Source organism: Pseudomonas sp. BO3-4 (genome assembly GCF_034044115.1).
Classification (GTDB): Bacteria; Pseudomonadota; Gammaproteobacteria; order Pseudomonadales; family Pseudomonadaceae; genus Aquipseudomonas; species Aquipseudomonas alloputida.
The window spans coordinates 5793289-5849540 of the sequence record NZ_CP139018.1 but is presented as its reverse complement, the minus strand read 5'-3'; the positions used below and the strand labels follow the sequence as shown (position 1 = coordinate 5849540).

52 protein-coding genes, 1 pseudogene and 1 riboswitch (2 of these 54 only partly in view) are annotated in these 56252 nt (G+C 62.9%); of the genes and pseudogenes, 18 read left to right on the top strand and 35 right to left on the bottom strand.

Annotation, left to right across the window (positions count from 1 at the left end):
- From tatC to ubiE, 8 genes are all read right to left on the bottom strand, one after another.
- Positions 1–397: the 5' portion of a twin-arginine translocase subunit TatC gene (tatC, locus tag REH59_RS26760; protein ID WP_003249278.1), read on the bottom strand. The gene continues 392 nt to the left of window position 1, outside the view; only the first 397 of its 789 coding nucleotides appear in the window; its start codon is at positions 395–397; its stop codon lies off the left edge, out of view.
- The gene (tatB, locus tag REH59_RS26755) at positions 394–771 is read right to left on the bottom strand and encodes a Sec-independent protein translocase protein TatB (RefSeq protein WP_003249280.1); all 378 of its coding nucleotides are present in this window, start codon (positions 769–771) and stop codon (positions 394–396) included. Before tatB ends, tatC begins: the two co-directional genes overlap by 4 nt.
- Before the next feature lie 3 nt (positions 772–774).
- A complete protein-coding gene (locus REH59_RS26750; protein WP_014860359.1) occupies positions 775–1047 on the bottom strand; it encodes a twin-arginine translocase TatA/TatE family subunit in 273 nt (90 codons plus the stop codon).
- Positions 1048–1072: 25 nt separating this feature from the next.
- Complete coding sequence (locus tag REH59_RS26745; RefSeq protein ID WP_003249283.1) at positions 1073–1408, bottom strand: phosphoribosyl-ATP diphosphatase; 336 nt, start codon at positions 1406–1408, stop codon at positions 1073–1075.
- Between the two features lies 1 nt (position 1409).
- On the bottom strand, positions 1410–1802 hold the full coding sequence (hisI, locus tag REH59_RS26740) for a phosphoribosyl-AMP cyclohydrolase (RefSeq protein ID WP_014860358.1): 393 nt from the start codon (positions 1800–1802) through the stop codon (positions 1410–1412).
- Positions 1803–1874: 72 nt separating this feature from the next.
- Positions 1875–3497: a ubiquinone biosynthesis regulatory protein kinase UbiB gene (gene ubiB, locus REH59_RS26735; protein WP_004576731.1), complete on the bottom strand. Its 1623-nt coding sequence runs from the start codon at positions 3495–3497 to the stop codon at positions 1875–1877.
- Positions 3494–4117 (bottom strand): ubiquinone biosynthesis accessory factor UbiJ, encoded by a 624-nt coding sequence (locus tag REH59_RS26730; protein ID WP_014862044.1) that lies wholly within the window; start codon positions 4115–4117, stop codon positions 3494–3496. The genes ubiB and REH59_RS26730 overlap by 4 nt, the downstream gene beginning before the upstream one ends.
- Positions 4117–4887, bottom strand: coding sequence for a bifunctional demethylmenaquinone methyltransferase/2-methoxy-6-polyprenyl-1,4-benzoquinol methylase UbiE (gene ubiE / locus REH59_RS26725; protein WP_004576729.1), 771 nt, complete (start codon positions 4885–4887; stop codon positions 4117–4119). The genes REH59_RS26730 and ubiE overlap by 1 nt, the downstream gene beginning before the upstream one ends.
- A gap of 124 nt (positions 4888–5011) precedes the next feature.
- On the opposite strand from ubiE, the gene REH59_RS26720 reads away from it, so the two are divergent.
- On the top strand, positions 5012–5287 hold the full coding sequence (locus tag REH59_RS26720; protein ID WP_003249289.1) for a polyhydroxyalkanoic acid system family protein: 276 nt from the start codon (positions 5012–5014) through the stop codon (positions 5285–5287).
- Positions 5288–5305: 18 nt separating this feature from the next.
- Here REH59_RS26720 and REH59_RS26715 read toward each other — a convergent pair whose 3' ends face one another.
- Positions 5306–9934 carry a DUF6543 domain-containing protein gene (locus REH59_RS26715; protein WP_128573896.1) on the bottom strand — a complete coding sequence of 1543 codons (4629 nt, stop codon included), beginning with the start codon at positions 9932–9934 and terminating at the stop codon, positions 5306–5308.
- A gap of 311 nt (positions 9935–10245) precedes the next feature.
- Here REH59_RS26715 and REH59_RS26710 point away from each other — a divergent pair, with 311 nt between their 5' ends.
- Together REH59_RS26710 and REH59_RS26705 are read left to right on the top strand one after the other, a co-directional pair.
- The gene (locus REH59_RS26710; RefSeq protein ID WP_003249293.1) at positions 10246–10665 is read left to right on the top strand and encodes a phasin family protein; all 420 of its coding nucleotides are present in this window, start codon (positions 10246–10248) and stop codon (positions 10663–10665) included.
- A 10-nt stretch (positions 10666–10675) separates the two neighbouring features.
- The gene (locus REH59_RS26705; RefSeq protein WP_014862042.1) at positions 10676–11464 is read left to right on the top strand and encodes a phasin family protein; all 789 of its coding nucleotides are present in this window, start codon (positions 10676–10678) and stop codon (positions 11462–11464) included.
- Positions 11465–11575: 111 nt separating this feature from the next.
- Here REH59_RS26705 and REH59_RS26700 read toward each other — a convergent pair whose 3' ends face one another.
- From REH59_RS26700 to REH59_RS28915, 8 genes and pseudogenes are all read right to left on the bottom strand, one after another.
- Positions 11576–12190 carry a TetR/AcrR family transcriptional regulator gene (locus REH59_RS26700; RefSeq protein ID WP_003249297.1) on the bottom strand — a complete coding sequence of 205 codons (615 nt, stop codon included), beginning with the start codon at positions 12188–12190 and terminating at the stop codon, positions 11576–11578.
- Between the two features lie 12 nt (positions 12191–12202).
- The gene (gene phaC, locus REH59_RS26695; protein ID WP_320450371.1) at positions 12203–13885 is read right to left on the bottom strand and encodes a class II poly(R)-hydroxyalkanoic acid synthase; all 1683 of its coding nucleotides are present in this window, start codon (positions 13883–13885) and stop codon (positions 12203–12205) included.
- 48 nt (positions 13886–13933) lie between these two features.
- Complete coding sequence (gene phaZ, locus REH59_RS26690) at positions 13934–14785, bottom strand: poly(3-hydroxyalkanoate) depolymerase (protein WP_003249302.1); 852 nt, start codon at positions 14783–14785, stop codon at positions 13934–13936.
- Between the two features lie 62 nt (positions 14786–14847).
- Positions 14848–16527, bottom strand: a complete 1680-nt coding sequence (phaC, locus tag REH59_RS26685; protein ID WP_004576724.1) for a class II poly(R)-hydroxyalkanoic acid synthase — start codon at positions 16525–16527, stop codon at positions 14848–14850.
- Between the two features lie 268 nt (positions 16528–16795).
- A complete protein-coding gene (locus tag REH59_RS26680) occupies positions 16796–17173 on the bottom strand; it encodes a gamma-butyrobetaine hydroxylase-like domain-containing protein (protein WP_003249306.1) in 378 nt (125 codons plus the stop codon).
- 166 nt (positions 17174–17339) lie between these two features.
- On the bottom strand, positions 17340–18683 hold the full coding sequence (gene hslU / locus REH59_RS26675) for an ATP-dependent protease ATPase subunit HslU (RefSeq protein ID WP_003249308.1): 1344 nt from the start codon (positions 18681–18683) through the stop codon (positions 17340–17342).
- Positions 18684–18759: 76 nt separating this feature from the next.
- Complete coding sequence (gene hslV, locus REH59_RS26670; protein WP_003249309.1) at positions 18760–19290, bottom strand: ATP-dependent protease subunit HslV; 531 nt, start codon at positions 19288–19290, stop codon at positions 18760–18762.
- Between the two features lie 245 nt (positions 19291–19535).
- A pseudogene (locus tag REH59_RS28915) lies at positions 19536–19610 on the bottom strand (dihydroorotase); the annotation flags it as partial.
- A gap of 431 nt (positions 19611–20041) precedes the next feature.
- Here REH59_RS28915 and REH59_RS26665 point away from each other — a divergent pair.
- A protein-coding gene (locus REH59_RS26665; RefSeq protein WP_128573916.1) for an IS3 family transposase occupies positions 20042–21411 on the top strand; the annotation gives its coding sequence in 2 pieces (ribosomal slippage) (positions 20042–20521 and positions 20524–21411; 1368 coding nt in all).
- Between the two features lie 37 nt (positions 21412–21448).
- Here the strand turns inward: REH59_RS26665 and REH59_RS26660 are convergent.
- From REH59_RS26660 to gshB, 7 genes are all read right to left on the bottom strand, one after another.
- Positions 21449–22720, bottom strand: a complete 1272-nt coding sequence (locus tag REH59_RS26660) for a dihydroorotase (protein ID WP_010955564.1) — start codon at positions 22718–22720, stop codon at positions 21449–21451.
- Positions 22717–23721 (bottom strand): aspartate carbamoyltransferase catalytic subunit, encoded by a 1005-nt coding sequence (locus REH59_RS26655; RefSeq protein WP_003249311.1) that lies wholly within the window; start codon positions 23719–23721, stop codon positions 22717–22719. The genes REH59_RS26660 and REH59_RS26655 overlap by 4 nt, the downstream gene beginning before the upstream one ends.
- A gap of 12 nt (positions 23722–23733) precedes the next feature.
- Positions 23734–24252, bottom strand: a complete 519-nt coding sequence (pyrR, locus tag REH59_RS26650) for a bifunctional pyr operon transcriptional regulator/uracil phosphoribosyltransferase PyrR (protein ID WP_003249313.1) — start codon at positions 24250–24252, stop codon at positions 23734–23736.
- A gap of 49 nt (positions 24253–24301) precedes the next feature.
- On the bottom strand, positions 24302–24727 hold the full coding sequence (gene ruvX, locus REH59_RS26645) for a Holliday junction resolvase RuvX (RefSeq protein WP_003249316.1): 426 nt from the start codon (positions 24725–24727) through the stop codon (positions 24302–24304).
- Positions 24727–25296: a YqgE/AlgH family protein gene (locus REH59_RS26640; RefSeq protein WP_003249318.1), complete on the bottom strand. Its 570-nt coding sequence runs from the start codon at positions 25294–25296 to the stop codon at positions 24727–24729. Before REH59_RS26640 ends, ruvX begins: the two co-directional genes overlap by 1 nt.
- A gap of 164 nt (positions 25297–25460) precedes the next feature.
- Positions 25461–26366, bottom strand: coding sequence for an energy transducer TonB (locus tag REH59_RS26635; protein WP_003249319.1), 906 nt, complete (start codon positions 26364–26366; stop codon positions 25461–25463).
- 91 nt (positions 26367–26457) lie between these two features.
- Positions 26458–27411: a glutathione synthase gene (gshB, locus tag REH59_RS26630; protein WP_003249322.1), complete on the bottom strand. Its 954-nt coding sequence runs from the start codon at positions 27409–27411 to the stop codon at positions 26458–26460.
- 238 nt (positions 27412–27649) lie between these two features.
- On the opposite strand from gshB, the gene REH59_RS26625 reads away from it, so the two are divergent.
- The 7 genes from REH59_RS26625 (at position 27650) to trhA (ending at position 37264) form a co-directional block, all read left to right on the top strand.
- Positions 27650–28051 carry a response regulator gene (locus tag REH59_RS26625; RefSeq protein ID WP_010955560.1) on the top strand — a complete coding sequence of 134 codons (402 nt, stop codon included), beginning with the start codon at positions 27650–27652 and terminating at the stop codon, positions 28049–28051.
- A gap of 47 nt (positions 28052–28098) precedes the next feature.
- Entirely contained in the window at positions 28099–28464 is a 366-nt protein-coding gene (pilH, locus tag REH59_RS26620; RefSeq protein ID WP_003249327.1) for a twitching motility response regulator PilH, read from the top strand.
- Positions 28461–29015: a chemotaxis protein CheW gene (locus REH59_RS26615; protein WP_003249330.1), complete on the top strand. Its 555-nt coding sequence runs from the start codon at positions 28461–28463 to the stop codon at positions 29013–29015. The genes pilH and REH59_RS26615 overlap by 4 nt, the downstream gene beginning before the upstream one ends.
- 47 nt (positions 29016–29062) lie before the next feature.
- On the top strand, positions 29063–31087 hold the full coding sequence (locus tag REH59_RS26610; RefSeq protein WP_223817433.1) for a methyl-accepting chemotaxis protein: 2025 nt from the start codon (positions 29063–29065) through the stop codon (positions 31085–31087).
- Between the two features lie 12 nt (positions 31088–31099).
- On the top strand, positions 31100–36040 hold the full coding sequence (locus REH59_RS26605) for an Hpt domain-containing protein (protein ID WP_265536563.1): 4941 nt from the start codon (positions 31100–31102) through the stop codon (positions 36038–36040).
- Positions 36033–36506 (top strand): chemotaxis protein CheW, encoded by a 474-nt coding sequence (locus tag REH59_RS26600; RefSeq protein WP_014754670.1) that lies wholly within the window; start codon positions 36033–36035, stop codon positions 36504–36506. The genes REH59_RS26605 and REH59_RS26600 overlap by 8 nt, the downstream gene beginning before the upstream one ends.
- A gap of 140 nt (positions 36507–36646) precedes the next feature.
- Positions 36647–37264, top strand: a complete 618-nt coding sequence (gene trhA, locus REH59_RS26595) for a PAQR family membrane homeostasis protein TrhA (RefSeq protein WP_003249338.1) — start codon at positions 36647–36649, stop codon at positions 37262–37264.
- On the opposite strand, the gene REH59_RS26590 is transcribed toward trhA, so the two are convergent.
- From REH59_RS26590 to REH59_RS26580, 3 genes are all read right to left on the bottom strand, one after another.
- Positions 37265–37984: a 16S rRNA (uracil(1498)-N(3))-methyltransferase gene (locus REH59_RS26590; protein WP_004576721.1), complete on the bottom strand. Its 720-nt coding sequence runs from the start codon at positions 37982–37984 to the stop codon at positions 37265–37267.
- Positions 37985–38132: 148 nt separating this feature from the next.
- Positions 38133–39539: an adenosylmethionine--8-amino-7-oxononanoate transaminase gene (locus REH59_RS26585; protein ID WP_014859610.1), complete on the bottom strand. Its 1407-nt coding sequence runs from the start codon at positions 39537–39539 to the stop codon at positions 38133–38135.
- Between the two features lie 79 nt (positions 39540–39618).
- Positions 39619–40110, bottom strand: coding sequence for a hypothetical protein (locus REH59_RS26580; protein WP_014859611.1), 492 nt, complete (start codon positions 40108–40110; stop codon positions 39619–39621).
- Between the two features lie 209 nt (positions 40111–40319).
- Between REH59_RS26580 and REH59_RS26575 the strand changes: the two genes are divergently transcribed.
- From REH59_RS26575 to REH59_RS26565, 3 genes are all read left to right on the top strand, one after another.
- Positions 40320–42179 carry a flavin monoamine oxidase family protein gene (locus REH59_RS26575; RefSeq protein WP_014862084.1) on the top strand — a complete coding sequence of 620 codons (1860 nt, stop codon included), beginning with the start codon at positions 40320–40322 and terminating at the stop codon, positions 42177–42179.
- A 199-nt stretch (positions 42180–42378) separates the two neighbouring features.
- Entirely contained in the window at positions 42379–42930 is a 552-nt protein-coding gene (locus REH59_RS26570) for a cytochrome b (protein ID WP_012053906.1), read from the top strand.
- 32 nt (positions 42931–42962) lie between these two features.
- Positions 42963–43541 carry a YceI family protein gene (locus REH59_RS26565; protein WP_003249350.1) on the top strand — a complete coding sequence of 193 codons (579 nt, stop codon included), beginning with the start codon at positions 42963–42965 and terminating at the stop codon, positions 43539–43541.
- Positions 43542–43681: 140 nt separating this feature from the next.
- Here REH59_RS26565 and REH59_RS26560 read toward each other — a convergent pair whose 3' ends face one another.
- From REH59_RS26560 to ahcY, 5 genes are all read right to left on the bottom strand, one after another.
- Positions 43682–45565 (bottom strand): DEAD/DEAH box helicase, encoded by a 1884-nt coding sequence (locus REH59_RS26560; protein WP_128573587.1) that lies wholly within the window; start codon positions 45563–45565, stop codon positions 43682–43684.
- A gap of 218 nt (positions 45566–45783) precedes the next feature.
- On the bottom strand, positions 45784–46572 hold the full coding sequence (locus tag REH59_RS26555; protein ID WP_012053904.1) for a substrate-binding periplasmic protein: 789 nt from the start codon (positions 46570–46572) through the stop codon (positions 45784–45786).
- Positions 46573–46741: 169 nt separating this feature from the next.
- Entirely contained in the window at positions 46742–47818 is a 1077-nt protein-coding gene (locus REH59_RS26550) for a hypothetical protein (protein WP_014859614.1), read from the bottom strand.
- Positions 47819–47911: 93 nt separating this feature from the next.
- The gene (gene metF, locus REH59_RS26545) at positions 47912–48757 is read right to left on the bottom strand and encodes a methylenetetrahydrofolate reductase [NAD(P)H] (protein WP_014859615.1); all 846 of its coding nucleotides are present in this window, start codon (positions 48755–48757) and stop codon (positions 47912–47914) included.
- Positions 48758–48923: 166 nt separating this feature from the next.
- Positions 48924–50333, bottom strand: coding sequence for an adenosylhomocysteinase (gene ahcY, locus REH59_RS26540; protein WP_003249358.1), 1410 nt, complete (start codon positions 50331–50333; stop codon positions 48924–48926).
- Between the two features lie 20 nt (positions 50334–50353).
- A riboswitch (S-adenosyl-L-homocysteine riboswitch) is annotated at positions 50354–50450 on the bottom strand.
- Between the two features lie 178 nt (positions 50451–50628).
- Between ahcY and REH59_RS26535 the strand changes: the two genes are divergently transcribed.
- The gene (locus tag REH59_RS26535) at positions 50629–51030 is read left to right on the top strand and encodes an acyl-CoA thioesterase (RefSeq protein ID WP_003249362.1); all 402 of its coding nucleotides are present in this window, start codon (positions 50629–50631) and stop codon (positions 51028–51030) included.
- A gap of 112 nt (positions 51031–51142) precedes the next feature.
- Here the strand turns inward: REH59_RS26535 and REH59_RS26530 are convergent, their stop codons facing one another.
- Entirely contained in the window at positions 51143–52378 is a 1236-nt protein-coding gene (locus REH59_RS26530) for a cation:proton antiporter (protein WP_012053901.1), read from the bottom strand.
- A gap of 282 nt (positions 52379–52660) precedes the next feature.
- On the opposite strand from REH59_RS26530, the gene REH59_RS26525 reads away from it, so the two are divergent.
- Together REH59_RS26525 and REH59_RS26520 are read left to right on the top strand one after the other, a co-directional pair.
- On the top strand, positions 52661–53494 hold the full coding sequence (locus tag REH59_RS26525; RefSeq protein ID WP_014859616.1) for an EamA family transporter: 834 nt from the start codon (positions 52661–52663) through the stop codon (positions 53492–53494).
- 28 nt (positions 53495–53522) lie between these two features.
- Positions 53523–53909: an MAPEG family protein gene (locus REH59_RS26520; protein WP_003249368.1), complete on the top strand. Its 387-nt coding sequence runs from the start codon at positions 53523–53525 to the stop codon at positions 53907–53909.
- A 50-nt stretch (positions 53910–53959) separates the two neighbouring features.
- Here the strand turns inward: REH59_RS26520 and REH59_RS26515 are convergent, their stop codons facing one another.
- Positions 53960–55111 carry a murein transglycosylase A gene (locus tag REH59_RS26515; RefSeq protein ID WP_014859617.1) on the bottom strand — a complete coding sequence of 384 codons (1152 nt, stop codon included), beginning with the start codon at positions 55109–55111 and terminating at the stop codon, positions 53960–53962.
- Between the two features lie 119 nt (positions 55112–55230).
- Between REH59_RS26515 and REH59_RS26510 the strand changes: the two genes are divergently transcribed.
- Positions 55231–55689: a c-type cytochrome gene (locus REH59_RS26510; RefSeq protein WP_003249371.1), complete on the top strand. Its 459-nt coding sequence runs from the start codon at positions 55231–55233 to the stop codon at positions 55687–55689.
- A 185-nt stretch (positions 55690–55874) separates the two neighbouring features.
- Here the strand turns inward: REH59_RS26510 and REH59_RS26505 are convergent, their stop codons facing one another.
- Positions 55875–56252 carry the 3' portion of a DUF1090 domain-containing protein gene (locus REH59_RS26505; RefSeq protein WP_014859618.1) on the bottom strand. 15 nt of this gene lie beyond the right edge of the window, so only the last 378 of its 393 coding nucleotides appear in the window; its start codon lies beyond the right edge, outside the window; its stop codon occupies positions 55875–55877.

Below are 56252 nucleotides of genomic sequence, written 5' to 3'. Positions count from 1 at the left end.
CAAGGAAGTAGGCGAATGCCATGCCGGCATAGAACAGGAAGATGCTCGACACCAACAGTGGAATGGCGATGCGCTTTTCATGGCGGTACAGCCCTGGCGCGATAAAACCCCAGATCTGCTGAAGGATGAACGGGATGGCCAGGAACAGCGCCACGATCATGGTCAGCTTGAACGGCGTGAGGAACGGCGAGGCCACATCGGTGGCGATCATCGTTGCGTTGGCCGGCAAGTGCTCGCGCAGCGGCGCGGAAACCAGTGTGTAGATCTGCTGGGCGAAGGAGAACAGCCCGGCAAAGATCAGGAAAATGACGGCAACACAGCGCAGCAGGCGGGTGCGCAGTTCGGTCAGGTGCGAAACCAGCGGCATCGGCTGGTCGTGTTCCGGATTCTCGCTCATGGGGCTCGCGGCGGTTGAGGCGGTTCAGACGGTGCGGCCGGGGCAGCAGGTGCTTCGACCGGCCTGGCTTCGAGCCCGGCAGGTGGCTGCACGCTGGCCGTGGTGACCGGCGGCTTCGCGGGTGGCGTCATTGGGTTGAGGATGCGCTTGGCTTCCTCTTCCATCTGCAGGATGTGCTCGTTATGCAGCTGGCGGCGGATGTCGTCGGCGCCAATTTCGCGCTCCACTTCCATCTTGATGCTGTTGAAGCTGCGCTTGAGCCGGCCGATCCACAGGCCTGCCGTGCGCGCGGCACCCGGCAGGCGCTCGGGACCGAGCACCAGCAGGGCGACCAGGCCGACGAGCAGGAGCTCGCTGAAACTGATGCCGAACATGGGTCAGTCTTTCCGCTGCGGCTCTTGGACCGGGTGGGCCTGGCCTTCGATGGTGTGGCCTTGCTGCGGCTGCGCGGTGTTTTGCACCGGTGGCACAGGCTGGGCAGGCGGCGGAGTCTGCTCGGTCGGCTTGGTCTCTTCTTCGTTCATGGCTTTGCGGAAGCCCTTGATCGACTCGCCCAGGTCGCTGCCGAAGTTCTTCAGCTTTTTGGTGCCGAATACCAGGACCACGACGACCAGCAGGACAATCCAGTGTTTCCAGTCAAAAATACCCATGGTGCTCTCCTAGAATGCGTTGTGCTCAAGCCGAAGGCTGGCGTGCGGCCTTTTCATCATGCCCGGAAAGCCCGAAGCGGCGTTCCAGCTCATCCAGCACGGCTTGCGGATGCTGGCCCAGCGCACTGAGCATCACCAGGCTATGAAACCACAGGTCGGCGGTTTCGTAGATGACATCGCTGTAATCCTTGCTGATCTGGGCATCCTTGGCAGCAATGATCGTTTCGACCGACTCTTCGCCGAGCTTTTCAAGGATCTTGTTCAGGCCCTTGTGGTACAGGCTGGCCACGTAGGAGCTGTCAGGCGCCGCTTGCTTGCGTTCTTCAAGCACTTCGGCCAGGCGGTTGAGGGTGTCGCTCATGTCAATGTCCTGCGCTGTAGATGGCATCCGGGTCCTTCAGGACCGGGTCGACGATTTTCCACTGGCCGTCTTCATAGACGCGGTAGAAGCAGCTTTCACGACCGGTATGGCAGGCGATATGGCCCAGTTGCTCGACCATCAGGATGATCACGTCGGCGTCACAGTCCAGGCGCAACTCATACAGTTTTTGCACATGCCCGGACTCCTCGCCTTTACGCCACAGCTTGCCACGCGAACGCGACCAGTAGATGGCACGCTGCTCGGCGGCGGTCAGGGCCAGCGATTCACGGTTCATCCAGGCCATCATCAGCACGCGTCCGGTCTTGTGGTCCTGGGCGATCGCCGGTACCAGGCCATCGCTGTTCCACTTGATCTCGTCCAGCCAGTCTTTCATCGTCGACTCCAAAGCGGGCCCGCTCCTGTGCCGGGCCCTTTGCGCTAGTGTGCCAGCCACAGGCGCGGCTGGCTATTGGCGCACGATCAGGTAAAGGCCCGCAGCCAGCATCAACCAGGCTGGCCAGGCGGCCGGGGCGGCCAGGCTGGCGGTTTCGGCAGCGCCTGCAGCCAAAACTGCGCCACCGCCAAGCAGGCCGGCGCCCAGCAGGCGCAGCGCCCAGCGGTCGCCCTGGCGGCGCCGTTCCGGCAGTTGTGGATCGTGCAGGTGAGGCTGCGACAGGCGCTCGAGCAGGTCGCGGGTCATGCCGGCCAGGTGCGGCAGTTGCTCTACCTGGCTGTGCAGGTTGCCGAACACGGCCTTGGGGCTATAGCGGTCGCGCATCCAGCGTTCGAGGTACGGCTTGGCGGTGCTCCACAGGTCCAGGTCGGGGTACAGCTGTCGGCCCAGGCCTTCGATGTTGAGCAGGGTTTTCTGCAGCAATACCAACTGTGGCTGCACTTCCATGTTGAAGCGCCGTGCGGTCTGGAACAGGCGCATCAGCACCTGGCCGAAGGAAATATCTTTTAACGGTTTTTCAAAGATCGGCTCGCACACGGTGCGAATCGCTGCTTCGAACTCGTTGACCTTGGTGTTTGCCGGCACCCAACCCGAGTCGATGTGCAACTGGGCGACGCGGCGGTAGTCACGCTTGAAGAAGGCAAACAGGTTGCGCGCCAGATAGTCCTGGTCCTCGGCGGTGAGGCTGCCGACGATGCCGCAGTCGATGGCAATGTACTGCGGGCTCCACGGTTTGACCGTGCTGACGAAGATGTTGCCGGGGTGCATGTCGGCATGGAAGAAGCTGTCGCGGAACACCTGGGTGAAGAACACTTCCACGCCGCGCTCGGCCAGCAGCTTCATGTCGGTGCGCTGGTCGGCCAAGGTGGCCATGTCGGTCACCGGTACGCCGTAGATGCGCTCCATCACCAGCACCTTGGGGCGGCACAGGTCCCAGTACACCTGGGGCACGTACATCAGCTCGGAGTCTTCGAAGTTGCGCCGCAGCTGGCTGGCGTTGGCAGCCTCGCGCAGCAGGTCGAGCTCGTCGTAGATGGTTTTTTCGTAGTCGCCGACGATTTCCACCGGGTGCAGGCGACGGGCATCCGCCGAGGCGCGTTCGGCGGCCTTGGCGATCAGGAACAGCCAGGCCAGGTCCTGGGCGATGACCGGCTTCAGGCCCGGGCGCACCACCTTGACCACCACCTCTTCGCCGGTTTTCAGGCGTGCGGCGTGCACCTGGGCCACCGAGGCCGAGGCCAGAGGCTCGACGTCGAAGCGGCTGAACACCTCGCCGACCTTTGCACCGAGCTGTTCCTCGATCAAGGCCACGGCTTTTTTCGGGTCGAACGGTGGCACACGGTCCTGCAACAGCATCAGCTCGTCGGCGATGTCGGGGGGCAGCAGGTCGCGGCGGGTGGACAGCAGCTGGCCAAACTTGATGAAGATCGGCCCCAGGTCCTGCAGTGCCAGGCGCAGGCGCGCGCCACGGCTGAGTTCGGTGGGCTTGCGTGGCAGCCAGCGCCACGGCATCAACAGGCGCAGGCTGGCCAGCCACCAGGGCAGCAAGGGCTGGTCGAACAGCAGGTCATCGAGGCGGTAGCGGATCACCACACGCTGGATGCGAAAAAGACGTCGGACGGCGAGCAGCTTCATGCGTTATCGCTGGTATCAAGGGATCGGGACAGGCGCCTGAGGCGCGCTTCGAGGCGTTCTGTATCAAGCTTCAAGGCATCGAGCTCGCTGAAGGCGGCTTCGGCTTCGCGCTTGCCGACCAGGGTACGGGATTCTTCGGCCAGGTATTCGGACAGGTTCTGGCTGAAACGTGCCAGGCCTTGGCGAGTCCAGCGAGCGCGCAGGCGGATATGGCCGGCCAGCATTGCCGTGGCGACCGGGCCAAGCCAGCGTTGCAGCTCGTGCTCCCAGTCCAGCTCCAGGTCCTGCAGCACACCGAACAGGTCGAGCAGTACGGCGCTGTCGCCGTGCAGCTCGACCTGCGGGCTGTGCAGCACAGCGGTCTTGTCCTTGACCAGGGCCAGTTGCGCCAGGCTACCGGCGGGGGCGCGCAGGCGGCAATCGACCTCGCCCTCCCAATGGGCGGCGAGCATCAGGCCTTCTTCATCGGGCAGGATGAACACCTGCAGGGCCGGTTGGCGGCAGTCGATCTCGATGACTTTGCCTTCCAGCGCGGCCAGCCGCGGCAGGGCCGTGCTGTCCAGGCGCAGGACGCGGTTCAGGCCATGTTCGACGCTGGCGAGCAGCCCGGCCAGCAACATCAGGGCTTGATTCCCCGGTGCACGGCAACGATGCCGCTGGTCATGTTGTGGTAGGTGACGCGGTCGAAACCAGCCTCGACCATCATGCTCTTCAGCGTTTCCTGGTCAGGGTGCATGCGGATCGACTCGGCGAGGTAACGGTAGCTCTCGGCGTCATTGGTGATCAGCTTGCCAGCCAGCGGCATGAAGGCGAACGAGTAGGCGTCGTAGGCCTTGGACATCAGCTTGTTGGTCGGCTTGGAGAACTCCAGGATCAGCAGGCGGCCACCAGGCTTGAGCACGCGCAGCATCGAACGGATGGCGGCGTCCTTGTGGGTAACGTTGCGCAGGCCGAAAGCAATGGTCACGCAGTCGAAGTGGTTGTCCGGGAACGGCAGCTTTTCAGCATCGGCCTGGACGAACTCGATGTTGCCGGCCACGCCACGGTCAAGCAGGCGGTCACGGCCAACCTTGAGCATCGAATCGTTGATGTCGGCCAGCACCACTTGCCCGGTCGGCCCGACAAGACGCGAGAACTTGGCCGCCAGATCACCGGTACCGCCGGCGATGTCCAGCACGCGGTTACCGCTGCGCACGCCCGACAGCTCGATGGTAAAGCGCTTCCACAGGCGGTGCATGCCGCCGGAAAGCACGTCGTTCATCAGGTCGTACTTGGCTGCTACCGAGTGGAACACTTCGGCGACTTTCTTCGCCTTCTGGCTTTCAGGCACGTCCTGGTAGCCGAAATGGGTGGTGGGTTCGGCGTGGTCGCCTTTGCGCTGGTCGTTCATATCGCTTCACCGGAAAAAATTACCGCCATTCTAGGGCGAACGGGCGGATTTGTCTTGGCGGGGTGTGCCAGTGGGCAGGGGCGGGCATAATGCTCATTATGTCTACATCTTCAGGAACGCCCGCATGACCCAGATCAGCGTCGAACGCAAACACTCCCTCGGCCGTGATGCCGCCCGCGCCAAGGCCGAAGCGCTGGTCGACAAGCTCAGCCGCGAGTACGACCTCAAGGCCACCTGGAACGGTGACCGCGTGGACGTTGCGCGCAGTGGCGCCAATGGCAGTGTGCACATTGGCGACGACAGCATCCGCGTCGAATTGAAGCTGGGCATGATGCTGTCGATGATGAGCGGCACCATCAAGGGCGAGATCGAGCGGGCGCTGGACAAGGCCCTGGCCTGAGCCGGCGCCGCTGTCTGGCTACTGCGGCGCGTCCGCCGGGAAAGGAATGATGCCAATCACCTGCTCCAGGCGCAGATCGCCGCGGTAGATCGCGATGCGCTCGCGTGCGTCTGCGGCCTGCTCGAGCATGGCCTTGCGGCCCCTTACACCTGCATCCCAGAACTTGAGGTGGCCCTTGACGAAGTCGTGGGCGCTCGCGTCCAGGCTGGGATAATGAAAGTGCGCCTCCCACAGTACCCTGCGAGGCGCTTGCACATCGCGCACCTCGTAGACATCGAGGTAATCATGGGCGTGACGTAGCTGGCGGCGAATCACGGTCTGCCTGATCCGTATCCGATCCTGCTCGGCCAGGAAGCGCAGCGCCTTGCCGTCGGGATGGCGGGTGTTCAGATAGGCGTCGGTGAGTAGCCGAAGCCTTTCGTGGTGGACGCGGTCTACCGCTGCACGCAGGAGGTCGATCAGGCCGTTATCCAGTGGGTTGTTCAGCTCGCTCAGCTGCTGTTGCACTTCGCGCATGTCACCGGCCGGCCATTCCAGAAAATCGCTCAGGCTGTTGGGCTCATCGGCATAGTGAGCGGCGAACGCGATTTTCCCATCCACCTCTGCCAGCAGGCGGTTTGCTCGTTGGCGCACCTGGGCCCGGTCACGTTGGGCGGGCCGTGCTTGCTCAGCCACGGCATGCCACACCCCGTCGCGTTGCGCGAAACTGCCTGCCGGCTCATGGTTGAACGCATTACGCTGAATTGCCCGGTTGCCCACCTGGTCGATTTCCACCAGCAGCGGTCGACCTCGGTCAATACGGATGACGCGCCGCCTGATGGTCGCGGGGCGATGGCCGGGGGAAGGCGGAGGTGGGCTGATGCCGCTGTCGACGTTGGCCAAGATCGCGCTCAGTTGCTGCTCCGTGACCTGGGTCATCGTTGACACTTCGCGTATGTATTCGTCCAGCACGTCAGTGACCAGTGCAGGCGAGTCCAGTGTCTTCATGTACTGGGCGCGGTCCAGCACGGTACGGTATTTCTGAAGGATATCGTCAAGCAGTTCGGCCTTGACCTGGGGTGACTCTTCGGTAGCTGCCAGCCCGTCGTGGCTCCATACCGTGCGGCTCAACTCGAGGTTGCTGAGCGGCGCACGCATTGCAAGCAGGTGCTCGGCCATGTCCGCAGAAAGCCGCGTCTTGTCGACGACGAGGTAAGCCAGGTCACTGAGCAGTTGTGCCCGAATCACCAGTGTCGAATAGGTCCTGCTCCGATTGGTCTGGGCGAGCTTCGTGGCTTTATTGGCAAAGTCGATCTTGGGGTCATCGAGGGCCTCTGCCAGCGTCCGGTCCAGTCGCTGGCTGGCGGCAAGCAGGCGGCGGCTGGCCTGGCAGGAATCGTGTACCCGTTCGCGATAATCGAGGTACTGCTGAATATCTTCGGCAGTTTCGGGAAAGCGGCGCAGCATTGCGGCCTGTGCGCTCAATGCCTGGTGGTCGACCTGCTCTAGCAAGCGGCGGCACAGCAGCATGTCGTTTTCGATGGCAGCACCGTACCAATTACCATATTGACGTCGGCTCTGGGGGCGATTGTCGCATTTGCTGAACCGTGGTTCGGCCATTTCCTTGAACACTTCGATGTTCCCATGCAACAGCGTGCTCTGTCGCTCCAGGTAGAGCGCGGACGCCCTGATTTCAGGCAATTGGCGTAAGCGTTGGGCTTTCAGTGCCTGCTTTTGAAGCTGCAATGCTGGCGGCAGTGACGTGCGCTCCTGGTCAGGCAATACATCGATAGCCCGGCTGTACTGCAGCGCGAGTTCGTCATAAGCCTCCAGTTGCACTCTGCTGCGCTCCATGAGTAGCCCCACCTGATTCAGCGCGTGTTGATTCGCCGTGGCGGTTGCGCTCAACGTATCGAACCGCTGGCGGTTTTCGGCGTTGATGGATTGCCTGTTCCTTGGCATGCCGCCATAGAGGTTCAGGTTCAAAGACCATTGGCCATGCCAGCGCGTAAGCCATGGTCCTTTTTGCCGTTCACGACCAACGATGTGGTAACCGTCCGGGGCGCCATTCCATTGGGACACCCACTCGCTGCTGCTCGGCTCGGGGCCGATGATCTGCATGCCGTTCCACGTCTCGATGACCTCATAGGTGCCATCGCCCAGCTTGGCGTAGTAACGACCGGCAATATTGTACAACCCACGCAAACGGCCCCTTGTCAGTGGCGTGTGCCCTTCGAGTGGCTGCGAGGCTTGCAGTTGGGCCAGTGACTGGCGCTCCTGTACCGACAGGTTGCTCAGGCGCTGCCCGTCATGCCAGCCTTCTACACGCACGAGCGTGGGCTGCGGCGCCTCGACGGGGGGCTGCCAGGGTTTCTCCTGTGGCTGCTCGAGCGCTGGGGGCGGGGTCTCTTCCTTCGGCGCAGGGCCTGAAAAACGTAGCCTGGCGGGCTCTTCGCTGTTGGCAGGTGGCGTTGCGGGGCGGTGGGCAAGGAGCAAGGCCAGGTTGGTGACCAGGTCTATGGCTGCGACGATCTTGTCGTCACCGCTGCGCTTGATCAGCGCCTCGACGTCTTCCTTGGCTGCCGACAGCGCCACCACCAGCCACACCAGGGTGGTCATCGGGCCATGCCAAAGTTGGGTGACGGTATTGAAGATCGCCCACGCAGCCTCCTTCACCAAAGCCCGCACTTCCTGGGCATTGGAGACGCTGTTGCTGGCTGAGGCCAATAACATGGTCTCGATACGCGCGTTGAACAGGTGGGTGTCCAGATCATCCGTCCAGGCCTGGAACGAGGCCTGGACCGGGCGTCTGAGGCGTTGCAAAAGGCGGTCCAGCAGCTCGACCGGCACATTGAGCAGGTGCGTCAGCTTGGTCATGTTCGGGTGCAGGTGCGGGTGCTTGAACCCGTCGTTCTGGTAAGTCGGACGCGCGTCATCCTCGAGCCAGGCCAGTACGCTCTCTTGCAGTTCGCCCCTGCTGCGGATTGCGTCCATTAGCAATTCGAGGTTCGGAAATTCCTGCAGCGCCCTGTCAGCATAGAATGGGCGGTACAAGACCCAGCTGCCGCTTGCCGGTATTTCGATGATGAACATCCCGTGCGCCACATCGCTTGCCGAAGCGCCAGGCGCGCAAAGGAACGCCAGGGGGGCGATGCGCAGAAGGTCCACGCCATTGTCCATGCCCTGGCAGAACCTGAGCATTGCCTGGCTTGCCGCTTCGCCAAGCTGTCGCTCGATCTTGGCCTTCAGCGTGCTGAACCGAAGGGCGTAGCGCCATTCCCTGGCATGCTGGCGGATTCGCTCGGCCCTGCGCGGTTGGGTGTTGACTTGGTCCTTCAGGTAGGAGGGGTAGTGACCGCCGATGTCGACCTGATGAATCAGGCCCCTGATCTGGTCGATGCTCAGCCAGTCGGTCACAGGCGAGCCGTCCTCGAAATTCATCCCGCTCATCACCTCGCCAGCCTCCAGCCGCAGGCGTGAAATCGCCAGGTCGGTCAGGGAAACCGAGTACAAGAACAGTGACTGCCCTTGTGTAGCGGCGCCGATGATGGCCTGGGAAATGCGGATGCGCACCTTGTTCGGGTCGTGTACCGCCTTGTCTGGGTAGCTGGTCTGCAGGGTCTCACGCAAGCGGCGAGCGGCGTAATCACGGATATCCTCGACATCGCCCAGCGATGTGCAGCCCTTCGACCGACCTTGGCTCGCCGCCAGATCGAGCAGTGCAGTGTGATAGGCATAGCGGTCCTCAGCGCTGGCATTGAGCAGCCATCGCGGCGGACTGACGGCGGGTGCAGTTCGTTCCTGCGAAGGCAGGTCGAAGAAGTAAGCTGACGGGTCGCTCACCTGGCGCAGTTGTCGCTCCATTTCGTCGACGGTTGTCAGGCCGCCAATACGCAGGCGGCCGATGTCGTCCAGGATATCGTTCAGTAGCTGCCTGGCCTGGAAGGCGAAAGGGCGTCCGATTACTGGCGTGTGTGCCCAGGACAACGTTTCGAAGCGATAACGTTGCGCTAGCTGCCGTTGCAGCGCGGTGGCAAAGCTGGGCAGGTCGACATGGCGATGAACCGAACCGCAGGGCTTGCATTGCAGAACCAGGCTGCGGGTGCCGCTTGTGGTGATGAGCAACAGATCCGGTAGGGTAACGGTGTGTGTCCCGCCATCCGTTCCGAGCGTGACTTGTATCGCCTCGACAGTCAGGCTGTCGTGTACCCCGTCGAGCAGGGCGTACATTGCAGCTTTTGCATCATCTTCAAGGCCTTGACGAGGGAGGTTCTCGAGCAAGGCAGCCTTGATGGTGTGCTCCAGCCAGAGCATGCGCGAGACTTGGCTGTCTTCGTCGAGCCCGTTCCAGAAGCCGATCTGGGCTTGCTGGAAGGCGGGTATCAACGCGCCAAGCACTGTATCGAAGTCATCGTTGAGCTTTGTCAGGTCCGGCATGATTTCGGGCTGGCGAAGGTTGTCCTGGCCTTGCTCCTGAATTTGAAACACATGGGGAGGGCTGATGCTCAGCCTGTCTGCGGCGCCCAGTTGCACACGTTCCTTGGCCAGAAAATGCCTCAGAAGCTCGTCCACCAGCCCGCTCTGACGTGAGAGGTCATCGGTGCTGGCCGGTGCATGCAGGATGACGAAAGGATCGAGCGATGTGATGTGAGGGTGGTTACGGTGCACCCATGGATACCGGTCGCTGAAAATCTGGAATGCTTCTTTTGATAAAACGTCCCGCAGGCTGGGTCGTTTGGAGAAACAGGCTGCCACGCGTTGCTTGAACGTCAGCCTGGGTGGGATTGCTGCAGCAGTCATAGCGTCGATGTCCGTGAGGTGAAGCCTGTGACGCTAGCGCTATGGTCAAAGGGGCTTGCGGTATATAGATGTGACAACGAAGACCTTAGGGTGAGGTTTCTAATTTTCTTCCCTACCTTATGCTCAAGCCCAGCCTCCATGGGCGGTTTTCCACCACTCATGAGCATGAGGTACACAGCATGGCCAAAGTGATTGTGAAGAAAAAAGACGAAGCCCTGGGCACGCTTGGCGAGGTGCGCGGCTATGCGCGCAAGATCTGGCTGGCCGGTATCGGCGCCTACGCCCGCGTCGGTCAGGAAGGCTCTGACTACTTCAAAGAGCTGGTCAGGGCGGGTGAAGGTGTCGAGACGCGCGGCAAGAAGCGCATCGACAAAGAGCTCGATGCCGCCAACCACCAGCTTGACGAAGTCGGTGAAGAAGTGAACCGCGTACGCGGCAAGGTAGAAATTCAACTCGACAAGATCGAAAAAGCTTTCGACGCACGGGTCGGTCGCGCCTTGAATCGCCTGGGTATTCCGTCTAAACATGACGTTGAGGCGTTGTCGATCAAGCTTGAACAGTTGCATGAGCTGCTTGAGCGCGTCGCGCACAAACCATAAGGAGAGCAGGATGGCTGGCAAGAAGAACACCGAAAAAGAAAGCAGCTCCTGGGTCGGCGGGATCGAGAAATACTCCCGCAAGATCTGGCTGGCGGGGCTGGGTATCTATTCGAAGATCGACCAGGACGGCCCGAAGCTGTTCGACTCGCTGGTGAAGGATGGCGAGAAGGCCGAGAAGCAGGCGAAAAAGACGGCTGAAGATGTTGCCGAGACTGCCAAGTCCTCGACCACTTCGCGGGTGTCGGGCGTGAAGGACCGTGCGCTGGGCAAGTGGAGCGAACTTGAAGAAGCCTTCGACAAGCGCCTTAACAGTGCCATCTCGCGCCTTGGTGTACCGAGCCGCAACGAGATCAAGGCACTGCACCAGCAGGTGGACAGCCTGACCAAGCAGATCGAGAAGCTGACCGGTGCTTCGGTTACGCCGATTTCGTCGCGCACTGCAGCAACCAAGCCGGCTGCGAGCAAGGCTGCGGCCAAGCCACTGGCCAAGGCAGCGGCAGCCAAACCTGCGGCGAAAACGGCGGCGGCCAAACCTGCTGCTAAAACCGCAGCGGCAAAACCCGCAGCCAAAACCGCAGCGGAAAAACCTGCAGCCAAGCCTGCAGCAGCCAAGTCTGCGGCGAAGCCGGCAGCGGCCAAGAAACCTGCGGTGAAGAAGGCGCCGGCCAAACCGGCAGCCGCCAAGCCGGCGGCCCCAGCGGCCAGCGCTGCGCCTGCAGCGACCACTGCACCGGCACCTGCCGCTACCCCGGCCAGCAGCACGCCATCGGCACCTACCGGCACCGGTACCCTGATCTGATACCGCGTCGCCTTCTTCGCGGGTAAACCCACTCCCACAAGATGCGCCAAACCTTGTAGGAGCGGGTTTACCCGCGATTGCGTCGGCTGAAACACAACATCTCCAGCAGGCCTACCCCTCCAGGTACTTCACTGCCAGCTGCTCCGCCGCCGCCCGGGCCTGGGCCTGCAGATGCGGCGCCACCAGCATCATCACCTGGTACACCACGATCCCCACATCCCCCTCGCGCCCCAGCACACGCTGGTAATCCAGCGAGAACATCAGCGTCAGTGTGATCTGCTCAACCAGTTGCCCCAGCGCCTGGGTATCGCTCTCTACCAGCCCTTGGCTCTTCAGGCTGGCCAACAGCGCCGCCAGCGTGCGTTTGACTGCAGTGATCAGGCTGCGCATGCCTCGGGCGAGCTTGGGCAGGCGCCCGGTCAGGTTGGACAGGTCCTGGAACAGGAAGCGGTACTGAGCCATGCGCTCGACGATCAAGTGCAGAAACAGCCAGTAGTCCTCTGCGTCCAGACGCACCTCCAGCGGCGGGTCCAGCAACGGCATCAACGCTTCTTCAAAACGCTCGAACAAGCCCAGTACCAAGGGCTCCTTGCCATGGAAGTGGTAGTACAGGTTGCCTGGGCTGATGCCGAGTTCGTTGGCAATTTCCAGGGTGGATACGTTGGGTTCGCCCTGCTGGTTGAACAACTGCAGGGCGCATTCAAGGATACGGTCGCGGGTTTTCATCCAGTCAGCAGCTCATCGGGTCAGCACGTAGGTGCCTGGCGCGGGGCCTAGCGGTGGGTAAGTGGCGTTGCCCAGTTCAGTGCGCGGCGCCTTGAGCAGGCCGGAGCGTGCGGTGACCCACTCCAGCCACAACGGCCACCAGCTGCCTTCACTGCGCTTGGCGTCGTGGAACCAGGCGCGTGGGTCGCTGCTCAGCTTGGGGTTGGCCAGGTAGTAGGCCTTGGGGTTGCCTGGCGGGTTGATGATGCTCTGGATATGCCCGCTGTTGGCCAGCACGAAGCGCCGCTCGCCACCCAGTAGCAAGGCCGAGCGGTACACCGCGTCCCATGGCGTGATGTGGTCGTTGCTGCCGGCCACGGTAAAGCTGTCGATATTGACCTGCTGCAGGTCAATCGGTGTACCGCACACCTCCAGCCCGGACGCGTAGGTCAAGGGGTTGAGCTTGAAAAACTCCAGCAGGTCGCCATGCAGCGCGGCGGGCAGGCGCGTGCTGTCGGCATTCCAGTACAGGATGTCGAACGCCGGCGGCGTCTTGCCGAGCAGGTAGTTGTTGACCCAGTAGTTCCAGATCAGGTCGTTGGGCCGCATCCAGGCGAAGATCCGCGCCACTTCGCCACCGTCCAGCACGCCGCGCTGATAAGAGCGGCGCTTGGCCGCTTCGATGGTCTGCTCATCGGCGAACAGGCTGGCCGGGCTTTCGAACTTGCTGTCCAGCAAGCTGACCAGATAGGTGGCACTGCGTACCCGGCGCAATTGCTGCTTGGCTTGCAGGTGGCCTTGCAGTGCGGCCATGGTCAGGCCACCGGCACAGGCGCCCATCAGGTTGGGGTCGCGGTTGCCGCTGATACTGCGGCAGGCATTAAGCGCTTCCTCCAGGGCTTGCACGTAGCTGGAAAGGCCCCATTCACGGTGGCGTGGGTCGGGGTTGCGCCAGCTGACCATGAACACCTGCAAGCCGCTTTTGAGCATGTACTGGACAAAGCTGTTGGTAGCGCTGAGGTCGAAGATGTAGAACTTGTTGATCTGAGGCGGCACGACCAGCAGTGGGCGTGCGTGCTGCTTTTCGCTCATCGGCGAGTACTGGATCAGCTCCAGCAGCTCGTTGCGAAATACCACTGCGCCAGGGGTCGCAGCCAGGTTGGCACCTACTTCGAAGGCGCGCTCGTCCACCTGACGCGGCAGCCCATCGTTGTGGCGCAGGTCGTCGAGCAGGTGGGCCACGCCGCGCACCAGGCTCTGGCCGCCGGTGTTGAACAGTTCCTTGACCGCCAGCGGATTGAGCAGTGAGTTGCTGGGCGCCAGCGCATCGTTGATCAGGTTGAACAGGAAGTGGGCGCGGGCTCGATCATCGTCGTTCAAGTGGCTTTCATCGATCCACTGGCGTGTCTGCTTCTGCCAGGCCAGGTAGGCCTGCAGGCCGCGGCGGTAGAACGGGTTCTGGCTCCAGGTCGGGTCACTGAAGCGTGCGTCACGCGGGTTTGGCTGGTAGGGCGTGTCCCCCAGCATCACCCGCCCCAACTGCCCGCCAAGCGCCAGCAGATGATGCGCGGTATGCAGCGGGTGGCGCAGACCGTGGCGGCCGACGTTGCGCAGCGTGGAAAGCAGGTCGCGGCCGCGCAGGCCGAGGATGGCGTTCTGCACGTTCATGCGGGTGGCGGGGAGCGTTGTCGATCCTTTGGCCGGTTTGTCTTTCATGGCAACACTCCCTCGTCTGATCCATTTCCCCTGTCAGCCGCAGCTGTTTCACCCCCCCGAGGCCGGACGGGGATGCATGACCGCACGCTGACGTTCTTCCTGCAGGAACTTCATGATGATCGGGGCGACGGCTTCGGCACGGGTGATCAGGAACAGATGGCCGTCGTCGATAATGTGTAGCTGGGCATTGGGAATCCGCCAGGCCAGCAGGCGCATGTTGATCAGCGGGATCAGCGGGTCGTCGTCACCGGCCAGTACCAGGGTGGGCTGCTGGATCTTGTGCAGCCAGTGGATGCTGGTCCAGCCCAGCCCGGCGAACAGCTGCCAGTAGTAGCCCAGCTTGCCGCCGGAGCGCACTTTGGCAGCATGGTGCATGGCCAGGTCGGGGTCACGTCGGAAGCCGCCGCCATAGATCATCGGTGCAATGCGGATGACATGCGACGGCTGCACGTAACGCCGGGGGCTGGCCATCATCCACAGCACCTTGGGCTTGCCTGGCACCATTACCGCACCGGCAGCGGTGGCGGCCAGCACCAGTTTCTTGCAGCGCTCGGGGTAATCGTGAGCAAACTGCTGGGCCAGGGCGCCGCCCCAGGACACGCCGATGACGTTGACCTGGCCGTAGTCGAGGTAGTCGAGCATGCGTGCGGTCAGCTTGGCCAGCCCAGGGAAGCGATACGGGTGGCGTGGTGTGGACGAGCCGCCGACCCCGGGCACATCGAAGGCGATGACTTCCAGGTCCGGGTCAAGTGCATCGATGAACGGGAACACCAGCTCGAGGTTGGCGCCGATGCCGTTGAAGATCAGCAACGGCGTCAAGTGCGGCTTGCCGGGGCGAACAGCGGTGCGGATGGACTGGTGGTCCAGCTCGACGGTCCTGAAAATATAGGGTTGCGGCATGCACGTGACTCTTGGGTGAAGTAAACACCGTGGCGCCCCGCAGGCCACCACGGCGCTGTAACTCAACGCTCGTGAACGTAGGTGCCTGGGGAGGCTTCGCCGGCGGCGTAGGCACGGTTGCCCAGGCGGGTCGGCGCCTTTTTCAGCGCACCGGCACGCTCGCCCAGCCAACTTTGCCAGTGCAACCACCAGGAGTCTGCATGCTTGGTGGCGTTTTCCTGCCAGGCCACCGGGTCCCCCGGGCGGTCGGCACCGGTCATGAAGCGTGCCTTCGGGTTGCCCGGCGGGTTGAGGATGCTCTGGATATGCCCGCTGTTGGACAGTACGAATTCGATCTTGCCACCGAACAGATGTGCCGAGCGGTAGCATGACGGCCATGGGGTGATGTGGTCGTTGGTGCCGGCGAGGCTGTAGATGTCGCATTTGACCTGTTTCAGGTCGATCGCGGTGCCGCACACTTCCAGGGCATCGGGGCGGGTCAGCGGGTTGCTCTTGAACATTTCGATCAGGTCGCCGTGGAAGGCGGCCGGCAGGCGCGTGGTGTCGTTGTTCCAGAACAGGATGTCGAACACGGGGGGCTCATTGCCGAGCAGGTAGTTGTTAACCCAGTAATTCCAGATCAGGTCGTTGGGGCGCATCCAGGCGAACACCTTGGCCATTTCGCTGCCTTCCAGTACGCCCGCCTGATAAGAGTGGCGCTTGGCGGCCTCCAAGGTCTGCTCGTCGACAAACAATGCAACCTGGTTGTCCATCGTGGTGTCCAGCACGCTGACCAGCAGGGTCAGGGCGTTGACCTTGTTCTCGCCAATGGCGGCATAGTGGCCCACCAGTGCGGTACAGGTGATGCCGCCGGAGCAGGCGCCGAGCATGTTCAAGTCCTTGCTGCCGGTAATCGCCAGCACCGCGTCGACGGCTTCTTTCAGCGCATCGATGTAGGTGGACAGGCCCCACTCGCGCTGGGCCTTGGTCGGGTTGCGCCAGCTGATGATGAAGGTCTGCTGCTGCGAGCGCAGGCAGAAGCGCGCCAGGCTCTTTTCCGGGCTGAGGTCGAACACGTAGAACTTGTTGATCTGCGGCGGCACCACCAGCAGCGGGCGGGCATGCACCTGTTCGGTGATGGGGCTGTACTGGATCAGTTCCAGCACATCGTTGCGGTACACCACCGCGCCTTCGCTGGTGCCCAGGTTCTTGCCCACTTCGAAGGCATCCATGTTCACCTGGCTGGGCATGCCGCCGTTGTTGACCATGTCCTTGGCCAGGTTGGACAGGCCATCGAGCAGGCTCTTGCCGCCGGTTTCGAAGAAGCGTTTGACCGCAGCCGGGTTGGACAGGGTATTGGTCGGCGCCATGGCCTCGGTCATCAGGTTGATGACGAACTGGCCGCGGCTGATGTCCTGGGGGGACAGGTCGCTGCTGCTCACCCAGTCCTGCAGCTCCTTGCGCCAGGCCAGGTAGGTTTGCAGGTAGCGGCGGTACAGCGGGTTGTTGCTCCAGGCCGGGTCATTGAAGCGACGGTCGTCGCTGTCCGGGGCCAGGCTGGATTTGCCCAGCAACACGTTCTTCAGCTCCAGGCCAAAGTGAGCCACATGCTTGGCGCTGTGCAGCGGTTGGCGCACGGCCTGGCGCAGCACGGTGCGTGCCGAGCTCAACAGGTCCTTGCGGCGGATGCCGATGACCGGGTTCAGCCCCAGGGTGTTTTCCGAGGCCTGCCGCTGCAGCTCATCGTTGTTCTTGTTACTCATCTACGACGCTCCGTTGTCCTGAGACGAGTACCGGTTGCTGTGGTGGGTGCACAGCCCTGAGCCCGGTACTGCTACTCGGGTGACCAGTGATAAGGAACAGCGGTGCTGCGTGGGTGCTGACGACCTGCAAAGTGATGCAGGGAACTTGCCACACCCATTGGTTACCCGACTTTCGTGTAATGCGCAAGACAGCCCTTCACTGGGCTGTCTGCAAGTCATTCAAACAGATGAATTTAGAAAATGCGCTCTAAACCCCTCAGGCCTTGCGCTAGAGCATGAGCTTGACCACAGATTCGGCTGGGTCGCGGGATTTGCCGGCCTTGTGCAACTCGTCGAGGTATTCCGCCCACAGTTGTTCCTGGCGCAGGCACAGTTGCTCAAGGTATTCCCAGGTGAACAAGCCGCTGTCATGGCCGTCGTCGAAGGTCAGTTTCAGTGCATATTGGCCGGCAGGTTCCAGGCCACTGAGGCCAACGTTGATCTTGCCGAACTGCAGGATGGGGTTGCCGTGGCCCTGGACCTCGGCGGAGGGTGAGTGCACGCGCAGGAATTCGGCGGGCAGGTGGTAGACCTCGCCGGGCGCGTAGGTGAGGCTGAGGGTTTTGGAGGCTTTGTGCAGGTTGATGGCGGTAGGCAGGCGGGCCATGGGCAGAATCTCTCGGGAGCTGATGAAGCACAGCTTCCAGCTTATGGGGGAGGGATTCAAGGGCCTCTTCGCGGGCAAGCCCGCCCCTGCACGGATCACCACAGGCCCAAGGGATGGGGTGACATGTGCAGGAGCGGGCTTGCCCGCGAAACTGTCGAAACCGGTCTTACAGGATGTAACGCGACAGGTCTTCGTTCTGTGCCAGCTCACCCAGGTGGCTGTTCACATACGCCGCGTCGATCTGGATCGGCGCTTCGTCATGGGTGCTGGCCAGGTCGCCCGCACTGAACGACACTTCTTCGAGCAAACGCTCGAGCAGGGTGTGCAGGCGGCGGGCACCGATGTTTTCGGTCTTCTCGTTGACCTGGTAGGCAATCTCGGCCAGGCGCTTGATGCCGTCGGCGAGGAACTCGATGTTCAGGCCTTCGGTCTTCAGCAATGCCTGGTACTGCTCGGTCAGCGACGCGTGCGGCTCCTGCAGGATGCGCTCGAAGTCTTCCGGGGTCAGTGCCTTCAGCTCGACACGAATCGGCAGGCGGCCTTGCAGCTCGGGCACCAGGTCGCTCGGCTTGCTCAGGTGGAATGCACCCGAGGCAATGAACAGAATGTGGTCGGTCTTGACCATGCCCAGCTTGGTGTTGACGGTGCAGCCTTCGATCAGCGGCAGCAGGTCGCGCTGCACGCCTTCACGGGACACATCGGCGCCGCCAACGTTGCCGCGCTTGGCAACCTTGTCGATTTCGTCGATGAACACGATGCCGTGCTGTTCGACCGCTTCCAGGGCCTTGGCCTTGAGTTCTTCCTCGTTGACCAGGCGGCTCGCTTCTTCATCGCGAACCATCTTCAGCGCTTCTTTCACCTTCAGCTTGCGCGCTTTGCGCTTGCCCTTGCCCATGTTGGCAAACAGGCTCTGCAGCTGGTTGGTCATTTCTTCCATGCCGGGCGGCGCAGCAATTTCGACACCGACGGCATCGGCCACTTCAATCTCGATTTCCTTGTCGTCCAGCTGGCCTTCGCGCAGGCGCTTGCGGAACAGCTGGCGGGTGTTGGAGTCGCTGCTGGTCTGCGCGGCTTCTTCGCTGAAGCTGGTGACGCGTGCCTGGGGCAGCAGGGCGTCGAGGATGCGGTCTTCGGCGGCGTCTTCGGCGCGGTGGCGCACGCGGATGATTTCCTGCTCGCGCAGCATCTTCAGCGCGGCATCGGCCAGGTCACGGATGATCGATTCGACGTCGCGGCCCACGTAGCCCACTTCGGTGAACTTGGTGGCTTCGACCTTGAGGAACGGCGCGTTGGCCAGTTTGGCCAGCCGGCGGGCGATTTCGGTCTTGCCGACGCCGGTAGGGCCGATCATCAGGATGTTCTTGGGGGTAACTTCGGCACGCAGCTCGGCTGGGAGCTGCATGCGCCGCCAGCGGTTGCGCAGGGCAATGGCCACGGCGCGCTTGGCGTCGTCCTGGCCGATGATGTGGCGGTTGAGTTCGTGGACGATCTCGCGGGGGGTCATGGACATGATCAATACGGTCCTTGGGCAGGTGAGTCAGCGTGGAAAAGCCCCTTCACCGGGAAGGGGCGCCAGAACAGCTGAATCAGTCGGCCAGGTCCTGCTCCTCGATGGTCAGGTTGTGGTTGGTGAACACGCAGATGTCGCCGGCGATGTTCAGGGCGGTCTCGGCGATTTCGCGGGCCGAGAGGTCGGTCTTGTTCAGCAGGGCACGGGCTGCGGCCTGGGCATAGGCGCCGCCGGAACCCATGGCGATCAGGCCATCTTCGGGTTCGACCACGTCACCGTTGCCGGTGATGATCAGGGATGCATCCTTGTTGGCCACGGCCAGCATGGCTTCCAGGCGGCTCAGGGAGCGGTCGGTACGCCATTCCTTGGCCAGCTCGACGGCGGCGCGTACCAGGTGGCCCTGGTGTTTTTCCAGCTGACCTTCAAAGCGCTCGAACAGGGTGAAGGCGTCGGCAGTGGCGCCGGCGAAGCCCGCGATGACCTGGCCGTGGTACAGGCGGCGCACCTTCTTGGCGTTGCCTTTCATCACGGTGTTGCCAAGGGATACCTGGCCGTCGCCGCCCATGACGACTTTGCCGTTACGGCGGACAGAAACGATTGTGGTCAAGGGGAGAGTCTCCACGCAGCGGGGCGAAAGTGCCTGATGCAGACTCATATGGGGGTGGGGGGAAGGATTTCAACCGGGGGGGATGAATGGTTGGTGCAGGCTAAAGGTTGTACGCGGTCAATGTGGGAGCTGCCTTGTGTCGCGAAAGGGCCGCGCAGCGGCCCCAGGATCTCGGCATCATGCATAGATTACTGGGGCCGCTATGCGGCCCTATCGCGACACAAGGCCGCTCCCACAGGGGTTGCTCAGGCCTCGTGGCAGATGTGCCCATCGACCAAGGTATAACGCACTGCACCCGGCAGGCAGCGGCCGATAAATGGTTGGTACAGGCTCAAGGTTGTACGCGGTCAATGTGGGAGCGGCCTTGCGTCGCGAAAGGGCCGCGCAGCGGCCCCAGGATCTCGGCATCATGCATAGATTGCTGGGGCCGCTTTGCGGCCCTATCGCGACACAAGGCCGCTCCCACAGGCGTTACTCAGGCCTCGTGGCAGATGTGTCCATCGACCAAGGTATAACGCACTGCACCCGGCAGGCAGTGGCCGATGAATGGTTGGTACAGGCTCAAGGTTGTACGCGGTCAATGTGGGAGCGGCCTTGCGTCGCGAAAGGGCCGCGCAGCGGCCCCAGGATCTCGGCATCATGCATAGATTGCTGGGGCCGCTATGCGGCCCTATCGCGACACAAGGCCGCTCCCACAGGCGTTTGAGCTGCGCCCCAGATGTTGGACATCTGTCCATCATCTGGGGTTTTTATGAGCAAGTACTCAACACAATTCAAGCAGTCAGCCATCCAGGCTTTCCTCAAGCGTGGCCGAGGCTTTCGCCACATCGCGGCGCTGTTTCAAATCGATCCGACTTTGCTGCGCCGTTGGGTCATGTCCTATCAGTTACATGGTGAGGCCAGCTTCGAGAAGCCTGGCGGTCATTACAGCAGTGAGTTCAAGCTTTCTGTGCTCTACCGTATGTGGCGCGAGAAGCTGTCGCTCCGGGCCACCGCAGCGTTGTTCAACCTGGGTAACTCATCTCAGGTGCGGCGCTGGGAGGAACAGTATTACAGTGGCGGCTTCCAGGCCCTGTCCTCAAGCAAAAAGATATTGGTCACCCCTATGCCTAAAGCCCCGCGCAAGCCCGAAGAGACCGCTCCCAAACCTATCGAGGAGCTTACCCATGCGGAGCTGCTCAAGAGACTTCGCCAGCTTGAAGCGGAGAACGCCTACCTAAAAAAGCTCGAGGAGCTCGACGAGGAGAAGGCGAGGCTGAAGAAAGCCAGGAAAAAACCCGGCTAGTAAGGGCTTTGCGCGAACACTACCCGTTTGCCGATCTGCTCAAGGCTGCCGGCCTGCCACGCAGTACTTACTATTACCAGCTAGGGCTGCTTGAGGCCGGGGATAAGTGTGCCTCTCTCAAAATCTCGATCCAGGAGATCTGCGACCGACATCGCGGTCGTTATGGTTATCGGCGGGTTACCTCTGCGCTGCGCAGTTCTGGGCAGTTGGTTAACAGTAAAAAGGTGCGCCGGCTGATGGCTGCTCTAGACCTCAAGTGCACGGTCCGCCCGAAGAAGTACAAGGCGTATCGGGGCCTGATGGGAGAAGCCGCGCCTAACATTCTCAAGCGTAATTTCCAGGCTGATCAGCCTAACCAGAAGTGGGTTACCGATGTCACTGAGTTCAAAGTGGCGGGTGAAAAGCTGTACCTCTCGCCTGTAATGGATCTGTACAACGGCGAAATCGTGACGTATCGCACCGACACCAGACCGCGCTTCACCTTGGTCGGCGAAATGCTGGAGCGCGCGATTCAACTGCTTCCGGCGGGCAACAAACCACTGCTGCACTCGGACCAAGGATGGCACTACCGATACCCTGATTACTGTGCACGTGTGAAGGAAGCAGGGCTTGAGCAAAGCATGTCACGCAAAGGTAACTGCCTGGACAACGCCGCGATGGAGAGTTTTTTCGGCACGCTGAAGTCGGAATACTTCTACCGTGAGCGCTTCAAAAGCGTCGCAGAGCTACAGGCGGGACTGGATGAGTACATCCACTACTACAACCATGACCGCATTAAAATGAAACTCAACGGCCTGAGTCCTGTGGCTTACAGAACTCAAGCTGAGGTAGCCTAGCACCGACCGTCCAACATCTGGGGCGCAGCTCAGTTGCTCAGGCCTCGTGGCAGATGTGCCCATCGACCAAGGTATAACGCACTGCACCTGGCAGGCAGTGGCCGATGAACGGGCAGTTCTCGCCACGGGAGAACCATTGTTCGCCAGCAACGGTGGACGCTTGCGGGTCGAACAGCACCAGGTCGGCCGCGCCACCCACTTTCAGCTCCCCAGCCGGCAGGCGCAGGGCGGCAGCCGGGCCGCTGCTCAGGCGGGCCAGCAAGGTCGGCAGGTCGAGCAGGCCGTCTTGCACCAGGGTCATGGCCAGTGGCAGCAGCAACTCGACGCTGCTGATACCCGGCTCGGTGGCGCCGAACGGGGCCAGCTTGGCGTCGCGCTCGTGCGGCTGGTGGTGGCTGGAGATGGCCTGGATCACCCCCGACTTCACCGCCTCACGCAATCCGTCACGGTCGGCAGCGGTGCGCAGCGGCGGCTGCACGTGATACAGGCTGGAGAACTCGCGCAGCGACTCGTCCGTGAGGATCAGCTGGTACAGCGCTACATCGGCGGTCACAGGCAGGCCCAAGGCCTGGGCCTGGGCGATCAGCCGCGCGCCACGGGCGCTGGTGATCTGGCTGAAGTGCGCACGCACGCCGCTCTGTTCCACCAGCAGCAGGTTGCGCGCCAGGGCCACGGTTTCGGCGCTCTCAGGGATGCCCGGCAGGCCGAGGAAGCTGGCCATGGCACCTTCGTGGGCCAGGCCGCCCTGGGCCAGATCGCGGTCCTGGGAGTGGAACACCACCGTCAGATCGAAGGTGGCGGCATACTCCAGGGCGCGGGCCAGGGTACGGTTGTTGGGGATTTCCTTCAGGCCGTTGCCAAACGCTACGCAACCGGTGTCACGCAGGGCCACCAGTTCGGCCAGTTGCTCGCCCTCCAGGCCCTTGGTCAGGGCGCCGACCGGGTAGACCTTGCTGTTGGCGGCTTCACGGGCGCGGTCAAGAATAAGTTCGGCTACCGCCGAGGTGTCCAGCACCGGCTTGGTCTGTGGCGGGCAGCACAGGCTGGTGACACCGCCGGCAACGGCAGCGCGGGTTTCACTGGCGATGTTGCCTTTGCGGCTGTAACCCGGCTCGCGCAGGGACACGCCCAGGTCGACCAGGCCGGGCGCAGCGACCAGGCCATCAGCCTGGATCGTGCGGCTGGCGCTGAAACCGGCCGGTGCGGCGCCGATGGCGACAATGCGGCCGCCGTCCAGGTGCAGGTCGGTGACCTGGTCCAGGCCGCTGTTGGGGTCGATCACCCGGGCGCCAAGAATACTGATGGTCACTGGGCGTTCTCCTGGTCCAATTGACGTTGCGCGTTCTGCCCGCTCATGGCCATGGACAGCACGGCCATGCGCACGGCGATACCGTAGGTGACCTGGTTGAGGATCACCGAGTGCTTGCCATCGGCTACCGCCGACTCGATTTCTACGCCACGGTTGATCGGGCCCGGGTGCATGACGATGGCGTCAGGCTTGGCCCCGGCCAGGCGCGCGGTCGTCAGGCCGAACAGGCGGTAGAACTCGCCTTCACTGGGCAGCAGGCCACCGGCCATGCGCTCACGCTGCAGGCGCAGCATGATCACCACGTCGACGTCTTTCAGGCCTTCGGCGAGGTCGGTGTAGACCTTTACGCCGTACTGCTCGATACCGATCGGGATCAGGGTTTTCGGCCCGATCACGCGGATGTCCGGGCAACCCAGCGCTTTGAGCGCGAGCATGTCGGAACGGGCCACACGCGAGTGCAGGATGTCGCCGACGATAGCCACGGACAGGTTTTCGAAGCTGCCTTTGTGACGGCGGATGGTGAGCATGTCGAGCATGCCCTGGGTCGGGTGCGCGTGGCGGCCGTCACCGCCGTTGATCACGGCCACTTCCGGGCACACGTGCTCGGCGATGAAGTGCGCGGCGCCGGAGTCGGAGTGGCGTACGACGAACATGTCGGCGGCCATGGCTTCGAGGTTGCGCAGGGTGTCGAACAGGGTTTCGCCCTTGCTGGTCGAGGAGGTCGACACGTTCAGGCTGATCACGTCGGCCGACAGGCGCTGGGCTGCCAGTTCGAAGGTGGTACGGGTACGGGTCGAGTTCTCGAAGAACACGTTGCACACAGTCTTGCCGCGCAGCAACGGGACTTTTTTCACAGCCCGGGCACCGACTTCCAGGAAGGAGTCGGCGGTGTCGAGGATCTCGGTGAGCAGTTCGCGAGGCAAACCGTCAAGCGAGAGGAAGTGGCGCAGCTGGCCCTGATCATTGAGCTGCAGCGGGCGCTTGGCGTCGATTGGCGTCATCGCGGGGGACTCTTAAAGGGCGGAAGCGGAGGCGAGGTCCTGGCGCTCGAGGGCGAGCGGTGCGGGTCCGGTCAATTTTACCCGTTCATGGGCGCCCAGCGACAGGGTGGCGCCGAGCACGTTCGGGCGAATCGGCAGTTCGCCGGCATCCAGGTCCAGCAGGCAGACCAGGGTGACGCTGGCCGGGCGGCCGTAATCGAACAGTTCGTTGAGCGCCGCGCGGATGGTACGACCGCTCATCAGCACGTCATCCACCAGCACCAGGTGCTGGCCTTCGACTTCGAACGGCAACTCGGACGGGCGCACTTGTGGGTGCAGGCCGTTCTGGCTGAAGTCGTCGCGGTAGAACGACACGTCCAGGGTGCCCATTGGGCTGGTGTCGCCCATGGCATCCTGCAGGGCCTGGGCAACCCAGACGCCGCCGGTGCGGATACCGATGTAACGGGGCTCGGTGATTGCCCGGCGCGCCAGGTGGGCACGAAGGTCGACAGCCATCTGCCGGATCAGCTCGGCGGGATTGGGTAGGCTCATTGCGGGCTCCTTGGAAGGGTGCGCCGGGTGGACCCGGCGGCAAAGATGATCAGGTATTGGCCTCCAGCCAGCCTTGCAGCAGCAAGGCAGCGGCAATGGCATCGACCGGATTGTCGCGGTAGCTGCCACGCTGGCCGCCACGGGCCATGCGCTCGCCTTTGGCCTCGAAGGTGGTCAGGCGCTCGTCGTGCGTGTGCACGGGCAGGTTGAAGCGGCCGTTCAGGCGGCGGGCGAACTTTTCGGCGCGGGCGCTCATCTCGCTGGGCGTACCGTCCATGTTCAGCGGCAGGCCGACGACAATGGCATCTGGCTTCCATTCGGCAATCAGCTTTTCCACCTGGGCCCAGTCCGGTACGCCGTTCTGCGCCTTCAGGGTGCACAGTTCGCGGGCCTGGCCGGTAATCACCTGGCCGACGGCCACGCCGATCTGTTTGCTGCCATAGTCGAAGCCCAGCAGCAGGCGTAGTTCAGCCATCAGGCGTGGCCCGCCTGGCTGGTCAGCAGGTGCAGGTTGATCCCCAGGCTGGCGGCCGCAGCCTCAAGGCGCAGGTCGCTGGCCATGCCGAAGACGATTTCCGGGTCGAACGGGCAGTTCAGCCAGGCGTTGTCGGCCAGTTCCGCTTCCAGTTGGCCCGCTTCCCAACCGGCATAGCCCAAGGTGATCAGGCTCTGTTTCGGCCCCACACCGGCGGCGATCGCCAGCAATATGTCCTGTGACGTGGTCAGTGACAGCCCTTCCAGCGCTACGCTGGCCTGGAAACTGCACTCGCTGCTGTGCAGCACGAAGCCGCGGTCGGTTTGTACCGGGCCACCCTGGTAGATCGGCACCTGCAAGGTGCTGGCCGGCGGCGTTTCGTCCGGGCGCAGCTGCTCGAGGATGTCGGCCAGGCTCAGTTCCTGTGGTCGGTTGACCACCAGGCCCATGGCGCCATGCTCATTGTGCTCGACGATATACGTGAGGGTCTGGGCGAAGTTCGGATCGGCCATGTGCGGCATGGCGATCAGGAACTGGTGCTTGAGGTAGCTGGGTGCGAGGGTTTTCATGGGGGATAGTGTGGCGCCAGGTGGCGAGACTGACAAGGTGCGGATTTGTGTCGTCAGGTTGGCGCTTGGCTTGAGGTTTTTGGCGCTTTTGAGATCGAGCGCCGCCCGCGCGGCGCTCGATATCCGCGCTAGCACGCACCGAAAGCCCTACACCAAGGCTGAACTCAATTACTGGACAAACGGTCCCCACGGGCAAAGCGCCAGGTGCGGATGATCTCCAGCCGGTCGAACTCGGCCAGATCACCGGTAAACGGTGCAAAAGGCGCGGCCAGCCGCACGATGCGCTGCGCCGCCTGATCCAGCACGGGCTGCCCGGACGATTCCAGCACCAGCACCTCGTACAGCGAGCCATCGCGGTTGATCGACACCATCATGCGCAAGTTGCCGTAGATTTGCTGTCGGCGTGCTTCATCGGGGTAGTTGAGGTTACCCACGCGCTCGACCTTCTTGCGCCACTCTTCCTTGTACCAGGCGCCCTTGTCGCGCATGGTCGACGCGGCGTTCAGGCGATGGATGCGCGGGCGCTTGGCGTACATCTGCTGTTCGTTGGACAGCTCCGCTTCCAGGCTGGCGATCTGGCTGGACAACTGCGAGCTGTCGAAGTCCGGCGTCGGTGTGGCTGGCTTGGGCTGTGCTTTGCTTTCCTTGGGTTTGGGTTCGACCTTGTGCGGCTTGGGCGCAGTAGTCACCACCGCCGACTTTTTCGGGGTAGGGGGTGGTACCACCTCGGGCCTGGCCGCAGGCGGTGGGGTGATCTTGTTGATCTTGCTGTCCTGGAACGGCGCCAGCTCGGTGGTCTTGGGCACCGCTTTCTTGTCCAGGGTGCCGCTGCCTTGCTGGTTGTCCTGGGCCTGGAAGTCAGCCTTCTCGGGCGGTTTCTCGCTCTTGAAGGTGGCCAGGGTGATGTCCATGGTGTGGCGGATTTCGGCAGGCTTGACCACGGTGAAGCCGACGCCAAGGATCAGCGCCAGGTGCACCAGCGCAGCCAGGAACAGGGTGAAGCCAAGCCGGTCCGCAGGGCGAACACGGGGAGGCAGCAGGTCGGCAGGGACGTCAGCGGGCAGCGTCATCAGGTATCCAGCAACCGCAGGGCGGGGCAGCAGCTCAGTCGAATAGGACCGGCATCATACCCCACTCTACGGCTTTACTTCGCGTTGGCTATCAGCGTGCTTTGAGCTTGCGATCAATGGCATCCATCAGCTTGCCACCGATATCGGTGTTGTAGGCGGCATCGATCTCGCGGATACAGGTGGGGCTGGTGACGTTGATTTCGGTGAGGTAGTCGCCGATCACGTCCAGGCCAACGAACAGCAGGCCCTTCTCGCGCAGCGTCGGGCCGACCTGGGCGGCGATCCAGCGGTCGCGCTCGGTCAGTGGGCGGGCTTCGCCACGCCCGCCCGCGGCCAGGTTGCCACGGGTTTCGCCGCTGGCCGGAATGCGTGCCAGGCAATAGTCCACTGGCTCGCCATCGATCATCAGGATGCGCTTGTCGCCGTCCTTGATTGCCGGCAGGTAGGCTTGGGCCATGATCTGCTGGGTGCCCAGTGCGGTCAGGGTTTCCAGGATCACCGACAGGTTGGGGTCGCCCGCCCGGTGACGGAAGATCGACGTACCGCCCATGCCATCCAGTGGCTTGAGGATCACGTCGGCATGCTTGGCGGTGAATTCGCGAAGGATGTCCGGGCGGCGGCTGACCAGGGTCGGGGTGGTGCATTGCGGGAACAGCGTGGCGAACATCTTCTCGTTGCAGTCGCGCAGGCTTTGCGGGCGGTTTACCACCAGTACGCCGTCGTTCTCGGCTTGTTCCAGCAGGTAAGTGCTGTAGACGAACTCCATGTCGAAGGGCGGGTCCTTGCGCATCAGGATCACGTCCAGCTCGGCCAGCGGGCTGTCCTGCTCCTCGCCCAGTTCGAACCAGCGTGCAGGGTCGGCAAACACCGTCAGCGGGCGCATGCGGGCGCGGGCCTTGCCTTCGCCCTGATACAGGTCTTGCTGTTCCATGTAGAACAGGCTCCAGCCGCGTGCCTGGGCGGCCAGCAGCATGGCCAGCGAGCTGTCCTTCTTGTAGGAGATGGACGCGATGGGGTCCATCACAATGCCGAGGCGAACGCTCATGGGGGGTCCTCTTGGCGGCAGGTGGCCGCGGTGGATCGAAAGAAAAGTGGCTCAGGGTGGCGCCGCGAACGCCGACGGTCAAGGGGCGCGGCAGATGGAATGGCCATCCGGAGTATGCTAAAAATGCAGCTGCAAGCCTTGAGCTACAAGCCTCAAGAAAAGAGCATCCATGCGCCGAGCTGCTTTCTTGCAGCTTGCCGCTTGCAACTTGCGGCTTCAATCCTACTGGTAGGCGTCTATGGAACAACCCCTGAAGGTGATGGTGATCGACGATTCCCGCACGATCCGCCGCACCGCGCAGATGTTGCTCGGTGAAGCGGGCTGCGAGGTGATCACCGCCAGCGATGGCTTCGATGCCCTGGCCAAGATCGTCGACCATCAGCCCAGTATCATTTTCGTCGATGTGCTGATGCCACGCCTGGACGGCTACCAGACCTGCGCGGTAATCAAGCACAACAGTGCCTTCAAGGACACCCCGGTTATCCTGCTGTCGTCCCGCGATGGCCTGTTCGACAAGGCCCGCGGCCGGGTGGTCGGTTCCGATCAGTTCCTGACCAAACCGTTCAGCAAGGAAGAACTGCTCGACGCGATCCGCGCCCATGTGCCCGGGTTTGCCGCACCTCAACAACACGCACCCTGACCGAGCCCCGCCATGGCGCGGTCCTACTTTCCTGATGGGGAAACAGCATGGCCCGAGTTCTGATTGTCGACGACTCGCCGACAGAGATGTACAGATTGACCGAATGGCTGGAAAAGCACGGCTACCAGGTGCTCAAGGCCAGCAACGGTGCCGACGGCGTGGCCCTGGCCCGGCAGGACAAGCCTGACGCGGTGCTGATGGACATCGTCATGCCTGGCATGAACGGTTTCCAGGCCACCCGCCAGCTCAGCAAGGACCCGGACACCAGCGCTATTCCAGTGATCGTGGTAACCACCAAGGACCAGGAAACCGACCGTATCTGGGCCACGCGCCAGGGTGCCCGTGACTTCCTGACCAAACCGGTGGAAGAGGAGGCGCTGATCGCCAAGCTCAAAGAAGTGCTGGGGGCTTGACCACCCGCCCGCAAGGCGCGTCGCTGACCGCCTTTGAGTTGTTGCTGGACATCGACCGGCGCTGTCGCCTGCTGGTTGCCGACCAGCCGCCGCAGGACAACCGCGTGCAGCAGTGGAGCGGCATTGGCTTTCGCATTGCCGGGCAGTGGTTCGTCGCGCCCATGGGCGAAGTGGCCGAGGTGCTGCGCGAACCGCGCAGTAGCCGCGTCCCCGGCGTGCAGCCGTGGGTGTGCGGGGTGGCCAACCTGCGTGGCCGGCTGTTGCCGGTGATGGACCTGAGCTGCTTCTTCGGCCTGGGCCACGCCGCACCGGGCAAGCAGCGGCGAGTGCTGGTGCTGGATCACGACGACCTGTTCGTCGGCTTGCTGGTCGACGAGGTGCTGGGCCTTCAGCACTTTGCCCTCGACAGCCTGCAGCTGTCGCCGCCGCAGCCTCTGATCCTTGCCGCTGCGCGCTTTGTGCAGGGGTATTTTCCGCGTGAACGTAACTGGGCGATCTTCAGCCCCTTTGCCTTGGCCCAGGCGCCAGGCTTTCTCGATGTGGCGTTATAGGACCTGCGAACGTGAACAAGCCTGCCACCCCCGTCACTGCCACCACCGTGAGCCCACGTACCCGCAGCATCGCGCAGATCACCGTGCTGTTCCTGATCCTGATCCTTTCGATCATCTTGCTGTTCGCCAACTTTGCTTACCTGAATACCCAATCCAACTACGACAAGCAGTACATCGGCCATGCCGGCGAGCTGCGCGTGCTGTCGCAGCGTATCGCCAAGAACGCCACCGAGGCGGCCACCGGCAAGGCCCTGGCTTTCAAGCTGCTGTCGGATGCACGCAATGATTTCGAACGACGCTGGGGCTACCTGCGCCAGGGTGACAAGTCCACTGGCCTGCCGCCTGCGCCACCTTCGGTGCGTGACGAGATGGAATCGGTACGCCGCGACTGGGAAAACCTGCGCAAGAACACCGACATCATCCTGGCCAGCGAGCAGACCGTGCTGTCGCTGCACCAGGTGGCAGCGACCCTGGCCGAGACCGTGCCGCAGTTGCAGGTGGAATACGAAAAAGTGGTCGAGATCCTGCTGCAGAGCGGTGCCCCGGCCAATCAGGTTGCGGTGGCCCAGCGCCAGCTGTTGCTGGCCGAACGTATCCTTGGCTCGGTCAACACCGTGCTGGCCGGTGACGACAGCGCCGCCCAGGCGGCCGATGCCTTCGGCCGTGACGCCGGGCGCTTTGGCCAGGTGCTGGAGGGCATGCTCAATGGCAATGCGACAATCCAGATAACCCGCGTCGAGGACGCCGACGCGCGTGCGCGGCTGGCCGAAATCGCCGAGTTGTTCCAGTTCGTTGCCGGTTCGGTGGATGAAATCCTCGAAACCTCGCCCGAACTGTTCCGTGTGCGGGAGGCTGCGGGCAACATCTTCAGCCTTTCGCAAACCCTGCTCGACGAAGCGTCGCACCTGGCGAACGGTTTCGAGAACCTGGCTGGCGGGCGCACCCTCGACACCGTTGGCGGCTATGCCCTGGGGCTGCTGGCGCTGGCCTCGATCATCCTCATCGGCCTGGTCATGGTGCGCACCACCAACCGCCAACTGCGCGAGACCGCAGAAAAGAACGAACGCAACCAGCAGGCCATCATGCGCCTGCTCGACGAAATCGAAGAGCTGGCAGATGGCGACCTGACGGTGACCGTATCGGTGACTGAAGACTTTACCGGCGCCATTGCCGACTCGATCAACTATTCCGTGGACCAGTTGCGCGACCTGGTCGCCACCATCAACCACAGTGCAATGCAGGTCGCTGCCGCCGTGCAGGACACGCAGAACACTGCGCGGCAACTGGCCAAGGCCTCCGAGCACCAGGCTGCACAGATCAGCGAGGCGTCCGAGGCGGTGGGCGACATGGTCGAGTCGATCGATCGGGTTTCGGCGCATGCTTACGAATCGGCCAAGGTGGCCGAGCGTTCGGTGGCCATCGCCAACAAGGGCAACGAGGTGGTGCACAACACCATCAACGGCATGGACAACATTCGCGAGCAGATCCAGGACACCGCCAAGCGGATCAAGCGTCTGGGCGAGTCCTCCCAGGAAATCGGCGACATCGTCAGCCTGATCGACGACATTGCCGACCAGACCAACATTCTTGCCCTGAACGCCGCTATCCAGGCCTCGCTGGCCGGTGAGGCCGGCCGCGGATTTGCCGTGGTTGCCGACGAGGTGCAGCGCCTGGCTGAGCGCTCATCGTCTGCCACCCGCCAGATCGAGGCGCTGGTGCGTACCATCCAGGCCGATACCAACGAAGCGGTGATCTCCATGGAGCAGACCACCGCCGAAGTGGTGCGTGGCGCACGCCTGGCCCAGGATGCCGGGGTGGCGCTGGCCGAGATCGAAGGGGTATCGCAGAACCTCGCCGACCTTATCCACAGCATCTCCGACGCTGCCCAGTTGCAGACCTCGTCGGCCGGGCAGATCTCCCACACCATGGCGGTGATCCAGCAGATTACCGCGCAAACCTCTGCCGGCTCCGGTGCCACCGCCGACAGCATCCGCCACTTGGCCCGCATGGCCAGCGAGATGCGCCGTTCGGTGTCCGGTTTCACCCTGCCACCACCGACCGAGCCGCGTTAAGGAATAGTGACCATGGCTTCTGCAGTAAGCCCCGAGCGTCACGAAACAGTGGCGCTGGCCTGGACCAAGGCCGCCATCCTCGATTGCCTGGGCCAGGCACGGCAGGCGCTGGAGCGCTTTGCCGGTGAGACGGGTGACCTGTCGATGATGGCTTTCGTGGTCGACAACCTGCATCAGGTGCACGGCTGCCTGCGCATGCTCGAACTGCGCGGCGCCACGCGCCTTGCGGAGGAGCTGGAGCTGTTTGCCAGGGCTTTGGCCGACGGCCAGGTCAGCCCCCGGGGTGATTGCCTGGGTGCATTGTTCCGCGGCCTGGAGCAGTTGCCCTCGTACCTGGAGCGGTTGCGCGGTGCCCGCCACGACCTGCCACTGGTCATGCTGCCGTTGCTCAACCAGCTGCGTGCCTGCCGTGGGGAGGAACCGCTGGCCCAGGCCAGCCTGATGACCGGTGCCGCCCAACGCTTTGCGGGTGACGATGACCTTGCCAACCTCGACCTGTCGCTGGGCAACTGGCGTGACCAGCTGCAGGCCGGGTCGGGGCGCGATGCGCTGCGTTCGGTGGTGACTGCACTGTGCGACGACTTGATGCGCATCAAGGAGCGCCTGGACCAGTACGGCCGCGGCGACCGTCAGCACAGCGAGCAGCTCGATGCGCTGCTGGCACCGTTGCGCCACGTGGCTGACACCCTGGCGGTACTGGGCTTTCAGCAACCGCGGCGGGTGATCATCGACCAGGTGTTGGCGTTGCAGGCATTGGCTCAGGGCGAGCGGGCGGTGGACGACGCGGTGTTGATGGACGTGGCGGGGGCCCTGCTGTACGTGGAGGCCTCCCTGAACGGCATGGTCGGCCCTTTGGAGGAAAGCGGCCAAGGCAGCCTGCCAGGCTCGGACCTGGCGGAGATACGCCAGCTGGTGCTGCATGAAGCGCTGAACGTGTTGCAGCAGGCCAAGGATCTGATCGGCGATTACCTGGAGTCCGACTGGCCCCGGCAACGCCTGCAACCCTTGCCGGGGCTGTTGCAGCAGATCCGCGGGGCACTGGCCATGTTGATGCTGCCCGCCGTGGCAGAGCTGTTTGTCGGCTGCGCAAGCTATGTGCAGCGTTGGTTGCAGCACCTGGAGGAAGAGCCGCCGGTTGATGAGCTGACGCACTTGGCTGAGGCGCTGAGCGCTGCCGAATGCTACCTGCAATGGCGGGCGGCCGACCCGCTGGCCGATGGCCAACCCTTTATCGAGATGGCGCGGGCCAGCTTGGCGGCGCTGGGTGTGCAGTGCGCGGTGGTTGGGGCCAGCGCAGACCTGGACGGCAGTGGCGACGGCATCGATGACGAGCTTCGCGAGGTGTTCCTTGATGAAGCGGGCGAGCTGCTGCCGGAAATCGAGCGCCACTGGCTGCGCTGGCGTGCCGACAACCAGCAGCGCGAGGCGCTGGGCGAAGTGCGTCGCGCGCTGCATACACTCAAAGGCAGTGGCCGCATGGTGCATGCCGAGGCGGTGGCTGAACTGGCCTGGGGCGCCGAGCACCTGCTGAACCGGGTGCTCGAGGGCCGCAGCGTGCTCACCCCGGAAGGGGTTGTAGCGCTGCAGCAGGTGTTCGTTCACCTGCCTGACTTGCTGGCCGACTTTGCCGCCGGCCAGTTGCCGCAACTGACTGAAATCGAGCAATTGGCCGGGCACCTGCACAGCCTGGCCGAAAACGATGCCCCGGCGGCTGCCGGTGTCGATGGCCTCGATCCGCAGTTGCTGGGCATTTTTCGTACCGAGGCGCAGGGCCATCTGGCCAGCCTTGAGGTTTATCTGCAAAGCGCCGGCGGCCAAGACACGCCGGTCAGTGATGACTTGCAGCGTGCCTTGCACACGCTCAAAGGCAGTGCCGCCATGGCCGGGGTGATGCCGGTCGCCGAACTGGCCACCGCCTTCGACCGCCTGGCCCGTGAATACAAGGGTCATCAACTGCCACTGCAAATGGCCGAGATGGAGTGGCTGGAAGCTGCGCGGTCGTTGTTCCATCTGGGCTTGGCGCAACTCGATAGCACACCGCTGGCCGCCATTCCCGGCGCCGCGGAACTGATCGAGCAGGTGGGCCAGGCCGTGGACGGCCGCCTGGCCAGTCTGCATGAAGACTCGCACCCTGCCGGCCGCAGCAAGCGTGATCCGCAGTTGGTCGCCAGCTTCCTGGCGCAGGCCATGGACATTCTGCTCGATGCAGAGACGTTGTTGTCGCGCTGGCAGCAACAGCCCGGCCAGCGTGACGCACTGGATAACCTGCTCGACCAGATGACCACCCTGGGGCACGCTGCGCACCTGGCCGACCTGTGGCAGATGGATGAGGTGTGTGAGGCGTTGCTGGACCTGTATGGCGCGGTGGAGGAGGGCAGCCTGCCTGCCGATTCCCGCTTCTTCAGCCAGGCGCAGCGGGCCCATGAAGCGTTGCTGGACATGCTGGACGAAGTGGCGGCCGGGCAGGATATTCCACCGCGCCCGGAGCTGGTCGATAGCCTGCGCAACCTGCTGGACCAGGCCCTGGCGCCGGATGCCACCGGCCTGGTGGGCATCGATACGGTCACACCGCTGCACCCGGACATGGACCTGGCCGATACCTTGGGGCTGCCGCACCCGCCGTTGCAGCCGCAGGTGGCAGAGCCGCTTGCCGAGGCGCCGGAAAGCCCCGGCGAAGAGCTGCTGGAAGTGTTCCTGGAAGAAAGCTCGGACATCGTCGAGAGCGCCGCGGCGGCTCTGGCGCGCTGGCAGGCCGACCCGCGCAGCAGCGTCGAGGTGGACAACCTGATGCGCGACCTGCACACCCTCAAAGGCGTGGCGCGCATGGTCGAAATCACCCCGATCGGCGACCTGGCCCACGAACTGGAGTTCCTCTACGAGTTGTTGGCTGCGGGTAGATTGCCGCCAAGCGCGCCACTGTTCGCACTGCTGCAGAACTGCCACGACCGGCTGGCGCATATGCTTGACGCTGTGCGCCTGGGGCAGCCGCTGCATGCCGCCACGGCGCTGATCGACTACATTCGCAACTTCAGCAGCGCCGCACTGACAGACACTGCCGCAGGCCAGGGGCCGCCAGAAGCTGCAACCGCCGAAGTTCCGGCAGCAGCACCAGAGCGGGCACCGGGTGACATGGTCAAGGTCGACGCCGAGCTGCTCGACGACCTGGGTAACCTGGCCGGCGAGCACTCGATCATCCGTGGGCGCATCGAGCAGCAGGTCAACGACGCGCAGTTCGCCCTCAACGAGATGGAGACCACACTCGAGCGCATGCGTGATCAGTTGCTGCGTCTGGATGTCGAGACCCAGGGGCGAATCTCCAGCCGGCAGCAGTTCGAAGGCGATGCCTATGACGACTTCGACCCGCTGGAAATGGACCGCCACTCCCAGCTGCAGCAGCTGTCACGGGCCCTCTTCGAGTCTGCCTCGGACCTGCTGGACCTGAAGGAGACCCTGGCTCAGCGCGCTCAGGAGGCCTACAGCCTGCTGCAGCAGCAGGCGCGGGTGAACAGCCAGTTGCAGGAGGGCCTGACTGCCACCCTGATGGTGCCGTTCGAGCGCCTGGTGCCGCGCTTGCAGCGCGTGGTGCGGCAGGTGGCCAGCGAGCTGGGCAAGCAGGTGGAACTGGTGGTTGGCAATGCCGAGGGCGAACTGGACCGCAGTGTGCTGGAGCGTATGGTGGCGCCGCTGGAGCATATGCTGCGCAACGCCGTTGACCACGGCCTGGAAAGCCGCGCAATGCGCCTGGCCGCCGGCAAGCCGGAGCAGGGCACCATTCACCTGAATTTGCTGCATGAGGGCGCCGATATCGTCATCGAAATGACGGATGATGGTGCTGGCGTGCCACTGGAAGCGGTGCGGCGCAAGGCCATCAAGCGCGGCCTATTGGACCCGCAGGCGCAGTTGAGTGACCACGAAATCCTGCAGTTCATCCTGCGGCCAGGCTTTTCCACCGCCGAAAAGATTACCCAGATTTCCGGGCGCGGGCTGGGCATGGATGTGGTGCACGAGGAGGTCAAGCAACTGGGTGGCTCGATGAGTATCGAGTCGGCGCAGGGCAAGGGCGCGCGTTTCCTGATCCGCCTGCCGTTCACCGTGTCGATCAACCGTGCGCTGATGGTGCACCTGGGCGATGAGCAGTACGCCATTCCGCTCAATACCATCGAGGGCATTGTCCGCGTGCCACCTGCCGAGCTTGCGGCGTGCTACCAGCTGGACTCGCCGCGCTATGTCTATGCCGGCCACGAATACGAGCTGCGCTACCTGGGCGAGTTGCTGCAAGGCCTGCCGCGCCCGGCGCTGCTGGGGCAAAGTGTGCCGTTGCCGGTGCTGCTGGTGCATTCCAAGGAGCAGTCGTTCGCCATCCAGGCCGACAACCTGTCGCCCAGCCGTGAGATCGTGGTGAAAAGCCTGGGGCCGCAGTTTGCCGCGGTTGCCGGGTTATCGGGGGCGACACTGCTGGGCGATGGCCGGGTGGTACTGATTCTTGACCTGCTGGGCCAGCTGCGCGGCCAGCAGCGACGGCTGGCCCGCCTGCCCGGAGGCGGTAGCCAACGCCAGTTGCTTGGCCCGGCACCGCGCCGTGCCTTGCTGGTGATGGTGGTGGACGATTCGGTAACCGTACGCAAGGTCACCAGCCGCCTGCTGGAGCGCCACGGCATGAGCGTGCTCACGGCCAAGGATGGCGTCGATGCCATGGCCCTGCTGGAAGAGCACCGGCCCGACGTGTTGTTGCTGGACATCGAAATGCCGCGCATGGACGGCTTCGAGGTGGCCACACGCATCCGCCGTGACGCACGGTTAAAAGACTTGCCGATCATCATGATCACCTCGCGTACCGGGCAGAAGCACCGGGACCGCGCCATGGCCATCGGCGTCAACGAATACCTGGGCAAGCCGTACCAGGAGTCGCTGCTGTTGCAGAGCATCGCCCATTGGAGCCAGGCCCATGCTTGAACTGATTTCCGGCCAGCGCAGCAGCCTGACCGGGCTGTTGCTACCGTTGGGGGACCGCACGCTGGTGTTGCCCAACGTGGCGGTGGCCGAGTTGAGCGGGCAGCGTAACCTGGTGTGCCAGCATGGCGACCCCGCCTGGCACCTGGGGTGGATCAACTGGCGTCAGCAACGCCTGCCGTTGATCGGTTTCGAGGCCGCGTGCGGTGGTGAGACGCCGTGCGGGGAGCGGGCTCGCGTGGTGGTGCTCAATGCTTTGGGCGATACCGGTTTGCGGTACCTGGCGCTATTGCTGCAGGACATTCCGCGCTCGTGCAAGCTCGACAGCCAGCTGAACTACGTGGATGTGGCGCTGGGCAGGTTGGAGCTGGCGGCGGTGCAGGTGGGTGAGCAGGTGGCGCGGGTACCGGACCTGGTCGCCTTGGAAAGGCTGGTGCGTGACGCGGATCTGCAACCTGACCTTGGTTAGGATGTGAGGCGCAGGGCCTCTTCGCGGGTAAACCCGCTCCTACAATGGCTGCGCGCTCAGTTGTAGGAGCGGGTTTACCCGCGAAGGGGTCATCAACATCACATCAGGAACCCAGCCCACCTCAGGAGGTCTGTGTTTGCATGTATTACGGTGAACGCTTCAACGCCTGGACCCACCTGGTCGGTGCCGTCCTCGCTGCTATTGGTGCCATCTGGCTGATCGTGGTCGCGGGCCTGCAAGGCGACCCGTGGAAGATCGTCAGCTTCTCCATCTACGGCGGCACGCTGCTGTTGCTGTACAGCATCTCCACCCTGTACCACAGCACCCGTGGGCGGGCGAAAGTGATCATGCGCAAGCTCGACCACCTGTCGATCTATCTGCTGATTGCCGGCAGCTACACGCCGTTTTGCCTGGTCAGCCTGCGCGGCCCTTGGGGATGGAGCCTGTTCGGTGTGGTCTGGGGGCTGGCGATCATCGGCATGTTGCAAGAGATCAAGCCGCGCTCCGAGGCGCGTATCCTGTCGATCATCATCTACGCAGTGATGGGCTGGATCGTGCTGGTGGCAGTCAAACCACTGCTGAACTCGCTGGGCACTGCAGGCTTCGCCTGGCTGGCTGCCGGCGGCGTGTTCTACACCGTCGGCATCATTTTCTTCGCCTTCGACAGCCGTTTCCGCCATTGGCATGGCATCTGGCACCTGTTCGTGATCGCTGGCAGCCTGATGCACTTCGTGGCGGTGTCGTTCTACGTGCGCTAGTTAAAAATCGCCCCACAACTGCTGTGCCACCGACAGCGCCACCACCGGCGCGGTCTCGGTGCGCAGCACGCGCGGGCCAAGGCGTGCTGCGTGGAAGCCGGCGGCTTTGGCCTGCTCGACTTCGGCTTCGCTCAGGCCGCCTTCGGGGCCGATCACAAAGGCCAGGGTTGCGGGCTTTGCATGGCTGGTGAGCGGCTCGGCCACCGGGTGCAGGACCAGTTTCAGGTCAGCCTCGGTGCTGCTCAACCATTCGGCCAGGGTCACAGGTGGGTGGATGACGGGCAAGGTAGAACGCCCGCATTGTTCACAGGCGCTGATCGCCACTTGGCGCCAGTGGGCCAGGCGCTTGTCGGCGCGTTCGTCTTTCAGGCGCACTTCGCAGCGTTCGCTGACGATCGGGGTGATTTCGTTGGCGCCAAGTTCGGTGGCCTTCTGGATCGCCCAGTCCATGCGCTCGCCACGGGAGAGGCCCTGGCCCAGGTGCACATGCAGCGGTGAATCGGCCTGGCCGGCAAAGGCCTGGTCAAGGCTGACGCGGACAGTTTTCTTGCCCACCTCGAGCAACTGACCACGGTATTCCTGGCCGCTGCCATCGAACAGCTGCACGGCGTCGCCGGGTGCCATGCGCAGCACGCGGCCAATGTAATGGGCCTGGGCCTCGGGCAGGTCGTGCTCGCCAAGGCTCAGGGGGGCGTCGATGAAGAAGCGGGACAGTCTCATGGGTTTGCTCGGTAAATAGAGAGACGCAGATCCCCTGTGGGAGCGGGCGTGCCCGCGAATCAGGCGCCGCGGTGCCTGGCAAGGGCTTCGCCCTTGTTCGCGGGCTCGCCCGCTCCCACAGGAAAAGTGGTGTGGCGAATTGCCGGGCCTAGCCCGGGTCGCGGAAGTCGGGATGGAAGTTGGCCGGTACTGCGACACTGACGCTGTCGCGGGTGGCGATATCGATGCCTTCGCTGGCCACTTTGGCAAGGAAGTCGATCTGCTCGGGGGTGATCACGTACGGCGGCAGGAAATACACCACGCTGCCCAGCGGTCGCAGCAGGGCGCCGCGGGTCAGGGCGTGCTCGAACACCTTCAGGCCACGGCGCTCCTGCCAGGGGTAGGCAACCTTGCCTGCCTTGTCTTGAACCATTTCGATGGCCAGGGCCATGCCAGTCTGGCGTATTTCGGCAACATGAGCATGATCGGCCAAATGTGCAGTGGCTGTGGCCATGCGCGTGGCCAGGGCCTTGTTGGCCTCGATCACGTTGTCCTGCTCGAAGATATCCAGGGTCGCCAGCGCTGCAGCGCACGCCAGCGGGTTGCCGGTGTAGCTGTGCGAGTGCAGGAACGCGCGCAGTGTCGGGTAGTCGTCGTAGAACGCCTGGTACACCTTGTCGGTGGTCAGGCAGGCTGCCAGCGGCAGGTAGCCGCCGGTCAGGGCCTTGGACAGGCACAGGAAATCCGGGCGGATGCCGGCTTGCTCGCAGGCGAACATCGTGCCGGTGCGGCCGAAGCCCACGGCGATCTCGTCATGGATCAGATGCACGTCGTAGCGGTCACAGGCCTCGCGCAACAACTTGAGGTACACCGGGTGGTACATGCGCATGCCACCGGCACCCTGTATCAGCGGCTCGACGATCACGGCGCTGATCGAGGCGTGGTGTTCGGCCAGGGTCTGCTCCATGGCCTGGAACATGTTGCGCGAGTGCTCTTCCCAGCTCATGCCCTCGGGGCGCAGGTAGCAGTCAGGGCTTGGCACCTTGAGGGTGTCGAGCAGCAGCGCCTTGTAGGTTTCGGTGAACAGCGGCACATCACCCACCGACATGGCGGCAATGGTTTCGCCGTGATAGCTGTTGGTCAGGGTGACGAAGCGCTTCTTGTCCGGTTTGCCGATGTTCTGCCAGTAGTGGAAGCTCATCTTCAGCGCCACCTCGATGCACGACGAGCCATTGTCGGCATAGAACACCCGGTCGAGACCGGCCGGGGTCATGGCGACCAGGCGCTCGGACAGCTCGATCACTGGCTGATGACTGAAACCGGCCAGGATCACGTGCTCGAGCTGGTCGACCTGGTCCTTGATGCGCTGGTTGATGCGCGGGTTGGCATGGCCGAAGACGTTGACCCACCAACTGCTCACCGCATCCAGATAGCGTTTGCCCTCGAAGTCTTCCAGCCACACGCCTTCGCCGCGCTTGATCGGGATCAGCGGCAGCTGCTCGTGGTCTTTCATCTGGGTACAGGGGTGCCACAGGACCTTGAGGTCGCGTTGCATCCACTGATCATTGAGGCCCATGGGCACTTCTCCTGGCTTTGCGGCGTGGTTCGACCGCGTAAGCCTAAGCAATGCCGCAGGGCAGGACAACCGCTGCCGTTCAATGGCGGTGGGTGCCGGTCCATTCCAGCTTGCGGATATGCACGGTGCCGGCGTGCGAGGTGGAGATGGTCAGGCGCCGAAAGGGGCCGTCAATCACCTGGTAGTAGGGGTGTGTAGCGATCGGGCCCGGGTGAGCGTCCCGGAAGCCGCTACCTTCGAGGGTGAGCCAGTAGAAAATGCGAGGGGATGGCGCAACCAGGTCATAGTCGATGTTCTCGGCATCGAACAACATGTGCAGGTCTTCGCTCAGAAAGTCGCTGACTACGTAGTATTCCAGCCGCAGGGACTCGACCTCTTGAGCGAACGCAATCGAAATTTCGCTGTGTTCGCCAATGACCAGCTCGGTACCGTCCTCGCCCTTGAAGGCTTCGTGAAAGCCGGTCCAGGACGTGCTGCTGGCGTGGAAGCTCAGGCCTGAGGCTGTGCGAAGTGTCTGCCTGTGTAACAGAAGCTGCCGCTCCACTTGGTTGAAGCGCTCCTCGAAGATCATGCGCAGGCCCTCCTGGCGGGCTTTTTGCCATCTTCGCCAGCTTCGCCTACCACCCTGTGACATGGCTACTGGCAAAAATGTCAGTTGCCAAAAGGACTTGATGTCACTGCGCTGGCAGGGTGCTCGGACCTGACGTATTCTTAACGCATCTTCCTGGGGCATTCCTGCCTCTCCCCGTTTCTGTAACCTCTGACTCGGAGTTCGCCGACATGGCTGCTGCTTGGGTGCGCCTGTGCGCGTTGGTATTGATTGGTGTGTCCAGCGGCGCTGCGCTGGCAAAAGACAAGACGCCCACGGCGATTGTCGTGGGGGGTGGCCTGGCAGGCCTGACGGCAGCCTACGAGCTGCAGAACAAAGGCTGGCAGGTGACCCTGCTGGAGGCCAAGGCGGGCATGGGCGGGCGTTCGGGCCTGGCCACCAGCGAGTGGATCGGCAACGCCAAGGCACAGCCGGTGCTCAACCAGTACCTCGACCGTTTCAAGCTTGAAACACTGTCGGCGCCCGAGTTCGTGCGTACCCCGGGTTACCTGATCGACGGCGAGTACTTCAGCGCCAGCGACCTGGCCACCAAGCAACCGGCCACTGCCGAGGCGCTCAAGCGTTACGAGAAAACCCTCGATGACCTGGCCCGCTCGATCGATGACCCGCTGAACCCGCAGGCAACCAGCACGCTGTTCGCCCTCGACCAGATCAACGTCTCCACCTGGCTGGACAAACTGCAACTGCCGGCCACCGCCCGTCAGTTGATCAATCAGCAGATCCGCACCCGCTACGATGAACCGTCGCGCCTGTCGCTGCTGTACTTCGCCCAGCAGAACCGCGTCTACCGCGGCGTCAGCGACCGCGACCTGCGCGCTGCGCGCCTGCCCGGTGGCAGCCCGGTGCTGGCCCAGGCTTTCGTCAAGCAGTTGAAAACCATCAAGACCAGCTCGCCGGTTACCGCCATTGTCCAGGACAAGGATGGTGTCACGGTAAAAGTCGGCAGCGTCGGCTACAAGGCGGATTATCTGGTCATGGCTGTGCCCCTGCGCGCGCTGGCCAAGATTCAGATGACCCCTGGCCTGGACAGCCAACACCTGGCGGCGCTCAAGGGCACCAACTATGGTTGGCGCGACCAGATCATGCTCAAGTTCAAGAAACCCGTATGGGAAAGCCGCGCACGCATGTCGGGCGAAATCTTCAGTAACGCCGGCCTCGGCATGCTGTGGGTCGAACCGGCGCTCAAGGGTGGTGCCAATGTGGTGATCAACCTGTCCGGCGATAACGCTCGCCTGCTGCAGGCGTTTGGTGAAAAGCAGATGGTCGACCAGGTGTTGATCCGTCTGCATGCGTTCTACCCACAGGCCCGTGGTGCTTTCACCGGTTACGAGGTCAAGCGATACAGCGCGGACGCTGGCACGGGTGGTGCCTACCTGGCCTACGGTCCGGGGCAGATCAGCAAATACTGGCGCCTGTGGGAACGTCCGGTGCAGCGCATTACCTTTGCCGGTGAGCACACGGATGCCCTGTATCCGGGCACTCTGGAAGGCGCCCTGCGCAGTGGCCAGCGTGCGGCCAGCCAGGCACAGGACCTGTTGGCCGGCAAGTCGTTCGACCCGGCCAAGGCGCTGCCGGTTGCGGCGGCGGCAGGTGCGGTGGCCGCCAAGGAGAGCAAGGGCGGATTCTTCTCCAATATGTTCGGCGGTTCGTCCGACAAGGGCGACAAGGCTGACAAGGCGCCGGCCAAAGCTGAGCCTAAGCAGGCCGAAGAGGCCAAGCAGGACAAGCCAGGCTTCTTCAAGCGCCTGTTTGGCGGGGCGCAAACGCCAGAGGCGAAGGCTGAGCCAATTGCCAAGGCTGAGGAAGTGGCGCCTGCACCTGCGCCCGCTCCACAGGCAGCTCCGGCTCCTGCAGCACCTGCGCCTGTGGCCAAGGAAACGGCTGCCAAGCCTGCGGCAACCAAAGCCGCTCCCGCCAAGCATGCGCCCGCGCACAAGCCAGCCCACAAGCCTGCCGAGACGAAGAAGGCGACAGCCAAGTCGGAGCCTGCGAAGAAGGCTGTAACCAATACCCAGGCCAAGGCGGGCTGATCGATCGACAGTGTCGGCCTGTTCGCAGCCTAAGGGCCGACACTGCAACCCGAACTCTCCTACTATCGTTAATGTTTTCTTAATGGTCAGCTAACAGAATAAATATCGGATTCCTCGATAATCCAAAGCAATTTTTTCCGCTTTTCTTCGATACGTTACGCGTTAGTCTGTGCATAGCTTTCACGGGGAAACACGCAACATGCAACTGCGCAATTCACCTTCTCGCTACGGCGTGGTCAGCATCATCCTGCACTGGGGCGTAGCACTCGCAGTCTTCGGCCTGTTCGGCCTGGGCTTGTGGATGGTCGGCCTCGACTACTACAGCCCTTGGCGCAAAGCTGGCCCGGACCTGCACAAGAGCATCGGCCTGGTGCTGCTGGCGGTGATGCTGCTGCGGGTAGTCTGGCGTTTCATCAGCCCGCCACCACCGGCACCCACCAACCACGGCGCAATCACACGCCTGGCGGCCAAGCTGGGCCACCTGGCCCTGTACCTTGGGCTGTTTGCGGTGATGGTTGCCGGTTACCTGATTTCCACCGCCGACGGCGTCGGCATTCCGGTGTTCGGCCTGTTCGAAGTGCCGGCACTGATCAGCGACCTGCCTGACCAGGCAGATGTGGCGGGTGTGGTTCATTTGTGGCTGGCTTGGGGGCTGGTGATTTTTGCCGTGCTGCATGCCCTTGCCGCGCTCAAGCATCATTTCATCGACCGTGACGCGACCCTGACTCGCATGCTGGGCCGCAAAGCTTGACTCTCAACCTCAATTACACAGGAAGGAACAGGATGTTGAAAAAGACTTTTGCCGCTCTGGCGCTCGGTACCGCTCTGCTCTCTGCTGGCCAGGCCATGGCTGCCGAGTACAAGATCGACAAGGAAGGCCAGCACGCGTTCGTTGACTGGAAAATCAGCCACCTGGGCTACAGCTTCATCCACGGTACTTTCAAGGATTTCGACGGCAACTTCAGCTGGGACAGTGCCAAGCCTGAAGCCAGCAAGATCAGCGTCGACTTGAAAACTGCCAGCCTGTGGTCGAACCACGCCGAGCGTGACAAGCACATCGCCAGCGCCGACTTCCTCGACGTGAAGAAGTACCCGGACGCCAAATTCGTCTCCACCAGCGTCAAGTCGACTGGCGACAAGACTGCTGACGTGACTGGCGACCTGACCATGCACGGTGTCACCAAACCTGTGACGTTCAAGGCTACCTTCAACGGTGAAGGCAAGGACCCATGGGGTGGCGAGCGCGCTGGCTTCAACGCCACCACCACGCTGAACCTGAACGACTTCGGCATCAAAGGCCCAGGTGCTACTTCGCAGACCCTGGACCTGGATATCAGTGTTGAAGGTGTGAAGCAGAAGTAATTTCTGCTGGCTGAAGACCGAGGGGGCCGCTTTGCGGCCCTATCACGACACAAGGCCGCTCCTGCAGAGATCAAGAAATTCTCTGCAGGAGCGGCCTTGTGTCGTGATAGGGCTGCCAAGCAGCCCCCTCGGTACTTCTATCAGCCCTTGCGGGTCAGCAGCGCCGGGCGCTCACCGCGTGGGCGGCTTGGCAGGTCATCCAGTTGCTCAGGCGTCGGGAAGCGGTCCAGTTTGGACTCCTTGCGAATGATCACTGGCTGTTTTTCTGGCTGACGCGGGTTGCGCACGGCCGGCTCTTGCCGGGCAGCATCGTCACGCGCAGGGCGACCACGGCCACCGCCGCCATCACGACGGGCACCGCCACCGTTGTTGGCGCGGGGCGGGCGTTTTTCTCCGCCACCACTGCGTGGCTGGCCGCCATTGCGGGCTTGGCCCTGGCCGCCAGCGTTGCTGCGTTGGCCATTGCCTTGCCCCTGACCTTGGCCAGCACCACCTGGGCGGCGGTTGCGGCCCTGGTTCTTGCCCTGGTACGGACTGACATAGTCGGCGCGGTTACCGAAGTTATCGACTTCATCGTCCAGGAACTCTTCCGGGTCGCGGTCTGCTGGCGGTTTCGGCACGCCGTTATTGCTGGCCTGCTGTGGGCGTGGCTTCTTGTCACGCGGCTTGCGCGGCTGCTGCTGCTTGTCGCCGCTCTTTTCCTTGTCGTCCGGCTTGGCCGCAGCTTGCTGCCTGGCTTTGCCTTTGTCCTTGCCTTTGTCCTTGCGGCCGCCGTTGCTGTCTTTGGCACCTTCGCCGCGGGCTTGCTGGCTGCGGCCTCCGCGGCCGTTGTTTTGCGGGCGCTCGCGTGTTTCAGGCTTCTCGGCTTCGACCTGGCTGGCGTCGAAGCCCATCAGGTCGCCATCCGCGATGCGCTGCTTGGTCACCCGCTCGATGCTCTTGAGCAGCTTCTCTTCATCTGGCGCGACCAGGGAAATTGCTTCGCCCGAACGACCGGCACGGCCGGTACGGCCAATGCGGTGGACGTAGTCTTCCTCGACATTCGGCAGCTCGAAGTTGACAACGTGGGGCAACTGGTCGATGTCCAGGCCGCGGGCAGCGATGTCGGTGGCGACCAGTACGCGCACGCTGTTGGCCTTGAAATCGGCCAAAGCCTTGGTGCGGGCGTTCTGGCTCTTGTTGCCGTGGATCGCGGCGGCGGTCAGGCCTTGCTTCTCCAGGTACTCGGCCAGGCGGTTGGCACCGTGCTTGGTTCGGGTGAACACCAACACCTGTTCCCAGGCGCCCAAGGTGATCAGGTGCGCCAGCAGGGCACGCTTGTGGCTGGCAGGCAGCCGGTACACACGCTGCTCGATACGCTCGACGGTGGTGTTCGGCGGGGTGACCTCGATACGCTCCGGGTTGTGCAGGAGCTTGTCGGCGAGGTCGGTGATGTCCTTGGAGAAGGTGGCCGAGAAGAGCAGGTTCTGCCGCTTGGCCGGCAGGCGGGCGAGCACCTTCTTGACGTCGTGGATGAAGCCCATGTCGAGCATGCGATCGGCTTCATCAAGTACCAGGATTTCCACGTGGGCCAGGTCGACCTTGCCTTGGCCGGCCAGATCCAGCAGGCGGCCTGGGCAGGCGACCAGCACATCAACGCCTTTGGCAATGGCCTGGATCTGCGGGTTCATGCCAACGCCGCCGAAGATGCAGGCGCTGACCAGTGGCAGGTCACGGGCATAGACCTTGAAACTGTCATGCACCTGGGCTGCCAGTTCGCGGGTCGGTGTCAGGACCAGTACGCGAGGCTGGCGTGGGCCGTGGCGCTGCGATTTGTCGGGATGGCCGGCCGGGAACAGGCGCTCGAGAATCGGCAGGGCGAAGCCGCCGGTTTTACCCGTACCTGTCTGTGCGGCAACCATCAGGTCGCGGCCTTGCAACACGGCGGGAATGGCCCGCTGTTGCACGGGGGTCGGCTGGGTGTAGCCCGCAGCCTCGATAGCGCGGACAAGAGCCTCGGAGAGACCGAGGGAAGCAAAGGACATGGGCGATCCTGTTCTCGTGTGGGCTGGGCCCGTTGGGATGTTCTGCCTGGCGCGACGGGCATCGGTGAAATGCGATCGCGTCCGGTCCAGCTGGGCTTTCACTGCACATCCGGGAAACGGAGGCTGGACGCGAAGGGGCGTCGGTGCCGATCGGGATGCCTGTTGCGAGGCCGAGCGTCCGGGCGTGAGCCGGGCGGGAAGGCCCGAGTATAACAGAGCTATCGCGCTGTGCTGCTTTCCTGCTGCTCAACGGCGTTGAGAATGTTTCCAGTGTCGCTTGTATAGCGGTTGCTGATCGCTGCATAGGCCGGTTCCTGCTTGAACCGCTGCAGCTCTTCGGCAAAGGCCACGGCCAGTGCCTCGCGCCCAGGCTTGCGCACCAGGCCCAAATACTGCGCCTGGCGGCTGACTACCAGCGGCAGTTCTTCGACTTGCTGTTGCAGGCCGAGCTGGCGGAGCAGGTAATGCCCGACCCTGCGGTCGGTGATCGCCAGGTCGATACGGCCCAGCACCAGCTTGCCGAAGTTGGCTTCGTGGGTGGGTGCGGCTTCGCGCTTGAAGTGCGGGGCCTCGGTGAACGCTTTACCGTAGGCGTAGCCGGGCGATGTGCCGACGGTGAGGCCGGCGAGGTCGTCCAGGTGGGTGACGGCATGGCGGCGCGAGCGGCTTTGGAACAGGACGAATTCGACCTCCGACATAGGTTCGGAGCCATACACCATGTAGGGTTGGCGCGCGTCCGTCTGGAAGATGTCGAGAATGCCATCGGCCAGGCCCTGCTCAGCCATCGCCAAGCAGCGCTTCCAAGGCAGGAATTGCCACTCCACCTCGACGCCGAGGCGTGCGAAGACCTGGCTGGCGACTTCGTAGTCGATGCCGCGCGGTTGGCCGTTGTGCTGAAACACATAAGGTGCCCAGTCGTCGGTTACCAGGCGCAAGCGTTCGCCCAGAGCCAACGGGCTCAGGCAAACGAGCAGGAGGATCCAGAACAGACGGGCGATATGTGGCATGGCCGGAGATTACGCGCTCGGCCGGTGTACGGTAAAGGCATGCACGATCGATGTGGGAGCGGGCGTGCCCGCGAACACCGGCGAAGCCGGTGCCAACGATCGGGTTACTCTCTTCGCGGGCACGCCCGCTCCCACAAAGCCGCGCAAGACAATGAATTTTGCGGGCACATCAGGCTTGAGTGGTTCGCAGCAGATGCGCCTCGATATCCTTGCGCCGCTCGCCCAGCGATAGCCGTAGCCCCGGATGGCGCAGGCACTGACGCAGCCGCTCGGGCTCCATGTAGCCGTAGCGGTCATTGAGGTTTTCCAGGGCCTTGTCCCACCAGGCGGACGCGCAGGCGCGGTCGAACTCATTGGGGTAGGGGTAGCAGCCATAGAGCAATTCGCGGGCGAACTGGCGCTCGTGGCTGGGCAGGGTCAGGCTCAGCGCTTTGTAACCCAGACGGTGCAGGGTGGGTGGTCGCGGCAGTTGGTCGTTGACCAGCGCAACGTCGGCCAGGGCCGCAGGGCTGAGTGGGTCGTGGTCGTGCTTGCGCAGCCAGGCCTGAATCTTGGCGCGGAACTGCGCCTTCCGGCTCCAGTAGTGATGGATGACATCGGTACACTCGGCCAGCTCCAGGTTGCGGTAGGCCGCCACTGCCAGGCAGAACTCCTCAAGGGTATAGGCCTCGCGAGCCAAGGGGTAGAATTCGTCCATCATGGCGATGGAGCGGTCCAGGGTGCCGCAGTCCTCGGCAGTGAGGCCGATAACGCCGGAATTGACGAGCGGCATCTGGCAGTCGGCCAGTCCCCGGGACTCGAGAATGGTAAGCAGGTTTTTGTACAGCAGGCATTTCTGGTCAGCGCCGTAGCGCGTGCCGATGGCGTTGCACAACAGGCGGTTGGGCGCCACACGGGCGAACAGGTGCAACGGTGAAGTGCGGAAGAAGGTGTCTGTATCGATCAGTACTGCCAGCGGGTGTTGCTGCAGTACCTGGCGCAACAGCACATGCTTGCTGCGAAAGTGATAACCGTGCGGGGCATTCCATGCCTGGCGCGTGGCCTCGTCCAGCAGGTGGACGGTGACGGGCAGCTTGGCGTAGGGCTGCGCATTGTCGGTGTAAACCTGGATGTCCATGGCCTCGCCGGCTGCGCTGCCCAACTGGGCGAGGGCGCTGACGATGCTGAAGCAGGCTTCCTGATGGTAGGTTGCCGGGCCAAAAGCCAGGTAAACAAGCTGTGGGCGCGAAGGTTGGGGGTGCTGCATGGCAGGCGAGACCTGTTTAACCCGAAATTGAATAAGGCTTTAGTCTATGACCAAAGCCTTAATCATTTCTTAAGCAGACTTTGCCAAAAGATTTCAGCGCGGCAGCTTCAGGTTGTTCCAGATCGCCAGGCTCGGTTCAGCCTGGTTCAAGGTATAGAAGTGCAGGCCCGGGGCGCCGCCTTGCAACAGCTGTTCGCAAATGCGGGTAATCACTTCTTCGCCAAAGGCCTGGATGCTGGCGGTGTCGTCGGCATAGGCTTCCAGCTGCTTGCGGATCCAGCGCGGGATCTCGGCACCACAGGCATCGGAGAAGCGGGCCAGCTTGCTGTAGTTGGTGATCGGCATGATGCCCGGTACCACTGGAATGTCCACGCCCAGCTTCTGTGCACGCTCGACGAAGTAGAAGTAGCTGTCGGCGTTGAAAAAGTACTGGGTGATGGCGCTGTCGGCACCGGCCTTGACCTTGTGCACAAAGTTGGCCAGGTCCGCCTCGAAGTTGCGCGCCTGCGGGTGCATTTCCGGGTAGGCAGCCACTTCCAGGTGGAAGTGGTCAGCGGTTTCCTGGCGGATGAACTCCACCAGGTCGCTGGCGTAGCGCAGTTCGCCACTGGCCATGCCCATGCCCGACGGCAGGTCACCACGCAGGGCAACGATGCGCTTGATACCGGCAGCCTTGTACTCGGCCAGCAGGGCGCGCAATTCGGCCTTGGTGTCGCCCACGCACGACAGGTGCGGCGCGGCAGGTATCTTCACTTCGCTTTCCAGCTGCAGCACGGTATTGAGCGTGCGGTCGCGGGTCGAGCCACCAGCACCGTAGGTGCAGGAGAAGAAGTCCGGGTTATAGGTGGCCAGCTGGCGGGCGACGCCCATCAGCTTTTCGTGACCGGCGTCGGTCTTGGTCGGGAAGAACTCGAAACTGTAGCGGCGTTCTTGTGACATCAGGCGTTCCTCTGGCAACAAGCGTCTAGCGGCAAGCTGCAAGTAAAAGCCAGATCGGTGATGGCCGGTCTGGCTTGGGCGTCGTTCAAGATCTGTGTTTCTGGAGCTGCAAGTGGCAACGGCACGGTATGCCTTTGCTTGCCACTTGCAGCTTCAAGCTTGCCGCTTAGTAGCGGTAGGCGTGCGGCTTGAACGGGCCTTCGACGGTCACGCCGATGTAGTCGGCTTGCTGCTTGGTCAGCTGGGTGACCACGCCGCCGAAGCCGCGGACCATTTCCAGGGCCACTTCTTCGTCGAGTTTCTTCGGCAGCACTTCCACGGTCAGGCGCTCGGCTTTCTTTTCGGCCGACAGGTCAGCGAACTTCTGCTCGAACAGGAAGATCTGTGCCAGAACCTGGTTGGCGAACGAGCCGTCCATGATGCGGCTTGGGTGGCCAGTGGCGTTGCCCAGGTTGACCAGGCGGCCTTCGGCCAGCAGGATCAGGTAGTCGTCGTTCTGCGGGTCGAAGCTGCCAGCGCCGGTACGGTGGATCTTGTGAACCTGCGGCTTGACCTCTTCCCAGGCCCAGTTCTTGCGCATGAAGGCGGTGTCGATCTCGTTGTCGAAGTGGCCGATGTTGCAGACTACGGCACGCTTTTTCAGGGCCTTGAGCATGTTGGCGTCGCAGACGTTGACGTTACCGGTGGTGGTCACGATCAGGTCGATCTTGCCCAGCAGAGCCTTGTCGATGCTGGCTTCGGTGCCGTCGTTGATACCGTCGATGAACGGCGAGACCAGCTCGAAGCCGTCCATGCAGGCCTGCATGGCGCAGATTGGGTCAACTTCGGAGACCTTGACGATCATGCCTTCCTGACGCAGGGACTGGGCCGAGCCCTTGCCCACGTCACCGTAGCCGATCACCAGGGCCTGCTTGCCCGAGAGCAGGTGGTCGGTACCACGCTTGATGGCATCGTTCAGGCTGTGACGGCAGCCGTACTTGTTGTCGTTCTTGCTCTTGGTGACCGAGTCGTTGACGTTGATCGCCGGGACTTTCAGCTCGCCCTTGGCCAGCATGTCCAGCAGGCGGTGTACGCCGGTGGTGGTCTCTTCGGTCACGCCGTGCACACGGTCCAGTACCTGCGGGTACTTCTTGTGCAGCAGTTCGGTCAGGTCACCACCGTCGTCGAGGATCATGTTGGCGTCCCATGGCTGGCCATCTTTCAGGATGGTCTGCTCCAGGCACCACTCGTACTCTTCTTCGGTTTCACCTTTCCAGGCGAACACCGGGATACCGGCGGCGGCGATCGAAGCGGCGGCCTGGTCTTGAGTCGAGAAGATGTTGCAGGACGACCAGCGCACTTCGGCACCCAGGGCAACCAGGGTTTCGATCAGCACGGCGGTCTGGATGGTCATGTGGATGCAGCCCAGGATCTTCGCACCCTTGAGCGGTTGCTCGGCCAGGTACTTGCGACGCAGGCCCATCAGCGCAGGCATTTCCGATTCGGCAATGATGGTTTCGCGACGGCCCCAGGCGGCCAGGGAGATGTCGGCGACTTTGTAATCGGTAAAACCAGCAGGCATGTTTGCAGCGCTCATGAGAGCCTCCATTCGTAATGTGCGAATGGGCGCCGTTGTGCGTTAAGCGCTCGCGGGAGCGAGCAACGCCCCATCCGAGCCTGACAGGCCTAGCCTGCTGCAGCGCCCCTCGGACAGGTGGCGGGCATGGCACCGCTGTGGGCAACCATGTAAAACGGCGCAGATTATAGCTGCCCCCGCCGGCTTGCCCAAGGTTTTCCGTCGATTAATCGCGACGATAGTCGATGTTCAATGGAGCGAAGGCAGCCGCTCTGCCATCATTGCTACACGTTAGCCAAGCAGGTCAGGAGTACAGATGAACTTTCACACCCGCAAGTGGGTTAAACCCGAAGACCTCAACCCCAATGGCACCCTGTTCGGTGGCAGCCTGTTGCGCTGGATCGATGAAGAGGCTGCGATCTACGCCATCGTCCAGCTGGGCAACCAGCGTGTGGTGACCAAGTACATGTCGGAAATCAACTTCGTCAGTGCTTCGCGTCAGGGTGACATCATCGAGCTGGGCATCACCGCTACCGCGTTCGGTCGCACCTCGATCACCCTCAAGTGCGAAGTGCGTAACAAGATCACCCGCAAGAGCATTCTGACTGTCGACAAGATGGTGTTCGTCAACCTGGGTGAGGATGGCTTGCCGGCAGCCCATGGGCGCACCGAGATCAAGTATGTGCAGGACCAGTTCCCGGATTCGGCAGTCGAATAGATTCTGGTTGCCTGTGCCGGCCTCTTCGCGGATGAACCCGCTCCTACAGGGGTACGCGAACCTGTAGGAGCGGGTTTACCCGCGAATGGGCCGCAAAGCGGCCCCGGCATTCTCAAGGCTGGGCGCTGACCTTGCGCACCACCCGCCCAATGCTCAACCCCTGCACCAGAATCGACGACAACACCACGATGTAGGTGATCGACAGCAGCAGGTCCCGTTCCTCGCCCAGCGGTAGCGACAGTGCAAGTGCCACCGACACGCCACCGCGCAGGCCACCCCAGGTCAGCACCCGCACCGTGCCTTTGGGCACCGGGCGCCAGCGCCGCAGCAGCACGATCGCCGGGGCCACCGTCAGCAGGCGCGACAGCAGCACTGCCAGCGCCAGCACGCCGCCGGCCGCCAGGTGCATCCAGTTGAACGGCAGCAGCAACAGCTCCAGGCCGATCAATGCGAACAGCAGCGCATTGAGCATGTCGTCGATCAGTTCCCAGAAACCGTCCATGTAACGGCGGGTCATGTCATTCATCGCCAGGTTGCGCCCCAGGTTGCCGATGATCAGGCCAGCCACCACCATGGCGATCGGTGCCGACACATGCAGTTCGTAGCACATCGCCGAACCACCGATGACCAACGCCAGGGTCAGCATGACTTCCACCTGGTACTGCTCGACACTCTTGATCATCCGGTAGGTGGCGTAGCCGATCAGGCCACCGAACACCACGCCGCCAATGGCCTCGCGGGCGAACAGGATTGCCGTGTCGGTCATGCTCGGTGTTTCACCCAGCTGGATGATGCCCAGCAACACGGTGAATACCACGACTGCCGTGCCGTCGTTGAACAGTGACTCGCCGACGATGGTGGTTTTAAGCGGTTTGGGCGCATTGGCAGTACGCAGCGCGCCAAGCACGGCAATCGGGTCGGTTGGTGAGATCAGTGCACCGAACAGCAGGCAGTAGATCAGGGGCACCTGCCAGCCGAACAGGGCAAACACCCAATGCGCCAGGTAGCCGATGACCACGGTGGCGATCAGCACGCCCAAGGTGGCCAGCAGGCCGATCGGCCAGCGGTAGCTGCGCAGGTCGCTGAGGTTGACGTGCAGGGCGCCGGCAAACAGCAGGAACGCCAGCATCCAGTGCATGAGCAGGTCGTTGAAGTCGATCTGGTTCATCAGCCCTTCGACGCGTTCTTCCAGGCCAGGGAAGCCGATAAGGCTCAGGCCCTGCAACATCAGGGAAAACAGCAGCGCCGTAACCATCACGCCGATGGCGGGGGGCAGGCCGATGAAACGGTAGTTCACATAGGTCAGAAGTGTGGTGAGGCAGATAAACGCGGCAACTAATTCAAGCATCCCGAATCCTGTAACAGTGGCTTCCAAGTCGTTACCCGAGTGACTCGGGCAGTTCTTTGATGACCTGGCACGGGGTTCGGGGCACAGGGTTTGACCGAATTAGTCCAAATCGTTCCCGTGACAGTCTGCACTGCTTACCCTGTGGGAGCGGGCGTGCCCGCGAACACCGGCAAAGCCGGTGCCATACACCGAGTTGCATTCTTCGCGGGCATGCCCGCTCCCACAAAGCCCCCCTGAACGCTATATATTCACAGCCATGAAAAGCCATAAGGACAAGAAGGCGTGTTGGCAACATCTCTGGTGCTGGTTGCCGCCCTGCTGCATGCAACCTGGAATACCCTGATCAAATTCAGCGGCGAGCGCTTGCTGGTCATTTCCAGCATGGACACGGTAGCGCTGGCCTTCGCGGTGCTGGCGGTGCCCTTCGTGGATGTTCCGCCTGCTGAAATCTGGCCTTGGTTGGTTGCTTCGGCACTGGCTGAGCAGTTGTACCGTTATTTGCTGATCCAGGCCTACCGCGTGGGCGACCTGGGGCTGGTCTATCCTCTGATGCGCGGGCTGTCGCCGTTGGTGGTGCTGGGGCTTACCCTGGCCTTTGCAGGGGAATCGCTGAGCCAGCAGCAGATCATCGGTATCCTGTTGATCCCCTGTGGCATGGCCTGTCTGTTGTGGCAGGGCGGCGGCGGTGACCGGCTACCATGGTCGATGCTGCCGGTGGTTGCCTTGATTGGCCTGTGCATTGGTTGCTACACCTGGTTCGACGGCCAGGCCGTGCGCCTGTGGGGCAAACCGTGGGATTACCTGGTCTGGCTGACCCTGCTCAGCGCCTGGCAATTCCCGTTGTTGGCGAGCGTAGCGCGGCGGGCGCCATTCGTACTGTTCTGGCGAACCCAATGGCGCCTTGGGTTGGCGGTAGGGTTCTGCGTATTGTTCAGCTATGCCCTGGTGCTGTGGGCCATGCACCTGGGGTCTGTGGCCGAAGCGGCGGCACTGCGGGAATTGAGCGTGATCCTGGTGGTGCTGCTGGGTATGCGCTACCTCAAAGAACCTTTTGGCGGGCCGAGACTCCTAGCTTGCGGGCTGGTATTGGCCGGCATGCTGGTAATGAAGCTTTGACCTGAAGACTGAACAAGGAGTCCTGTCCATGACTGTTGCCCTGTGGTGCATCCTGATTGCCCTGCTGTTGAACCCGCTTTGTGCCTTGATCGCCAAGGCGAGCAGCGGCCGCTTCGGCCTCAAGGACAATCACGATCCGCGAGCCTTCCTCGATACCTTGTCGGGCCTGCCACGGCGTGCCCATGCTGCGCAGCAGAATGGCTACGAAGCGTTTCCGGCATTTGCTGCGGCGGTGCTTGTGGCGGATATCGTCGGCAATGCCGAGCAGGTGACCCAGGATGTACTGGGGGTGATGTATATCACCAGCCGCTTGCTTTACATCATCTGCTACCTGGCCGACTGGGCTGCCTTGCGGTCGCTGGTGTGGCTTGCCGGCTTGGCACTGATCGTGTCGTTCTTCGTGGTTTCCATCTGAAACCGGCTGGCCATCTTCGCGGGCAGCCCCCGCGAAGATGGCCACAACGATCAAGGTACCTTGGGCACCTCAGGCAGTGGCTGGCCCTTGGGCCACAGCATCCAGATCTGCCCTTGCTGCTTCATGTTCCCGGCCAGCTCGCCGGCTTCCGGCCCAGTGCCCCAGAACAGGTCGGCACGCACTTCGCCGGTAATCGCCCCGCCGGTGTCTTGCGCGCCAACCGGTCGTACCACCGGCGAGCCGTCCGGGCGTGTGGTAGACAGCCACAACAAGCTGCCCAGGGGAATCACCTTGCGGTCGATGGCCACGCTGTAGCCGGCGGTAAGCGGTACGTTCAGCGAGCCGCGCGGGCCTTCGTTGCTGTCCGGGCGGGTGCTGAAGAATACGTAGCTGGGGTTGCTGGCCAGCAGCTCTGGTACGCGCTGCGGGTTGGCCTGGGCCCAGGCATGAATGGCGCCCATGCTCACGTCTTCTTTTTTCAGCTGACCCTGCTCCACCAGCCAGCGGCCGATCGGCCGATAGGGGTGGCCGTTCTGGTCGGCGTAGCCCAGGCGCAGTTGACGACCGTCTTCCAGTTGCACCCGGCCAGAACCCTGGATCTGCAGGAACTGCAGGTCCATCGGGTCGGTCAGCCAGGCCAGCACCGGTGCCTGGACGCCGTTACGGTTGATGACCTCGGCCGTGTCATAGGGCTTGAGCACCCGACCCTCCAGACGGCCGCGCAGGCGTTTGCCCTTCAGTTCGGGGTACACGCTGGCCAGGTCGACCACGATCATGTCATCAGGGATGCCGTAGACCGCCACATGGTTGGTTGTCGATTGGCTCAGGCTGCCAGGGTAGACCGGCTCGTAATAGCCGGTAATCAGGCCGTTGGCATTGTTCTCAGCAGAGCGCAGGCCGTACACCTGCAGGTTCTGTTCGAGGAAGGTTCGCACTTGGGCGGCGCTGGCTGTGGCGCTGCCGGCCGCTTCGCAGGTGGCGGCCCACACCGGGTCGCGCTTGAGTTTTTCGCAGCCGTTGCGCCATGCATAAAAGCCGGCCAGCAGGTCTTCATCGCTGACCGCCGGCAAGTCTTTCCAAGTGGCCGGGGCATAGGTGGCGACAGCGTGGGGCTCGGGCTTGGCGCTCTCGCCGCCGTTGCAGCCGGCCAGCAAAGCCAGCACCGGCAGTGTCCAGGCCAGGTGGCGCAGGGCAGATTTCATGTGTGCATTCCTGTCATGAGCGAACATGAAGGTTCGCCCCTGTCTTTTATGTGGCTATTGGTGTTTGGCCCAGTGGCAGCGATACTGGCCGCCCATTTGCGTAGGCCGAAGTGAGCGTGATGTTGAAGCGATTGACCGTTGTTCTGCTGGCTGCACTTGCCCTGGTAGGGGCTTTGACGGGGTGTGACCGGGTTGACCCGAACTCGCCGCTGGGTAAACGCAAGGTGATCTTCAAGGACATGCTCAAGACAAGCGAAGACCTGGGGGGCATGCTGCGTGGCCGGTTGCCGTTCGACGGCGTGAAGTTTGCCGACGGTGCGCTGAAGCTGGACAGCCTGTCGCATCAGCCGTGGCAGCATTTTCCACAGGCGCGCGATGGTGGTGACAGCGCCGCCCGCGCCGACGTGTGGGAGCGCCAGGCGCGGTTTCATGACCTGGCTCGGCAGCTTGAAGGCGTCACCGGCGAACTGGTTGATGCCACCCGCAATCAGCCACTGGATGCTGCGCAACTGAAGGCACCGATGGACAAGGTCGAGGCTGCGTGCAAGGCCTGTCATAGCGAATTTCGTAATCATTGAATGGCTGTGCTTGCGCAAACCTTCGGGGCTTGTACAAATTCCTGTGGGAGCGGCCTTGTGTCGCGATAGGGCCGCTCAGCGGCCCCAGGATTTCAGCAAGAATGCATGCATAGCTGGAGCCGTCGCGCGGCCCTATCGCGACACAAGGCCGCTCCCACAAAGACCAGGCTTGCCGGCCAGATGCCTTAGCGGTCGAGATCGTCGACCGCTTCCTGCAGCTCTTTACGTGACTCGGCCAGCTTGTCCTTGCGCTTGTTGATCTTCTCGGCGTCGCCTTTCTTCTCTGCCTTCTTCAAGTCCTTTTCCCGCTGCGCCACTTCGTGACGCGCATCGAGCACCTTCTGCTCACGTTCCTTGCGCAGGCTGGCGTCGGTGCAGTTGTCCACACCGCGCAGGGCTTCCTCCAGCCCTGCAACCTGGTCGCCGTTACCGTGGTCACGGGCAATTTTCAGCTGGTTTTCGATGGCGCTGCGCTTGGCGGCACAACCGGTCAGGCCGGCATCCGGCTGGGCAGCCTGAGCAGTACCCGCGGCCAGGCCCAGTGTTGCGAGCAGGAAAAGAGT

Excerpts from the sequence above, each read along its gene's own strand:
- tatB (WP_003249280.1), bottom strand. The coding sequence starts at position 771 with ATGTTCGGCATCAGTTTCAGCGAGCTCCTGCTCGTCGGCCTGGTCGCC.
- REH59_RS26750 (WP_014860359.1), bottom strand. The coding sequence starts at position 1,047 with ATGGGTATTTTTGACTGGAAACACTGGATTGTCCTGCTGGTCGTCGTG.
- REH59_RS26745 (WP_003249283.1), bottom strand. The coding sequence starts at position 1,408 with ATGAGCGACACCCTCAACCGCCTGGCCGAAGTGCTTGAAGAACGCAAG.
- hisI (WP_014860358.1), bottom strand. The coding sequence starts at position 1,802 with ATGAAAGACTGGCTGGACGAGATCAAGTGGAACAGCGATGGCCTGGTA.
- ubiB (WP_004576731.1), bottom strand. The coding sequence starts at position 3,497 with ATGAAGCTGCTCGCCGTCCGACGTCTTTTTCGCATCCAGCGTGTGGTG.
- REH59_RS26730 (WP_014862044.1), bottom strand. The coding sequence starts at position 4,117 with ATGTTGCTGGCCGGGCTGCTCGCCAGCGTCGAACATGGCCTGAACCGC.
- ubiE (WP_004576729.1), bottom strand. The coding sequence starts at position 4,887 with ATGAACGACCAGCGCAAAGGCGACCACGCCGAACCCACCACCCATTTC.
- REH59_RS26720 (WP_003249289.1), top strand. The coding sequence starts at position 5,012 with ATGACCCAGATCAGCGTCGAACGCAAACACTCCCTCGGCCGTGATGCC.
- REH59_RS26710 (WP_003249293.1), top strand. The coding sequence starts at position 10,246 with ATGGCCAAAGTGATTGTGAAGAAAAAAGACGAAGCCCTGGGCACGCTT.
- REH59_RS26705 (WP_014862042.1), top strand. The coding sequence starts at position 10,676 with ATGGCTGGCAAGAAGAACACCGAAAAAGAAAGCAGCTCCTGGGTCGGC.
- REH59_RS26700 (WP_003249297.1), bottom strand. The coding sequence starts at position 12,190 with ATGAAAACCCGCGACCGTATCCTTGAATGCGCCCTGCAGTTGTTCAAC.
- phaC (WP_320450371.1), bottom strand. The coding sequence starts at position 13,885 with ATGAAAGACAAACCGGCCAAAGGATCGACAACGCTCCCCGCCACCCGC.
- phaZ (WP_003249302.1), bottom strand. The coding sequence starts at position 14,785 with ATGCCGCAACCCTATATTTTCAGGACCGTCGAGCTGGACCACCAGTCC.
- phaC (WP_004576724.1), bottom strand. The coding sequence starts at position 16,527 with ATGAGTAACAAGAACAACGATGAGCTGCAGCGGCAGGCCTCGGAAAAC.
- REH59_RS26680 (WP_003249306.1), bottom strand. The coding sequence starts at position 17,173 with ATGGCCCGCCTGCCTACCGCCATCAACCTGCACAAAGCCTCCAAAACC.
- hslU (WP_003249308.1), bottom strand. The coding sequence starts at position 18,683 with ATGTCCATGACCCCCCGCGAGATCGTCCACGAACTCAACCGCCACATC.
- REH59_RS26655 (WP_003249311.1), bottom strand. The coding sequence starts at position 23,721 with ATGACGCCAATCGACGCCAAGCGCCCGCTGCAGCTCAATGATCAGGGC.
- pyrR (WP_003249313.1), bottom strand. The coding sequence starts at position 24,252 with ATGAGCCTACCCAATCCCGCCGAGCTGATCCGGCAGATGGCTGTCGAC.
- ruvX (WP_003249316.1), bottom strand. The coding sequence starts at position 24,727 with ATGGCTGAACTACGCCTGCTGCTGGGCTTCGACTATGGCAGCAAACAG.
- REH59_RS26640 (WP_003249318.1), bottom strand. The coding sequence starts at position 25,296 with ATGAAAACCCTCGCACCCAGCTACCTCAAGCACCAGTTCCTGATCGCC.
- REH59_RS26635 (WP_003249319.1), bottom strand. The coding sequence starts at position 26,366 with ATGACGCTGCCCGCTGACGTCCCTGCCGACCTGCTGCCTCCCCGTGTT.
- gshB (WP_003249322.1), bottom strand. The coding sequence starts at position 27,411 with ATGAGCGTTCGCCTCGGCATTGTGATGGACCCCATCGCGTCCATCTCC.
- REH59_RS26625 (WP_010955560.1), top strand. The coding sequence starts at position 27,650 with ATGGAACAACCCCTGAAGGTGATGGTGATCGACGATTCCCGCACGATC.
- pilH (WP_003249327.1), top strand. The coding sequence starts at position 28,099 with ATGGCCCGAGTTCTGATTGTCGACGACTCGCCGACAGAGATGTACAGA.
- REH59_RS26605 (WP_265536563.1), top strand. The coding sequence starts at position 31,100 with ATGGCTTCTGCAGTAAGCCCCGAGCGTCACGAAACAGTGGCGCTGGCC.
- REH59_RS26600 (WP_014754670.1), top strand. The coding sequence starts at position 36,033 with ATGCTTGAACTGATTTCCGGCCAGCGCAGCAGCCTGACCGGGCTGTTG.
- trhA (WP_003249338.1), top strand. The coding sequence starts at position 36,647 with ATGTATTACGGTGAACGCTTCAACGCCTGGACCCACCTGGTCGGTGCC.
- REH59_RS26590 (WP_004576721.1), bottom strand. The coding sequence starts at position 37,984 with ATGAGACTGTCCCGCTTCTTCATCGACGCCCCCCTGAGCCTTGGCGAG.
- REH59_RS26585 (WP_014859610.1), bottom strand. The coding sequence starts at position 39,539 with ATGGGCCTCAATGATCAGTGGATGCAACGCGACCTCAAGGTCCTGTGG.
- REH59_RS26580 (WP_014859611.1), bottom strand. The coding sequence starts at position 40,110 with ATGATCTTCGAGGAGCGCTTCAACCAAGTGGAGCGGCAGCTTCTGTTA.
- REH59_RS26575 (WP_014862084.1), top strand. The coding sequence starts at position 40,320 with ATGGCTGCTGCTTGGGTGCGCCTGTGCGCGTTGGTATTGATTGGTGTG.
- REH59_RS26570 (WP_012053906.1), top strand. The coding sequence starts at position 42,379 with ATGCAACTGCGCAATTCACCTTCTCGCTACGGCGTGGTCAGCATCATC.
- REH59_RS26565 (WP_003249350.1), top strand. The coding sequence starts at position 42,963 with ATGTTGAAAAAGACTTTTGCCGCTCTGGCGCTCGGTACCGCTCTGCTC.
- REH59_RS26560 (WP_128573587.1), bottom strand. The coding sequence starts at position 45,565 with ATGTCCTTTGCTTCCCTCGGTCTCTCCGAGGCTCTTGTCCGCGCTATC.
- REH59_RS26555 (WP_012053904.1), bottom strand. The coding sequence starts at position 46,572 with ATGCCACATATCGCCCGTCTGTTCTGGATCCTCCTGCTCGTTTGCCTG.
- REH59_RS26550 (WP_014859614.1), bottom strand. The coding sequence starts at position 47,818 with ATGCAGCACCCCCAACCTTCGCGCCCACAGCTTGTTTACCTGGCTTTT.
- metF (WP_014859615.1), bottom strand. The coding sequence starts at position 48,757 with ATGTCACAAGAACGCCGCTACAGTTTCGAGTTCTTCCCGACCAAGACC.
- ahcY (WP_003249358.1), bottom strand. The coding sequence starts at position 50,333 with ATGAGCGCTGCAAACATGCCTGCTGGTTTTACCGATTACAAAGTCGCC.
- REH59_RS26535 (WP_003249362.1), top strand. The coding sequence starts at position 50,629 with ATGAACTTTCACACCCGCAAGTGGGTTAAACCCGAAGACCTCAACCCC.
- REH59_RS26530 (WP_012053901.1), bottom strand. The coding sequence starts at position 52,378 with ATGCTTGAATTAGTTGCCGCGTTTATCTGCCTCACCACACTTCTGACC.
- REH59_RS26520 (WP_003249368.1), top strand. The coding sequence starts at position 53,523 with ATGACTGTTGCCCTGTGGTGCATCCTGATTGCCCTGCTGTTGAACCCG.
- REH59_RS26515 (WP_014859617.1), bottom strand. The coding sequence starts at position 55,111 with ATGAAATCTGCCCTGCGCCACCTGGCCTGGACACTGCCGGTGCTGGCT.
- REH59_RS26510 (WP_003249371.1), top strand. The coding sequence starts at position 55,231 with ATGTTGAAGCGATTGACCGTTGTTCTGCTGGCTGCACTTGCCCTGGTA.